The organism is Hymenobacter roseosalivarius DSM 11622 (assembly GCF_900176135.1).
Taxonomy (GTDB): Bacteria; Bacteroidota; Bacteroidia; order Cytophagales; family Hymenobacteraceae; genus Hymenobacter; species Hymenobacter roseosalivarius.
The window spans coordinates 57,672-115,342 of sequence record NZ_FWWW01000070.1 but is presented as its reverse complement, the minus strand read 5'-3'; the positions used below and the strand labels follow the sequence as shown (position 1 = coordinate 115,342).

47 protein-coding genes, 2 pseudogenes and 1 riboswitch (2 of these 50 cut by a window edge) are annotated in these 57,671 nt (G+C 56.1%); of the genes and pseudogenes, 23 read left to right on the top strand and 26 right to left on the bottom strand.

Annotated elements, in window-relative coordinates:
• Together B9A24_RS11325 and B9A24_RS11320 are read right to left on the bottom strand one after the other, a co-directional pair.
• On the bottom strand, positions 1-2 hold a 2-nt sliver of the coding sequence (locus B9A24_RS11325; RefSeq protein ID WP_084445796.1) for a polysaccharide biosynthesis tyrosine autokinase. Its footprint begins 2,446 nt before the window's first position; just 2 of its 2,448 coding nucleotides fall inside the window; the start codon is cut by the window's left edge — 2 of its three bases fall inside, at positions 1-2; the stop codon falls past the left edge of the window.
• A 31-nt stretch (positions 3-33) separates the two neighbouring features.
• The gene (locus tag B9A24_RS11320; protein WP_234997210.1) at positions 34-990 is read right to left on the bottom strand and encodes a polysaccharide biosynthesis/export family protein; all 957 of its coding nucleotides are present in this window, start codon (positions 988-990) and stop codon (positions 34-36) included.
• Positions 991-1,164: 174 nt separating this feature from the next.
• Here B9A24_RS11320 and B9A24_RS11315 point away from each other — a divergent pair, with 174 nt between their 5' ends.
• From B9A24_RS11315 to hpf, 4 genes are all read left to right on the top strand, one after another.
• On the top strand, positions 1,165-2,304 hold the full coding sequence (locus tag B9A24_RS11315) for an acyl-CoA dehydrogenase (RefSeq protein ID WP_084445793.1): 1,140 nt from the start codon (positions 1,165-1,167) through the stop codon (positions 2,302-2,304).
• Positions 2,305-2,436: 132 nt separating this feature from the next.
• Positions 2,437-2,631, top strand: a complete 195-nt coding sequence (gene rpsU / locus B9A24_RS11310) for a 30S ribosomal protein S21 (RefSeq protein WP_084445790.1) — start codon at positions 2,437-2,439, stop codon at positions 2,629-2,631.
• Between the two features lie 137 nt (positions 2,632-2,768).
• Positions 2,769-3,656 carry a tyrosine-type recombinase/integrase gene (locus tag B9A24_RS11305; protein WP_084445787.1) on the top strand — a complete coding sequence of 296 codons (888 nt, stop codon included), beginning with the start codon at positions 2,769-2,771 and terminating at the stop codon, positions 3,654-3,656.
• Positions 3,657-3,704: 48 nt separating this feature from the next.
• Positions 3,705-4,004 carry a ribosome hibernation-promoting factor, HPF/YfiA family gene (gene hpf, locus B9A24_RS11300; protein ID WP_084445783.1) on the top strand — a complete coding sequence of 100 codons (300 nt, stop codon included), beginning with the start codon at positions 3,705-3,707 and terminating at the stop codon, positions 4,002-4,004.
• 81 nt (positions 4,005-4,085) lie between these two features.
• Here hpf and metK read toward each other — a convergent pair whose 3' ends face one another.
• From metK to B9A24_RS11275, 4 genes are all read right to left on the bottom strand, one after another.
• Positions 4,086-5,345 (bottom strand): methionine adenosyltransferase, encoded by a 1,260-nt coding sequence (metK, locus tag B9A24_RS11295; protein ID WP_084445780.1) that lies wholly within the window; start codon positions 5,343-5,345, stop codon positions 4,086-4,088.
• A 445-nt stretch (positions 5,346-5,790) separates the two neighbouring features.
• Positions 5,791-8,283 carry a S9 family peptidase gene (locus B9A24_RS11285; protein ID WP_084445775.1) on the bottom strand — a complete coding sequence of 831 codons (2,493 nt, stop codon included), beginning with the start codon at positions 8,281-8,283 and terminating at the stop codon, positions 5,791-5,793.
• A gap of 161 nt (positions 8,284-8,444) precedes the next feature.
• The gene (locus tag B9A24_RS11280) at positions 8,445-8,909 is read right to left on the bottom strand and encodes a GNAT family N-acetyltransferase (protein WP_084445772.1); all 465 of its coding nucleotides are present in this window, start codon (positions 8,907-8,909) and stop codon (positions 8,445-8,447) included.
• A gap of 142 nt (positions 8,910-9,051) precedes the next feature.
• The gene (locus B9A24_RS11275; protein ID WP_084445769.1) at positions 9,052-10,737 is read right to left on the bottom strand and encodes an amidase; all 1,686 of its coding nucleotides are present in this window, start codon (positions 10,735-10,737) and stop codon (positions 9,052-9,054) included.
• 153 nt (positions 10,738-10,890) lie between these two features.
• On the opposite strand from B9A24_RS11275, the gene B9A24_RS22675 reads away from it, so the two are divergent.
• Positions 10,891-11,571: a PQQ-dependent sugar dehydrogenase gene (locus B9A24_RS22675; protein WP_234997208.1), complete on the top strand. Its 681-nt coding sequence runs from the start codon at positions 10,891-10,893 to the stop codon at positions 11,569-11,571.
• Positions 11,465-12,262 carry a PQQ-dependent sugar dehydrogenase gene (locus B9A24_RS22325; protein ID WP_234997220.1) on the top strand — a complete coding sequence of 266 codons (798 nt, stop codon included), beginning with the start codon at positions 11,465-11,467 and terminating at the stop codon, positions 12,260-12,262. Before B9A24_RS22675 ends, B9A24_RS22325 begins: the two co-directional genes overlap by 107 nt.
• 38 nt (positions 12,263-12,300) lie before the next feature.
• Here the strand turns inward: B9A24_RS22325 and B9A24_RS11265 are convergent, their stop codons facing one another.
• Positions 12,301-13,293, bottom strand: coding sequence for a cation diffusion facilitator family transporter (locus B9A24_RS11265; protein WP_084445766.1), 993 nt, complete (start codon positions 13,291-13,293; stop codon positions 12,301-12,303).
• Between the two features lie 251 nt (positions 13,294-13,544).
• Between B9A24_RS11265 and B9A24_RS11260 the strand changes: the two genes are divergently transcribed.
• From B9A24_RS11260 to B9A24_RS11240, 5 genes are all read left to right on the top strand, one after another.
• The gene (locus tag B9A24_RS11260; RefSeq protein WP_084445918.1) at positions 13,545-14,891 is read left to right on the top strand and encodes an Nramp family divalent metal transporter; all 1,347 of its coding nucleotides are present in this window, start codon (positions 13,545-13,547) and stop codon (positions 14,889-14,891) included.
• 106 nt (positions 14,892-14,997) lie between these two features.
• Positions 14,998-17,298, top strand: a complete 2,301-nt coding sequence (locus tag B9A24_RS11255) for a TonB-dependent receptor (RefSeq protein WP_084445763.1) — start codon at positions 14,998-15,000, stop codon at positions 17,296-17,298.
• 45 nt (positions 17,299-17,343) lie between these two features.
• Positions 17,344-17,817: a hypothetical protein gene (locus B9A24_RS11250; RefSeq protein ID WP_084445760.1), complete on the top strand. Its 474-nt coding sequence runs from the start codon at positions 17,344-17,346 to the stop codon at positions 17,815-17,817.
• Positions 17,818-17,835: 18 nt separating this feature from the next.
• Positions 17,836-18,345, top strand: a complete 510-nt coding sequence (locus tag B9A24_RS11245) for a thioredoxin family protein (RefSeq protein ID WP_084445757.1) — start codon at positions 17,836-17,838, stop codon at positions 18,343-18,345.
• Positions 18,346-18,412: 67 nt separating this feature from the next.
• Positions 18,413-19,258, top strand: a complete 846-nt coding sequence (locus B9A24_RS11240) for a transporter (RefSeq protein WP_084445756.1) — start codon at positions 18,413-18,415, stop codon at positions 19,256-19,258.
• A 153-nt stretch (positions 19,259-19,411) separates the two neighbouring features.
• Here the strand turns inward: B9A24_RS11240 and B9A24_RS11235 are convergent, their stop codons facing one another.
• Together B9A24_RS11235 and B9A24_RS11230 are read right to left on the bottom strand one after the other, a co-directional pair.
• Positions 19,412-19,615, bottom strand: a complete 204-nt coding sequence (locus B9A24_RS11235; RefSeq protein ID WP_084445753.1) for a hypothetical protein — start codon at positions 19,613-19,615, stop codon at positions 19,412-19,414.
• Positions 19,616-19,826: 211 nt separating this feature from the next.
• Positions 19,827-22,430, bottom strand: coding sequence for a lamin tail domain-containing protein (locus B9A24_RS11230; protein ID WP_084445750.1), 2,604 nt, complete (start codon positions 22,428-22,430; stop codon positions 19,827-19,829).
• Between the two features lie 203 nt (positions 22,431-22,633).
• Here B9A24_RS11230 and B9A24_RS11225 point away from each other — a divergent pair, with 203 nt between their 5' ends.
• Together B9A24_RS11225 and B9A24_RS11220 are read left to right on the top strand one after the other, a co-directional pair.
• Positions 22,634-23,632 carry an aspartate-semialdehyde dehydrogenase gene (locus B9A24_RS11225; RefSeq protein ID WP_084445747.1) on the top strand — a complete coding sequence of 333 codons (999 nt, stop codon included), beginning with the start codon at positions 22,634-22,636 and terminating at the stop codon, positions 23,630-23,632.
• Between the two features lie 253 nt (positions 23,633-23,885).
• On the top strand, positions 23,886-24,791 hold the full coding sequence (locus B9A24_RS11220; protein WP_084445745.1) for an energy transducer TonB: 906 nt from the start codon (positions 23,886-23,888) through the stop codon (positions 24,789-24,791).
• Positions 24,792-24,865: 74 nt separating this feature from the next.
• Here B9A24_RS11220 and B9A24_RS11215 read toward each other — a convergent pair whose 3' ends face one another.
• From B9A24_RS11215 to dxs, 4 genes and pseudogenes are all read right to left on the bottom strand, one after another.
• Positions 24,866-25,642, bottom strand: coding sequence for an alpha/beta fold hydrolase (locus B9A24_RS11215; RefSeq protein ID WP_084445741.1), 777 nt, complete (start codon positions 25,640-25,642; stop codon positions 24,866-24,868).
• A 140-nt stretch (positions 25,643-25,782) separates the two neighbouring features.
• The gene (locus tag B9A24_RS22085; protein ID WP_159452033.1) at positions 25,783-26,112 is read right to left on the bottom strand and encodes a T9SS type A sorting domain-containing protein; all 330 of its coding nucleotides are present in this window, start codon (positions 26,110-26,112) and stop codon (positions 25,783-25,785) included.
• Between the two features lie 513 nt (positions 26,113-26,625).
• A pseudogene (locus tag B9A24_RS23235) lies at positions 26,626-27,780 on the bottom strand (immunoglobulin domain-containing protein); the annotation flags it as partial.
• A 584-nt stretch (positions 27,781-28,364) separates the two neighbouring features.
• On the bottom strand, positions 28,365-30,305 hold the full coding sequence (gene dxs, locus B9A24_RS11205) for a 1-deoxy-D-xylulose-5-phosphate synthase (RefSeq protein WP_084445735.1): 1,941 nt from the start codon (positions 30,303-30,305) through the stop codon (positions 28,365-28,367).
• A 267-nt stretch (positions 30,306-30,572) separates the two neighbouring features.
• Between dxs and B9A24_RS11200 the strand changes: the two genes are divergently transcribed.
• Positions 30,573-31,652, top strand: a complete 1,080-nt coding sequence (locus B9A24_RS11200; protein ID WP_084445732.1) for a lysylphosphatidylglycerol synthase transmembrane domain-containing protein — start codon at positions 30,573-30,575, stop codon at positions 31,650-31,652.
• Positions 31,653-31,712: 60 nt separating this feature from the next.
• On the opposite strand, the gene B9A24_RS11195 is transcribed toward B9A24_RS11200, so the two are convergent.
• Positions 31,713-32,126 (bottom strand): hypothetical protein, encoded by a 414-nt coding sequence (locus B9A24_RS11195; protein ID WP_084445728.1) that lies wholly within the window; start codon positions 32,124-32,126, stop codon positions 31,713-31,715.
• 224 nt (positions 32,127-32,350) lie between these two features.
• Between B9A24_RS11195 and B9A24_RS11190 the strand changes: the two genes are divergently transcribed.
• The 6 genes and pseudogenes from B9A24_RS11190 (at position 32,351) to B9A24_RS11160 (ending at position 38,029) form a co-directional block, all read left to right on the top strand.
• A complete protein-coding gene (locus B9A24_RS11190; RefSeq protein WP_084445725.1) occupies positions 32,351-32,653 on the top strand; it encodes a LysM peptidoglycan-binding domain-containing protein in 303 nt (100 codons plus the stop codon).
• 187 nt (positions 32,654-32,840) lie between these two features.
• Positions 32,841-32,953: riboswitch (SAM riboswitch) on the top strand.
• 355 nt (positions 32,954-33,308) lie between these two features.
• Positions 33,309-33,983: pseudogene (locus B9A24_RS22670) on the top strand (peroxiredoxin-like family protein).
• 55 nt (positions 33,984-34,038) lie between these two features.
• Positions 34,039-35,424 (top strand): O-acetylhomoserine aminocarboxypropyltransferase/cysteine synthase family protein, encoded by a 1,386-nt coding sequence (locus tag B9A24_RS11175; protein ID WP_084445715.1) that lies wholly within the window; start codon positions 34,039-34,041, stop codon positions 35,422-35,424.
• Positions 35,425-35,746: 322 nt separating this feature from the next.
• Positions 35,747-36,718 carry a homoserine O-acetyltransferase family protein gene (locus B9A24_RS11170; protein ID WP_234997206.1) on the top strand — a complete coding sequence of 324 codons (972 nt, stop codon included), beginning with the start codon at positions 35,747-35,749 and terminating at the stop codon, positions 36,716-36,718.
• Between the two features lie 53 nt (positions 36,719-36,771).
• Positions 36,772-37,752, top strand: a complete 981-nt coding sequence (locus tag B9A24_RS11165) for a homoserine dehydrogenase (protein WP_084445709.1) — start codon at positions 36,772-36,774, stop codon at positions 37,750-37,752.
• Positions 37,727-38,029 (top strand): hypothetical protein, encoded by a 303-nt coding sequence (locus B9A24_RS11160; protein WP_084445706.1) that lies wholly within the window; start codon positions 37,727-37,729, stop codon positions 38,027-38,029. The genes B9A24_RS11165 and B9A24_RS11160 overlap by 26 nt, the downstream gene beginning before the upstream one ends.
• Positions 38,030-38,044: 15 nt before the next feature.
• On the opposite strand, the gene B9A24_RS11155 is transcribed toward B9A24_RS11160, so the two are convergent.
• From B9A24_RS11155 to B9A24_RS11125, 7 genes are all read right to left on the bottom strand, one after another.
• On the bottom strand, positions 38,045-39,418 hold the full coding sequence (locus B9A24_RS11155; protein WP_200813911.1) for a murein hydrolase activator EnvC family protein: 1,374 nt from the start codon (positions 39,416-39,418) through the stop codon (positions 38,045-38,047).
• Positions 39,402-40,166, bottom strand: coding sequence for a lipoprotein insertase outer membrane protein LolB1 (locus tag B9A24_RS11150; RefSeq protein ID WP_084445704.1), 765 nt, complete (start codon positions 40,164-40,166; stop codon positions 39,402-39,404). The genes B9A24_RS11155 and B9A24_RS11150 overlap by 17 nt, the downstream gene beginning before the upstream one ends.
• Positions 40,159-41,991 carry a tetratricopeptide repeat protein gene (locus B9A24_RS11145; RefSeq protein ID WP_084445701.1) on the bottom strand — a complete coding sequence of 611 codons (1,833 nt, stop codon included), beginning with the start codon at positions 41,989-41,991 and terminating at the stop codon, positions 40,159-40,161. Before B9A24_RS11145 ends, B9A24_RS11150 begins: the two co-directional genes overlap by 8 nt.
• A 190-nt stretch (positions 41,992-42,181) precedes the next feature.
• Positions 42,182-43,192: a sugar phosphate nucleotidyltransferase gene (locus tag B9A24_RS11140; protein WP_084445698.1), complete on the bottom strand. Its 1,011-nt coding sequence runs from the start codon at positions 43,190-43,192 to the stop codon at positions 42,182-42,184.
• Between the two features lie 106 nt (positions 43,193-43,298).
• Entirely contained in the window at positions 43,299-43,733 is a 435-nt protein-coding gene (gene dut / locus B9A24_RS11135) for a dUTP diphosphatase (protein ID WP_084445695.1), read from the bottom strand.
• Between the two features lie 147 nt (positions 43,734-43,880).
• On the bottom strand, positions 43,881-45,398 hold the full coding sequence (locus tag B9A24_RS11130) for an oligosaccharide flippase family protein (RefSeq protein ID WP_084445692.1): 1,518 nt from the start codon (positions 45,396-45,398) through the stop codon (positions 43,881-43,883).
• Between the two features lie 12 nt (positions 45,399-45,410).
• Positions 45,411-46,199, bottom strand: coding sequence for an enoyl-CoA hydratase/isomerase family protein (locus B9A24_RS11125; protein ID WP_084445689.1), 789 nt, complete (start codon positions 46,197-46,199; stop codon positions 45,411-45,413).
• 144 nt (positions 46,200-46,343) lie between these two features.
• On the opposite strand from B9A24_RS11125, the gene mscL reads away from it, so the two are divergent.
• Positions 46,344-46,766: a large conductance mechanosensitive channel protein MscL gene (mscL, locus tag B9A24_RS11120; RefSeq protein WP_084445686.1), complete on the top strand. Its 423-nt coding sequence runs from the start codon at positions 46,344-46,346 to the stop codon at positions 46,764-46,766.
• A gap of 261 nt (positions 46,767-47,027) precedes the next feature.
• Complete coding sequence (locus B9A24_RS11115) at positions 47,028-47,471, top strand: hypothetical protein (protein WP_084445683.1); 444 nt, start codon at positions 47,028-47,030, stop codon at positions 47,469-47,471.
• A 60-nt stretch (positions 47,472-47,531) separates the two neighbouring features.
• On the opposite strand, the gene B9A24_RS11110 is transcribed toward B9A24_RS11115, so the two are convergent.
• The 5 genes from B9A24_RS11110 to B9A24_RS11090 all read right to left on the bottom strand — a co-directional run bounded on the left by B9A24_RS11110 (position 47,532) and on the right by B9A24_RS11090 (position 57,137).
• Positions 47,532-48,257 carry a porin family protein gene (locus B9A24_RS11110; protein WP_143434906.1) on the bottom strand — a complete coding sequence of 242 codons (726 nt, stop codon included), beginning with the start codon at positions 48,255-48,257 and terminating at the stop codon, positions 47,532-47,534.
• A 167-nt stretch (positions 48,258-48,424) separates the two neighbouring features.
• Positions 48,425-51,490, bottom strand: coding sequence for a translation initiation factor IF-2 (gene infB, locus B9A24_RS11105; RefSeq protein ID WP_084445677.1), 3,066 nt, complete (start codon positions 51,488-51,490; stop codon positions 48,425-48,427).
• 122 nt (positions 51,491-51,612) lie between these two features.
• Positions 51,613-52,896 (bottom strand): transcription termination factor NusA, encoded by a 1,284-nt coding sequence (gene nusA / locus B9A24_RS11100; RefSeq protein WP_084445674.1) that lies wholly within the window; start codon positions 52,894-52,896, stop codon positions 51,613-51,615.
• 171 nt (positions 52,897-53,067) lie between these two features.
• The gene (locus B9A24_RS11095; protein WP_234997204.1) at positions 53,068-53,541 is read right to left on the bottom strand and encodes a ribosome maturation factor RimP; all 474 of its coding nucleotides are present in this window, start codon (positions 53,539-53,541) and stop codon (positions 53,068-53,070) included.
• Between the two features lie 134 nt (positions 53,542-53,675).
• Positions 53,676-57,137, bottom strand: a complete 3,462-nt coding sequence (locus tag B9A24_RS11090) for a DUF7948 domain-containing protein (protein WP_084445670.1) — start codon at positions 57,135-57,137, stop codon at positions 53,676-53,678.
• Positions 57,138-57,286: 149 nt separating this feature from the next.
• On the opposite strand from B9A24_RS11090, the gene B9A24_RS11085 reads away from it, so the two are divergent.
• On the top strand, positions 57,287-57,671 hold the 5' end (the start) of the coding sequence (locus B9A24_RS11085; protein ID WP_084445666.1) for an endonuclease/exonuclease/phosphatase family protein. The gene runs 758 nt beyond the window's last position; the window shows 385 of its 1,143 coding nt (coding positions 1-385); it begins with the start codon at positions 57,287-57,289; the stop codon falls past the right edge of the window.

Sequence of the window (57,671 nt, the reverse complement as noted above, 5' to 3'; positions counted from 1 at the left end):
ATCAGCGCATGTTATTAGTTGAAGGAAACAAGCCTAATTCCTGTTTACTGTCGTTATGATATATATTGTGGTTAACAAACCTACAAGGCTAGACACAAGCCCAAATACCGGGCCGGCGTCAGCTAACGCCTCGTAGAATTGTCGGCGTATTGGCTCAACATAAACTATATCATTGGGTTCCACCTGCAAGTTGGCACGTCGCATTCCCTCAAACGTAGAGAGGTCAATTACTTGTATTTGCGGATTTTTTAAATCACCTCGTATAAGCCGAATGTTCGTTGTGCGACCGACCCGATTACCACCGGTACCAATCGCTCCACCATCAATTCCGCCCGCTATGGCCAGCACCTCAATGAGGTTCATATTATCATTCGACATAGGGATTATCTGTCCGCCGCCGCCGCCAACAGCACCCAGTACAATAATGCGGTTGTTAGTGACGCGTGTTACCACAAAAGGCTGCTCATAATATTGGCTATACGCAATCTGAAGCACGCTATCAGCCTCTAAGAGTGTATAGCCGCTAACCTTCACGTACTCTACCATAGGCAGTTTGACGATGCCGTTGTCCTGCACCATGAATTCAGCACCGCCACTCGTGGCTCCTCCCTGCTGACCGGCTCCCCCAGTACGAGCAGTCCCTCGCAGTCCACCGGGATTACCGAATGGCAGTTCACCATTCGGATCTAATATTCGTTCACCCCTATTGGTATATACCTTAACATCCAGGTAGTCATTTGACTGAATCACATAATTACGCTCTGTTCTGTTCACAGCTGTTCGCAGGCGAGCAGTATCAATCGTAGTGCCTTCTAAGCGAAATAGTACATTTTGACGGTAAATATTGGAAGTCGTGCAGGAAAATGACAACAGAAGTGATAAGCCCAGCAACCCAACGGATAGCAAGTGGCGAAAGTTGGGATGTAGCATGCGGGCCAAAGAAGCCAGAGACAGGTGGAACAGTGCCGGGGAAACAGCGGAATACATCATTGATTTCCTCCGATGAACCTTCAAAGTAACCGAATTAGCACACCTTTTCAAAATAGGACCTAGGTACTCTGCTCCGGGAAACTGCTTCTGTTAAAGCAAAGTGCTACTTTTGCGAACCCAAAACTGGCTCTTGCTGGTTATGCCATTACCACCCACCCATATCACTTCCCACCCATGGAATTAGTAGCTACCGAGAACCAAACAATGATTGCCCAGATGGTGCGCGACTTCGGTGCCGCCCATATCAAGCCCCGCATGATGGAATGGGACGAAAGCCAGGAGTTTCCCATTGATGTATTCAAACAACTGGGTGATTTAGGTCTAATGGGCGTGCTGGTTCCGCAGGAATATGGCGGCTCCGGCTTCGGCTACGTTGAATACGTAACTGCTATTTCCGAACTGGCGAAAATTGATGGTAGCATTGGCCTGTCGATGGCCGCGCACAACTCCCTTTGCACGGGTCACATACTTCAATTCGGCTCAGAGGAGCAGAAGCGCAAGTGGCTACCAAAATTAGCTTCGGCGGAGTGGATTGGTGCCTGGGGCTTGACTGAGCCTAATACAGGATCAGATGCTGGCAATATGCGCACGGTGGCCGTTGAGGATGGTGATTACTATGTTCTTAATGGAGCGAAAAACTTCATAACCCACGGCAAAAGCAGCAACATCGCTGTTGTTATTGCCCGCACCGGTGAGGTAGGCGACTCACATGGCATGACGGCGTTCGTGATTGAGAAGCCCACCGAAGGCTTTACGCACGGTCGGAAGGAAGATAAGTTAGGTATGCGTGCTTCCGAAACCACTGAGTTGATCTTTACAGACTGTCGCGTGCCGAAAGAGAACATTCTGGGCGAAGTAGGTGACGGGTTTATCCAGTCGATGAAGGTGCTGGATGGGGGGCGAATTTCTATCGCGGCCCTGAGCCTGGGTATCGCACAGGGGGCGTTTGAGGCTGCTACGCAGTATTCTAAGGAGCGTCATCAGTTCAACCAGCCTATTTCCAACTTTCAGGGCATCGCGTTCAAGCTGGCTGATATGGCTACCGAAATTGAAGCGGCAGCTTTGCTGACCTACCGTGCTGCTGATATGAAGGATCGAGGCCTGAACGTGACCCAGGAATCGGCTATGGCTAAGCTATATGCGTCGGAGGTATGCGTACGGGCCGCGAATGAAGGGGTGCAGATCTTTGGCGGCTACGGCTACACCAAGGATTATCCAGCCGAGAAATATTACCGCGACTCTAAGCTTTGCACCATTGGCGAAGGCACTTCCGAAATCCAAAAGCTGGTGATTGCCCGCACGCTGCTGAAATAGGCTTTGTTGATTCTTTTCTTTCGCGGGTTCTGGCAGCTATTGATCAGGAATCTGCGTAAGCATTTTTAAATCTTCAAAATCTGTGATTATCTTTGCCCCCCTTAACAGAAAGTTTTCAACTCCACTGCATATATGATCATCGTTCAAATCAAAGATAACGAGTCGGTTGACCGGGCTCTGAAGCGTTTCAAGAAAAAATTTGAGCGCACAGGTGTGCTGAAGGAACTGCGTCGTCGTACGTTCTTCCAGAAGCCTTCTATCACGAAGCGGAAGCAGAGAGAGAAAGCCGTGTACAAGCAGACCATGTACGCTACTGAAAATTACTAGCGTTTAGCTTAACAAGCTTTTCGTGATAACCGGCTGATTTGCTTACTCAAGCTAATCAGCCGGTTTTTTCGCGTCCAAAAATCCCGATTTAAATTCTTACATTGGATAATTGCCCCCCAGCGGCTGAACCCCTGCGTATGAATTTGTTTTTCGACTATCTGCGGTTTGAGCGGCGCTTCAGCCCGCACACGGTAATATCTTACGAAACCGATCTTCGGCAATTCTCCGAATACCTGCTCACGACCTACGAACTGCCTGATCCTGCTCAGGCTGACCATATGCTTATTCGCTCCTGGATAGTGGAGTTGATGCAGCAGCAGCGCGACCCGCGCACGGTGAATCGGAAGATTGCCTGCCTTCGCTCCTACTTCAAGTACTTATTGCGTACGGGCACTATTCAGCGCAACCCGATGCTGCGCATTACTTCGCCCAAAACGGCTAAGAAGCTTCCTGACTTTGTGCCCGAGGATGCGCTGAACGGCCTGCTCAACAGCTTTCAGTTTGCCGATTCGTTTATCGGCTCCCGCGACCAGCTTATTCTAGAGCTGCTCTACGGTACTGGCATTCGGCTTTCGGAGTTGATTGGGATTCGTCACGACGATCTGAGCTTGGCAGGCCGTACGGTACGCGTGACGGGCAAAGGCAACAAACAACGAGTGGTACCCCTAAATCCGACCCTCCTTATAGCGCTGAAAAACTATATAGCACGTAAGCAGGCCGAATTTGCCCCCCTTGACAACGCCCGCGGTTTTCTCCTCGTTACGGATAAGCTAGAGCCGCTGTACGAAAAGCTCGTGTATCGCACCGTGAAACAGTATCTGAGCCAGATAACCACTGCCTCGTCGCAGCAGCACCCGCACGTACTGCGGCACTCATTCGCTACGCATTTGCTGAACAAGGGTGCCGATTTGAACGCCATTAAAGAGCTACTTGGTCATGCGAATCTGGCGGCCACGCAGGTGTACACGCACTTGTCCATCGACAAGCTCAAATCCGTATTTGACAAAGCCCATCCGAAGGCTTAAGTAACTAGTTGAGTGTTTTCCTTTCTATTTACCAAACCCCTATTTCCGATGAAAGTACAGATGCATTCGGTGCATTTCACCGCCGACCAGAGCCTACTTGATTTCATCCAGAAGCGTCTCGATAAGCTCGAAACCTTCTACGACCGTGTAACCGAAGGCGAGGTTATCATGAAGCTGAACAATAAGGACGGGATTGATAATAAGACCGTTGAGCTCAAAGTGTTAGTGCCCGGCAGTACGCTGTTTAGCCAAGCGGATGCGGCCACCTTCGAGGCGGCCACCGACGAAGCAGCAGAGGGCTTACGTCGTCAGATAAAAAAACACAAGGAGAAGCTAACCAGCCATTAAGGCTAGATAAGGATACAGCATAAGGGCACCCTTCCACTGCGGAAGGGTGCCCTTATTAGTTAGCGCGGATGGCCGTTTGGCTTAGAGTCCAAACTCAGCTTTAATCTTATCTACGTAATCCAGTTTTTCCCAAGTAAAGGTTTCGTACGTGCGGGTTTCGCCGTTGGCGAGCTTCACTTCGGTGGTGCCAGCTTCGCGGCCCATATGACCGTAAGCAGCAGTTTCACCAAAGATGGGATTCTGCAGACCAAAGCGCTGTACGATAGCGAACGGACGCATATCGAACAGCTTGTTCACCTTATCAGCAATTTCACCATCGGTGAGCAGGCCATTGCTGCCCTTGGCTTTCGTTGTGCCATACGTAGTCACGTATAAACCAACGGGCTGGGCTACTCCGATAGCGTACGCTACCTGCACCAGCACCTGGTCGGCTACGCCGGCAGCCACCAGGTTTTTGGCGATATGACGAGCCGCATAGGCCGCTGAGCGGTCAACTTTCGAGGAATCTTTGCCCGAAAAAGCCCCGCCGCCGTGAGCACCTTTGCCGCCGTAGGTATCCACGATAATCTTGCGGCCCGTCAGGCCGGAGTCGCCGTGGGGACCGCCGATAACGAACTTGCCGGTAGGGTTGATGTGATAGGTAATCTGATCAGTGAAGAGCTGATTTACATCGGCGCTCAGGCCAGCTTTTACGCGGGGAATCAGAATGTTGCGGATATCCTCCGAAATGCACTTCAGCATGCCCGCTTCCGACTCGTCGAAGTCGTCGTGCTGGGTGCTGACCACGATGGTGTCGATGGCCTCGGGCGTGTTGTCGTCGGCGTAGCGAATGGTTACCTGCGATTTGGCATCAGGGCGCAGATAAGTCATCTCTTTTCCTTCCTTGCGGATAGCCGCCAGCTCGCGCAGCAGGCGGTGCGACAGATCCAGAGCCAAGGGCATATAGTTATCGGTTTCGCGGGTAGCGTAGCCGAACATCATTCCCTGGTCGCCGGCACCTTGCTCCTCGGGGCTCTGGCGCTCTACTCCCTGGTTGATGTCAGGTGATTGCTCATGCAGGGCCGACAGGATGCCGCAGCTTTCCGCTTCAAACTTATACTCCGCCTTGGTATAGCCAATGCGCCGAATCACGTTGCGGGCAACTGACTGTACATCTACGTAGGCCTTGGATTTTACTTCACCGGCTACCACTACTAAGCCAGTGGTTACCAGCGTCTCGCAAGCGACTTTTGAATCAGGATCCTGACGAAGAAACTCATCGAGAATAGCGTCAGAAATCTGGTCGGCAACTTTATCGGGATGGCCTTCCGAAACAGACTCGGAAGTGAACAAGTAGGACATCAGTGTCGGAATAGAACGTCGTCGGTGAAAAAGAAACTTCGCCATGGCGGCGGGCCGCAAAGCTAACGGAAATTGACGAAGGAAATACGCACAATGAAAAGCCCCCCAGCCCCTAGTAGGTGAAAGCAAATTGCCAGCTTTCACCAAAACCCTTCGTCTGGGTAGCCAATTTGACATTCTGCTTCGCCTGGAAAATATTTCCAGTCTGCTTTTCGTATTGCTTACGCTGTTGGCGGTTCTGCCCGGTTTTGGTTAGCAACGCGCTTCTTACCACACCAATTTTGCTATTGACGCGCCCATTGCGGGCGCTCTGAACATCGATAACCAGCCGCCCCTGGAGCTTCTCGGCTACCGCGGGGTTTCGCCTGAATGCGAACACCGACGCGGTATCGAAGCATTAATACAGAGACAACAGATTATGAGCTAAAAAAGCTCATAATCTGTCTTATTCGCCGCCGCCACTGCTACCCGCCGCACCCGTACCGGCCTGCTTCAGATTCGTCTCGAACAGCTTCAGAATCCGCTTGTACTCATCGGTCCAGGAGCTGGGCTCCACAAAGCCATGGTCCTCGACGGGATACACGGCCAGCTCCCAGTTTTCCTTTTTTAACTCAATCAGGTGCTGGGTGAGGCGCACGATGTCCTGAAAATGCACGTTGGTATCGACCATGCCGTGGCACATGAGCAGAGCGCCTTTCAGGCCCTCAGCGTGGTAGATGGGCGAGGAGCGGGCGTAGGCCAGCGAGTCATTGTAGGGCTCGTTGAGGATGTTGTCGGTGTAGCCGTGGTTGTAGTGGGCCCAGTCGGTGACGGAGCGCAGGGCAGCCCCGGCCTTGAACACGTCGGGCTGGGTGAACATGGCCATAAGGGTAATAAAGCCGCCGTACGAGCCCCCATAAATGCCGATACGCTGGGGACTGACGCCGTATTTCTCCGTCAATAACTTAGCGCCATCCACCTGATCGGTGAGGTCTTTGCCGCCCATAAAGCGGTAGATACCCGTGCGCACGTCGCGGCCGTAGCCGCTGGAGCCGCGGTAATCGATGTCGAGCACGGTATAGCCCTGGTCGGCCAGCAGGTTATGAAACATGTACTCGCGCGGGTACTGGCTCCACCACTTATGCGCGTTCTGCAAATAGCCCGCGCCATGCACGAAAATCACGGCCGGACCCTGGGCCACCGCGTTGGTGGGCCGGTAGAGGCGTGCGTACACGTCGGCCCCGTCGCGGGCTTTGATGGTGATGACTTCGGGCTCGCGCCAGGCGTAGCTTTTGAACTCGGGAGTGAGCGAGCTGGTCAGCTGCCGCATTTTAGCCCCCGGCTTATTGTCCATCACAAACAGTTCCCAGGGCTTGTTGGCGGCGCTGTAGCGCACGGCCAGCGTCTTCTCATCGGGCGAAACGGTGACTTCGTGGGCACCGGGCAGCGTTGTAATCTGCGTCATTTGCCCCCCGGCCACCGGCATCCGGTAAAGCTGCTGCTCGCCGGGGTGGGTTTTGTTGGCCGTCAGAAACCAGGTTTTTTTATCCCTGGAAAGCTCGGCTTTCTGAATCTCAAACTTGCCGCTGGTCAGGGCTTTGCGCTGCTGATTGGTCACGTCCACGGTATAGAGGTGGCTGTAGCCGCTTTCCTCGCTCTGAAACCACACGCGCCGGTTGTCGGGCAGCCAGCCCACGTTGCCGGCCCCGTAGCCGATGCCTGGCCCGTTGATCCAGGCCTCATCGCGCTGCCGGTCCAGGAGCGTAATTTTCTGGGTGCTGGGGTCGAGGGCCACGATCCAGCGGTCCTTGTTGTCGGCCGAGCGCATGACCAGAAACGCCCGCTCCCCATTGTCGGACCAGAACGGACCAAAAGGAGCCACGCGGCGCAGCTCGGTGGCGGGCTTTTCGGCCTTCTGAGGGGCATTTTTGGCCGTTTTGGCGGAGTCGGGGGCCGTGTTCGGGGCTTTGGCTTTCAGCTGATACTCCTTGCGGTAGGCGGGCAGCTCGTCCAGGCCTTTCAGATCGCGGTAGCCCAGCACGAAGGTCGTGTCGCGGCCGATGTCGTAGATGCCCAGCTCCAGGGCGGTTTGCGGCGCGCCTACCTTGGTGCGGCTCGAAATATCCTCCGTAAAGCCCGTGGCCGTTACGTAGTTAGGCACGATGGCCACCTTATTGCTGCCGGGCTCCTGCACCAGCGAATAAGTTACGAAGCGACCGTCAGGGCTGAGCTGGAGGTTGCGCACCGATTTAAGCCCCAGATAAATTGCTTTGGGCCGCAACTTATCTAGGGCCTTTTGCACCAGCTGCCGGGCCAGTTGGTCCTGGTCGCGCTGCTTGATTACCTGAAACAAAGCCAGCTGCTGGGCCTTCAGATACTTCTCCGACTGGTCCGTGGGCGAGCCTTTCGCCGGATTGTTGCCCTTGCGGAAGTCAGTGCGCTGCACGGTTTCGCCCGTGGCCGGGTTCCAAGTAAATAAATTGCCCCCCCGCGCGTAGCTCACCACCTGATCCTGCAAAGCAAAAGCCGCGTCCGATTCGCGCTCGGCCGTGTTGGTCACGCGCCGTACTTTACTGGTTTTAAGGTCGAGCAGATAAATATCGCCCTCCTTCTCATAGACTTTGCGGGCGAACTTCCGGTCGTACTGGCCTTCGCCGGGGGGCAAATTCAGCTGGTCGCGCAGGCTGATTTTGCGGGGCGCGCCGCCGCTTGGCGCTACTGCATACAGCGAATCGCGGCGGTTGTGGTCGGGGTTCCAGTTAAAGTAGATGCGCTTGCCATCCTCGCCCCAATAAATGGCAGAAGGAGCCGTCCCCATCCACTGGGCCGGGTCGCGCATGATTTTCTCGACCGTGAGCGGAGCCAGTGCGGCAGCCGGCGCGGCGGGTGGAGCTTGAGCAATAGCAGTGGAAACCGGCCCCAACAAAGCCAGCGTCCGCACGAGAAACGAAACGCGCATCAGTTCTTTAGAAAAATGAAATAGAGAAAGCTTGTCGCAAAATACGCAAGGCCGCGGCAAGGACAGGGATGAAAGGCGTCCGTTGCAACGAAAGGAATGTATCGCGAACCGAAGGACAGCGAAGCAGCCAGGCTTTGCCGTCCTTCGGTTCGCGCCATAGCTTAATGACTAGTCGGGACGCCGTACGGATTGGCGAAGCGTATCTCCAGAAACCGCTCCGGCTCGGCCAGGGGACTGAATCCGAACTGGGTATAGAGCGTGTGCGCGTCCAGGGTCGCCAGCAGATGGCGGCGCTGGCCCTGCAAATCGGGGTGAGCCCACACGCACTCCATCAGCCACTTCGATAAGCCCCGGCCCCGAAACTCAGGCAGCACGAACACGTCGCAGAGCCAAGTGAACGTGGCGCGGTCGGTGACGACGCGGGCGAAGCCGGCCTGGCGGCCATCGGGCGCGTACAGGCCGAAGTTGAGCGAGTTCTGAATGGCGCGCTCCAGCAGCTCGCGGGGCATATTGCGGGCCCAGTACGAGTCGTGGGCCAGGTAGTGGTGAATGGCGGCCAGGTCCAGCCGGGCCGGGTCGGTAGAAATGAGGTAGCCGTCGGGGCGTTGGTGGAGGCTGGGGGGCATTTTTCTAAAAAAGTCAGATCAATGATCGGGCGGTCATGCAGCGCAGCGCGAAGCACCTCGCGGGCTGATGCTGGATTAGTACTCCCACGTCAGCACGCGGGATGCTTCGCGCTGCGCTGCATGACGGACTAAATAAACAACCCTAAAAATTCAGCGGCGGGTGTTTTTCATCAAACTCCGTCGCGTCCTGATAAGCCTTTACCAGCGCCAGCAATTTGCCTTCTTCGAAAAGCTGCCCGCCAAACGTGATAGTGCTGGGCAGACCATTGGCCCGGAAGCCGTTGGGCACGACCACAGCCGGGTGGCCGGTCAGGTTGGTAATCAACAGGTTAGGACCGCCGAACGAAGGAGCCAGGTAGGCATCGAAGCCCTGCAAGCGCTTGTCTACATCCTCTATCAGCTGCCGCCGCACCCGCTGGGCCTGAATGTATTCTACGGCCGGAACGAAGCGGGCGGTCCGAAACGAGTTGGGCCAGGCGTTGCGGCCCTGATTGACCATGAGCGCGTCGCGGCCTGAGCGGGTCAGCTCGTCGAAGGCCGCGGCGCCCTCGGCGCTAAGCACGAAGCGCAGCTCGCTGCCGGGCAGGTTGCCCAAATCCAGAGGCACAAGCTGTACGCCCAGCTTGCGCAGGACTTCCAGCGCGGCCTGGTCGTTGGCTTTGGTGGGGTAGTCTTTGTCGAAATCAGCCTTCAGATAGCCGACGCGCAGCTTTTTGATGTCGGTATCGAAAGCGTACCGGAAGCCGGCGGGTATCATGGTGGTGGCCGGGTCGCGGGCATCGGCTCCGGCCAGGGCCGCGAAAACCAGGGCGCAGTCTTCGGCCGAGCGCGCCAGGGGGCCGACTTTATCCATGCTCCAGCTCAGGGCCATGGCTCCGGCTCGGCTCACGCGTCCAAAGGAGGGCCGCAGCCCCGTCACGCCGCAGGCCGTGCTGGGACTCACGATGGAGCCTAAGGTCTCGGTGCCAATGGCATACGGCACCAGTCCGGCCGCCACCGCCGACGCCGAGCCGGCCGACGAGCCGCTGCTGCCCTGGCTCAGGTCCCAGGGCGTGCGGGTTTTGCCCCCGTACCAGACGTCGCCCATAGCCAGCTCGCCCAAAGTGAATTTGGCTACCAAAACGCCCCCCGCTTCGCGCAAACGCGTCACCACGGCGGCGTCCTCGTCCAGCACCTGATCTTTGTAGGGCACCGAGCCCCAGGTGGTTTTGTAGGTTTTGGTGCTGAATAAGTCCTTGACGCCGAAGGGAATACCGTGCAACGGACCGCGGTATTTGCCGGCTTTAATTTCCTTATCGGCCTGGCGGGCCTGCTGCAGGGCCAGCTCCTCGGTCAGGGTGGTGACGCAGAACAACTTGGGGCCGTACTTTTTGAGGCGGGCCAGGAAGAATTGGGTCAGCTCCTCGGAAGAAACCTGTTTGGTGCGCACCAGCTCGCTGAGCTGGCGCACGGTGTAGAAGGCCAGCTCGTCGCGGCTGGCGGGCAACTTGATTTTGGCCATGGGGGGCAATTTGCCGGCGTCGGGGCGGGCGTTGGGCAGCATGGCCTGGCGCAGGCGCAGCGGCACGGGGTCGAAGACGAGCGCGGGAGACGTGCTGTTGGGCAGCTTCGCCTGGCGCAGCTGCTCGTAGCTCTGGCGGTTATCAGTGAGGCCGCGACGGGTGGAGTCGAGCTGGGCCTCAGTGAATTGCAGGCCCAGCACCTCCTGGGCGGCGCGCAGCATCGGGACGGTGATGGGGGGCAAATCGGCGGGCCGGGGCAGCAGGGCCCCCGCCCCGAAGCTGACAGCGCCGATAGCGAGCAGAGGCAGTAGTTTTCGTGTCGTCATTATTTTAGAAGAGAGCAGATGGGCGTGGAAGCGACTGGAAAGTACACCGGAAATAAGAATAATCCTTCCCGGACCGGGAGCAAGCTAATCCGAATCGGTTATTACCTCGTTAGTCATTTCGTCTCCGTTCAGCTGCCGCCACTTGTCTTCTCTATGAAAAAATTTGCCGCTCTTCTCCTGCTCATCAGCGCCGGGCTGATTAGCGCCGCCCCGGCCCAGACCACCACGTTTGCCGTCGGCAGCACCACGGTTTCGGTTACGCCCCTGGCCACCGGGCTCAGCATTCCGTGGGAGCTGGTGTGGGGGCCGGATGACTTTATCTGGATGACGGAGCGCAGCGGGCGCATCAGTCGCGTGGACCCTACCACCGGCCAGGTACTGCCCCTGCTGAGCGTGCCCGACGTGACGCCCACCGGCGAAAGCGGCCTGCTGGGCATGGTGCTTCACCCCGACTTTGCCACCACGCCCTTCGTGTACATCGTCTATAATTACACCGATAACAACCTCAGGGAGAAAGTAGTACGCTACACTTACAGCGCGGCCACCAATTCGCTCAGCGAGCCGCGGGTTCTGCTGGCCAACATTCCGGCTACCACCACCCATAGCGGCTCGCGCCTGCTCATCCTCCCCGACCGTACCCTGCTCATCACCACCGGCGACGCCCAGCTGCGCTCGGAGTCGCAGAACCCGGCCTCCCTTAATGGCAAGATTCTGCGCATCAATCTGGATGGCAGCATTCCGGCCAATAACCCCACGCCGGGCAGCCCCGTGTACACCCTGGGCCACCGCAACGCCCAAGGCCTGGTGCGCCTGCCTTCAGGTAAATATTTATAGCTCAGAGCACGGCGAGAATACCGACGATGAGCTGAACCTGGTGGAGGCCGGCCGCAACTACGGCTGGCCCACCGTGGAAGGCTTGTGCAGCTCGCCCGCCGAGCAAAGCTTCTGCGCCGCCAACAACGTGCGCGAGCCCCTGGTCGTCTGGACGCCCACGCTGGCCGTAGCCGGGCTCACCTACTACGATTCGCCAGCCATTCCGGAGTGGCGCGGTAGCTTGCTGCTGGCGACGCTAAAGGCCTCCAAACTCGTGCAGCTCTGGCTCAATGCCGCCGGCGACGCCGTGACGGGCCAACAGGATTTCCTGACCGGCTTCGGCCGCCTCCGGGCGCTGTGTGTGTCGCCGGCCGGGCGCGTGTACGTGGCCACCAGCAACGGCAATGACCGGATTCTGACCCTGGAAAACCGCGCCTCCGTGCTCAGCACCAAGTCGGCGGCCAACAACGCGGCCCTGGCGATCTGGCCCAATCCGGCCCGACAGACGGTGGCCGTTCGTCTGCCCGCCGCGCCGGCTTCTGCTACCACCGCCACCATCCACGATGCTCTGGGCCGGGTAGTGCGCACGGCCGAATTTGCCCCCCGGCAGACGGAAGTGAGTCTAAATCTGATGGGCCTGCGGGCGGGCGTGTACGTGGTGCAGGTGCGCAGCGCAGCCGGACAGTACGCGCGCCGGCTGGTGGTGGAATAGGCACAGTAGCACGGAGTGATACTCCGTGCTACTTCGCGTTACTCCGCCACCAGCCGGTGGCGCTCGTTCTTCACGGCGTTAGTCAGCGTCCAGCCTATCTCTTTGCTGAACGGATGATGGCGTACGGGGCACTCGGGCATGTGGCAGTGCGAGCAGGAAGTAAACGTGCAGGGGTCGGCGTGGACGAACATTTCCACCTCCACGTCGAAGCGCTCCCGAATGAGGGCTTCGATGTCGTTCAGCTCGTTGTGAATCTCGTCGAGGCTGAAGTAGTAGGGCATGGTCATGTGGCAGTCGATGTGCAGGTTGGCCCCGTAGCGCAGCACGCGCAGGTTGTGCACATCAATCCAGGCGGGACGGCGAAACTGCTGGAGCTCCCCGATTACTTCCCGCACCACTACCACGTCCGACTCATCCATCAGCCCGCCCACCGAGCGGCGCACCATGCGCAGGCCGTTCACCACGATAAAGCCCCCCAGCAGCAACGCCGCGCCCGCATCAAACAGCGCATTGCCGGTAGCCGCCACCAGCAGCAAAGCCACGCAGGACACCAGCGTACTTACCGCGTCCAGGTAGAGGTGCTGCCCGTCGCCCACCAGGGCCACCGATTTGAGCTGGCGCCCGGAGCGAATCAGCAGAAAGCCCACGGCCAGATTGACCAGCGCCGTAATGCTCAGCAGGGCAATACCCAGGTCGGGGCGGGCCACGGCGTGCGGCTCCAGAAAGGCCAGCGTGGCGCTGTAAAAGATGTAGAGCCCGGCAATCAAAATCAGCGCGCCCTCGAAGCCCACCGACAGATACTCCACCTTCCCGTGGCCGTAGGGGTGGTTTTCATCCTTGGGCAGGCCCGATAAGTACAGACTGTAAAGCGCAAACCCGCTGGTAAACACATTGATGATGGACTCCAGCGCATCGGTGAGCACGGCCTGCGAAGCCGTGAGCATATACGCGTAAAATTTGATGGCTACCAGCACCGCGCTTACCACAAGGGACAACACACCGAGGCGGAGCTTGGAGGCAGGAAATGTCATAGGGGCAAAATAAGGAGTTCTAAGCTCCGGCTGAAGCGTTGCCGCTTAGCTCATAAGAGAAAGCAGTAACACGAAAGCGGGGGGCAAAAATCCGCTAAAAAATCTACTTCCCCCGTCCGTGAAACATTTTTTGCGCGAATCAGTAATTAAGGTGTCTTTAAAAATAAATTTAGATCAACCTAAAAATACCGTACTTTGTGCCTACCTCTTCTCCCGCTACAGTGCCCCAGCCCGTTCAGGATTCCGTAAAAATGCCCCCCACGCCGCCCGTGTCCGCTCATCCGGGCTGGCGGCAGCCTCGGCACGCGCCTTCCCTGCGGGAAGTGTACGCGAGCATCAAGGTGCCGGCCCAGAATGCGTCGTTCTGGCGCAAGCTGTTCGCTTTCTGGGGGCCGGGCCTGATGGTAGCCGTGGGCTACATGGACCCCGGCAACTGGGCCACCGACATTGCCGGCGGCGCCCGCTATGGCTACACGCTGCTGTCCGTCATCCTGATTTCCAACCTGTTTGCCATGCTCCTGCAGCATCTGGCGGCCAAGCTCGGTATCGTGACGGGCCGCGACCTGGCTCAGGCCTGCCGCGACCATTATTCCAAGCCGGTGGCCATGGTGCTGTGGGTGCTCTGCGAAATCGCCATTGCCGCCTGCGACCTGGCTGAGGTTATCGGCTCGGCCATTGCCCTGAACCTGCTGTTTGGGTTGCCCCTGCCCTGGGGCGTGGTGCTCACCATTCTGGACGTGCTGGTGGTGCTGTATTTCCAGAACAAGGGCTTCCGCATTATCGAAAGCATTGTAGCGGGGCTGATCGTGGTGATTTTTGGCTGTTTTCTGTATGAGATCATTGCCTCGAACCCCGACTGGCTGGGCATCGCGGCCGGCCTGGTGCCCCAGACGAGAGTAGTAACCGACCCCGGTATGCTTTACATCGCCATCGGTATTCTGGGCGCTACGGTGATGCCACACAACCTGTATCTGCACTCCAGCATCGTGCAGACCCGCGCCATCGAGCAGACGGAAAGCGGCAAGCGCATGGCCATCAAGTTCGCCACCATTGATTCCACAGTGGCCTTATTTCTGGCGTTTTTCGTGAACGCGGCCATTCTGGTGACGGCCGCGGCGGCCTTTCACCGCAACGGCTACTTCGACGTGGCCGACATCAACGATGCCCACAAACTGCTGGCTCCGGTGCTGGGCGCGGGCGCGGCCAGCGTGCTGTTTGCGGTAGCCCTGCTGGCTTCGGGCCAGAACTCGACCCTGACCGGCACCCTGGCCGGCCAGATCGTGATGGAAGGCTTTCTGCACATCCGCCTGAAGCCCTGGCTGCGCCGCCTCATCACTCGCGGCATTGCCGTGGTGCCCGCTTTTATCGTCACGCTGCTGTACGGCGAGAAAGGCACGGGCGAATTGCTGGTGCTGAGCCAGGTTATTCTCTCCCTGCAGCTCAGCTTCGCGGTGGTGCCCCTGGTGCTCTTCACCGGCAGCCGACTCAAGATGGGCGTGTTTGCTAATTCGCCCGTTATCAAAGTGCTGGCCTGGATGGTTTCGGGCATTATCATCGTGCTGAACGCTTACCTGCTGTACGAGACGTTTTTGGGTTGACCAGTATGGCGTAGCGGCTTAGAATGTCCGCTACGCATTTTTTTGAAAATCAATTTAGACTCATCTAAATAAAATCTAAATATTCGTCTAAAATCACCTGCTCCTTATGAAACACATCTTCTTTCTTATTTTCTGCTTAATCCTGGCTGGTGTCGCCACGGCCCAGACGGCGACCGTGCGCGGCACCGTCCGTGACCGGGACGGCAAAGGCGTGCCTTTCGCTAGTGTAGCGGTGCCAGGTACCCCGCTGGGCACCTCAGCCAGCGAAGCCGGTACGTTCACCTTGCCGGGGCTGCCAGCCGGGCCGGTAAAGATCGTGGCGTCGGCCGTGGGCTACCAGCCGGCGCAGCGGGAGCTGACGGCCGTAGCCGGTCAAACCCAGACCATCACGCTCACGCTCACCGGCGGCCAGGAGCTGGGGGAAGTCGTGGTATCGGGCACCCTGCACCCGGTGAGCCGGCTGGAGTCGGCCGTGCCGGTGGAAGTCTACAACCCGACGTATTTCAAGAAGAATCCGACTCCTTCCGTATTTGAGGCGCTGCAAACCGTGAACGGGGTGCGTCCCCAGCTCAACTGTAACGTCTGCAACACCGGCGACATTCACATCAACGGTCTGGAAGGTCCCTACACGATGATCTTGCTCGACGGGATGCCCATTGTCAGTGGCCTGAGCACGGTGTATGGGCTGACGGGCATTCCCAATAGCCTGGTCGAGCGCATCGAGATTGTGAAAGGGCCGGCTTCCACGCTCTACGGCTCGGAGGCCGTGGGCGGCCTCATCAACATCATCACCAAAAATCCGGAGAAAGCCGCCGACCTATCAGCCGACGCCTTCGTCAGCGGCTGGGGGGAGCTGAACGCGGACTTGGGCGTGAAGACCAAAATGGGCAAAGTAACCTCGCTGCTGGGCGTAAACGGCTTCCTCTACGACCGGCCGCTGGACAAGAATGGGGATGGCTTCACGGATATCACCCTGGTCAAGCGCCTCTCCGTGTTTGATAAGCTGACGCTGGCCCGGCCCGAAAGTCGGGTGGCTTCGCTGGCGGCCCGCTATATGTACGAGGACCGGTGGGGTGGACAGCTCCGGTGGACCCCCGAGTTTCGGGGCGGCGACAGCCTGTACGCCGAATCCATCTATACCAGCCGGGCCGAGGTAATTGGGGCTTACCAGCTGCCGATCCGGGGGCAGAACGTGCTGCTTAATACCTCCCTGAACACCCATAATCAGAACTCGGTGTATGGCACCACCCTTTACAAGGCCCAGCAGAACATTGCCTTCGGCCAGCTCACCAGCACCCACCAGCTGGGCCGCAACCAGCTGCTGCTCGGGGCCGCCCTGCGCTACACCTACTATGACGACAATACGCCGGCCACCGCCAGTGCCGACACGCTGAACCCCCGCAACCAGGCGTCGGAGATCTGGCTGCCGGGCGTGTTCGCGCAAAATGAGCTGCGCTTCAACGACCGGCACACCTTGCTGATGGGCCTGCGCTACGACTACAATTCGCTGCACGGCAACATTTTCACCCCTCGCCTCAACTACAAATTCTCGCCCGACGCCCAGCAGACGTTTCGCCTGAGCGCGGGCAACGGCTACCGGGTCGTGAACGTGTTTACCGAAGACCACGCCGCCCTCACCGGGGCCCGCCAGACCGTGTTTGCCGGAGAATTGAAGCCGGAGCGCAGCTACAATGCCAACCTTAACTACCAGCGGCTCATCCCGGTGGGCCGGGGTCTGCTGGGCTTCGATGCCAGCGCCTTTTACACCTATTTCACCAACAAAATCACCCCGGACTACGAGACGAACGCTAATCAGCTGATTTACGACAACCTGCGCGGCCACGCCGTCTCGCGGGGGCTCACGCTAAATACGGATTTCACGTTCGGCTTTCCGCTCAAGGCCATTCTGGGCGTGACGGTGCTGGATGTCTACCAGGTGGAGCAGAACGCCGCCGGCGAGGACGAGCGCAGCCGTCAGCTGCTGGCGGAGCGGTTCTCGGGTACGTTCGCCATCAGCTACACGTTTGCCCAGGCGGGCCTGACCGTGGATTATACCGGCAACGTGTACGGACCCATGAAGCTGCCGCTGCTGGGTCCGCTGGACCCGCGCCCCGCTACCTCGCCCACGTTCAGCGTCCAGAACATTCAGCTTACCAAGCGCCTGGGCACGAAGCTGGAAGTGTACGGGGGGGTAAAAAACCTGCTCAACTTCCGGCCTGACCGCCGCTCCATCGCCCGCGCCTTCGACCCTTTCGACAAGCAGGTCCAGTTTGGGGCCGACGGCCAGGTGGTGCCGACGGCCAACAACCCCAACGCCCTGACCTTCGATCCCAGCTACGTGTATGCTTCCAACCAGGGTATCCGAGGCTTTCTGGGCCTACGCTACACGCTGCTCAAGGGCAAGTAACCAACACCTTTTACCTCTGTTACACGCCGCGCACGCGGTTTCTCCATGAGTTATACTGAAAGCAGAAGATGTCTGTTATTTGCCGGCCGGGCCCTGACGCGAGGACACTACCGGCGTGCGGCCGGCCGCTACGCCGAAGTAGTAGTCGGCCTGCAGCCGCAAGCCGATGTGGCCCGCCCGCTCACCCTGGAAGCGGTGCCGCTGGTGCGGCACTACGTGGTGGCCTGCCGGGGCATGGCCGCTGCCCTGTCACAGTTGGAGCATATCACCCCAGCCGAAGAAGTCTTGCTGGCCACGCTGAGCAGGCTACGGCGCTTGATCAGCAACCTAAGTATTCCAGCGAGCGGCCGGGTGCTGCTCCTCACCGAATACAAGGCCTGCTTCTACGCGCTGGTCGAATTCTACGCGGCCCACGAGCTACCCGAGCGATTAGCAGCCTATGTGCAGCAACACGCCGCCGAGCTGCAAAGCTGGCGGCGCGACCTGGACTTGCGGGCTGCGGCCCAACACCCCAACTAACTGACAAGCGGCCTCCTTATGTTGCTACCTCTGCGTGCTTTTCTCCTGTTGTCGCTCCTGCTGGCGTTGGGCGGCAGCCGCCCGCCCCATCCAGCGGGGGCCGTCCGCTGGCTCACCCCCCAGGCCCTGGCCGACAGTATGCGGGTGCGGCCCCGCCCGGTGCTGGTGAACATTTACACCCCCTCGTGCCGCTACTGTAAATTACAGGATCTGACCACGTTTCGGGATAAAGACGTAGTAAGCCGCCTGAATGCCCGCTTCTACGCCGTAGCCCTGAACGCGGAAAGTCGTGAACCCATCCGGCTGGGCGGGCACACCTTCACGTTTCAGGCCACGGGGCCTGATAACGGTGTACATGGACTAGCTCTGGCCCTGGCCCGCGACGAGCACGGGCAGGTAGTCTACCCCACCGTCGTCCTGTTGGATGAGAAATTAGAGGTGCGTGGGCGTTGGCCGGGGCTCATTAAAGCCGGACAGCTAAGGGCCGCCCTGAATAAGCTGGCTCCGGGGCCAGCCGCCGCGCCCTAGCATCTTTTGGGCCGCCGGCTGCGTAGGTGCTCCGGCTCCGGGTTGGGGCCGTTGCTTATTTACCTGAATGACCAAACTCTACTGGCTGCTGGTGGCGCTGCTGCCCCTGACTACCGCTTACGCCCAACGGCCCGCGAAGGGCACCGAGATGGATGGTTACTCGCTGTTCCGGCCCGTGCCGCGCGACTCCCTGCGCGACCTGCACCCCGACCGGCCCGGCGTCACGGAGAGCCCGTTTACCATCGACCCTGGCCATTTTCAGGTGGAAGGCGATTTTTTGCGGCTTCTCACTAGCCGCAGCGCAGGTAACCGAAGCCGTACCTGGCAGGTTACGCCGCTCGTGCTTAAGCTCGGCCTCTCTGATAAAACAGACTTTCAGGTAGCGCTGGAACCCTACACGATAGAAAAAGAATGGCCGCAAAACGAACCCCAGCAACGCCGCAGCGGCTTCGGTGACGTGGCGTTCCGCCTGAAGCGCAACCTCTTCGGTGATGATGACGAAACCCGCGCCGCGATGTCGGTCACGGGGTTCGTGCGTCTGCCTACGGGTGGAGGCGAGGGCGTGGGCGGCACTGAAATGGGCCTGGTGCTGCCCCTTAACTATCATTTGACTACCAGTTGGGATCTAACCGCTCAATTGGAAGGCGACCGGGCTTATGATCGGGAGGCCGGTCGTCACTACTTCCAGTTTGTGCCCGGCATTACAGCGGAGCATACTTTTACAGAGGCGTTGGGAGTGTACGGCGAAGTAGTAGGCCGTTGGAATACTCGCAAAAACGAGTGGCAGACCACCTTTAACTTTGGGCCAGAAATCAAGGTAGGCGAGAACATACAGTTCGATATGGGGGCGGTGCTGCCCGTCACGCCTGACACGGAACGCGAATTTTTCGTAGGTATCACCGTCAGAATATAATCCTGAGAGGCAGCTTTTTTACGGCAAAAAGTGGCTGAAGTATTCCTAAATGCTTCAGCCACTTTTGGTTTATGTGCTTTCCGGCAGCCGCTCAGGTGTTCTTATCGGTCAGCAGGGAACGGGATTAGGCCTTCCAATCCGTCAGCAGCCAGGTTATGACCGATACCCCAGCGCCCAGGTCAGGTTGCGCTCGGCGCTGCCAGCTTCAAAATCAAATAGCCAAGGAGCCGCCAGGAGCCCGATTCCCGTCAGCAGATCGAGCCAGCCGTGCACAGGAAAGGGCACCGACCGAAAAAGGCCAAATCGATAATCGGTGAGGAAGGTGAGCAGCAAATAGCCCCCGCCATTACATAGCATGCCGCATCTACGGCGGGCTCCAGATCAAACAGGATGCGGAAAAAGCTATACCGATGACGCCTTGTGCCATTGGGGGCAGGATTTTTATGGATAAACGCGGTAAGGCAACAATGGACACAAGCCGCGAATTTGTGCGTGGCCTGTGGTAGAAAGGTCTTGTTGACCTTACCTTGATTATCCATTTAGTGCTAGGCAAAAAGCCCCCACTCTGCTACAAGCGCCCCCCCAGCACCACGTTGCGCTTATAGACGTGCGTCTCGCCGCCCGCCACCCGATACAGCTCGATCAATAGCACATACGGCCCGATAGCAGCTTTGCGCCCCTGATCGGTGAGGCCATCCCACTGTAAAAAACCACTCATGGGGAAGGTTTCGTTGCGCATCAGGCGGCGGGTCAGTCGGCCCTGGGCATCATACACGGTAATGGAGGCCGCGTAGCCCGGATAGTCGAAGCGATAGGTGAGCGTCGTGAAGTCCTGCTGGCCGTCTTCGTCAGGCGTAAAAATTTCGGGCTCAATCTGGAAAAGCTTTGCGCCAGTGGGGTCGGCCTGGTATTGCGAGTTGGGCCGGCCAGGAGTAGCGTAGCCAACGGCGCTGGCCGCTGAGTGAAAATTGCCCCCCACGCTAGCTTCCGCCGCCCGAATGCGCTCCAGCGAGACGCCGTTGCGGTCGCTGAGTAAGGGCAAATGCTGCTTTTCGTCGTAGTGGAAGCGGTCGATAGCCTGGCCTTTCGCGTCCAGTACTACTACCGTGGCCGCGTCGTCGGGCAGACTGGGAAAACTGGCCATCGCCAAGAACGCGGCCGGATCGTGGGTGGGGTATTCGGTCTGCACCACATCGGGCCGGGTGGTAAGCACCAGCAGCTGGCCCGGCGCCAGGCCATAAGGCCCCGCGCTGATGGGGCTGGCGCTTACGCCAGCGGGTTGCTCTGTGCCTAGCTGCCAGCCCTGCACGTCGAGGTAATTATCCGACCGATTCAGCAACTCCACAAAATCGACGCCGCCGGTGCGCGGATTGAACAGGATTTCATTGATAACCACGTCGCCAGATTGAGCCGCTACGGGTAGGGCAAAAGGGGCAGCAGTAATTGGACCCGCGCCGTTGCCAGCGCAATCAGTAGCTCGCTGCACGGCCACGATCAGGGGTTGGTTGGGGGGCAAATTGGTAGTCAGCTGTAAATCGACAGTGCGAAAATCCGGTCCCTGCGGCGCTGCCCGCGTAACGGGCACCGCTGGCGTTAAGGCATACAGCCCGACGTTGGTGCTGGCCAGACTATCCAGCTTTTCTCCGAAAAACAGCCGCACGATAGTCGGTGTTAGGGCTACGGCGCGCAATAAAGCAGGCGCGGCGTGGTCAGGGTTAGTGGCCCGCACGGCGTTGGCGCGGGCGGGTGTTCCACCACTGTCGTCGGTGCTGGCGGTCCAGTTGCTGCTGCCAGCGCAGGGATTGGCAGGGTCTACCATTTCCAGGGCCCAGCCGCCTTCTTTTTTGCGTAAATCCTTGTACCAGGTGTCCGAATACGTGATTTCAAATAGCGTTTGTCCGTTACGAGCGCGCAGCACGAGCTGGTCGCCGGCGTTCGACAGGCTGGGGAAGTTCGTTAAGCCAAAGACCTTCCCAAAAGCAGCAAACTGACTAGCTCGCGTGCTCCCGCAGACCACGGCGTACTCACCCGGCAGTAGCGCGGCCCCGGCCGGAAAGACAGCCACTGTCGTGCTACCCGGCTTCAGCAGCCGCATCCCCGCCAGGTCCAGCACTGTGCCCGCCGTGGGGTTATGAATTTCTACGTACTCCGACGCGGGCAGCCCCACCACGGGCGTTTCATCAGCCATTATTTCGGTGATGAGTACCTGATTAAAAGCCGGTGCGACAGCAAAACCCTGATTCACGAAAACAGCCGTGAGCGGCCCGGCGGCTACTATACCGTTGGCATCGGTCACGTTGCGCGCTTCGAGCGTGTTATTTCCCAGCGGTAAATTCTCCCCTAGCGTCAGGTGCACCAGCGCCGGATTGGCCGCGTCGAGCTGGGCCGTAAGTACCGCCGGCCCGGCCACGAGGCGGTAGCTGGCCGCACTAGGGGCAGCATCTAAAGCTTCACTGAACAAGGCATCCAGCTGGCGCGGACCGGTGGGCGTAGCGCTCAGCAGGGCTGGCGGCACCGTGTCGGTGATGCGAAAATCGTCGAAGTAGAAATTCCGGCTGTTGGCGGAAGAGTACGTCAGTCGCACCCCGAAATAGGCGCTGCGCTGGTGCGTGGCATCGGTGGCCGTGCCGCCGGAGGTGAAATTTTGCCCCCCAGTCAGGTCGTGCTCCAGCACCCAGACATTCCCAGGGGAGCGTGTCACGCGTACACGCACGACGTTGTTGGTAGTTGATTTGAGCGACCCATCCTGGCCATTAATGACATACACGGGGCTGCCCGTCGCATCCTGGCGAAACAGACTTATCTCATCCAGAGTGCCACCTAGTCGCACGAAGTAGCCTTTAGTGCCGCTCGTTTTTAAGCTCGACTGATCAGCCATGAGCCAGATATCGGCCAGATTGCCCCCCGAAGTAGCCAGGCGCAGATTAGCATAAAACTCCCATGTGACGCCGTTAGCCGCGGTGCTGGGCGTGGCAAGCTGGAGGGTGGTGCCCGTTATGGCCGGGCCGTTGCTTTGCAGCTGTTGCTGCGGGTTGATCTGGAAGCTAGTCGCGTCGCCGGACCAGGCGGGATTCTGGGTAAAGTCGCCGTCAGTAAAGGAGTCGGTGAGCTGGGCAGTAGCGGATATAGAGAGGAGAAGAAGGAGAAATAAACTTAGTATTCGTGCTTTCATATGTAATACAATAGGCGTTCTTTATCATTCATATAAGCTCTCGGATAGGCTCGCGGCGGTTACTAGTTAATGGGGTGCGCTACTCATAACCGTCCGTTATTGGCGCGCCTCTGCAAGAAAGATACCGTGATACTGGATTTGCTTTCACCCGTATCTTTGCCCAGCTGCCGCATTGTTGGCCCGTTTCATCAATAGATTGTATCATGAAAGTTGCCGTTGTGGGTGCCACTGGCCTGGTGGGCACCGAAATGCTGAAAGTACTGGCCGAGCGTAACTTCCCGGTCACTGAGCTGCTGCCCGTGGCCTCCGAGAAGTCGGTGGGCCAGGAAATCGAGTTTCAGGGTCAGAAATACAAGGTAGTGAGCATGGACGCGGCCATCGCGGCCCGGCCCGCCGTGGCTATTTTCTCGGCCGGGGGTGGCGTCTCGAAGGAGCAGGCCCCGCGCTTCGCTGAAGTCGGCACCGTGGTTATCGACAACTCCTCGGCCTGGCGCATGGACCCCACCAAGAAGCTGGTGGTACCCGAAATCAACGCCAAAGAGCTGACCCCGGCCGATAAAATTATTGCGAATCCCAACTGCTCCACTATCCAGATGGTATTGGCCCTGCACCAGCTGCACGCGGCCTTCCAGATCAAGCGCATCGTGGTGAGCACCTACCAGAGCGTGACGGGCACCGGCAAAAAAGCCGTGGATCAGCTCCTGGAAGAGCGCGCCGGCCAGGCCGCTTCCAACCCCGCCTATCCCCACCCCATCGACCTGAACGTGTTGCCCCACATCGACGTGTTCGAGGATAATGGCTACACCAGGGAGGAAATGAAAATGGTGCGCGAAACCCAGAAAATCCTCGGCGACGATACCATTCAGGTAACGGCCACCGCCGTGCGCATCCCCGTAATGGGCGGCCACTCGGAAGCCATCAATGTGGAGTTTGAGCAGGAGTTTGAGTTGGATGAGGTGTACCGCATCCTGCGCGAAACCGACGGCGTGGAATTGGTTGATGATGTGGCCCGGAACCAATATCCGATGCCCAAGGATGCTCACGGTAAGGACGCGGTACTGGTCGGTCGCCTGCGCCGCGACGAGTCGCAGCCGCGCACGCTCAATATATGGGTAGTAGCGGATAACCTGCGCAAAGGTGCCGCCACCAATGCCGTGCAGATCGCGGAGGCGATGCTCAAAATGGGCTTGCTGACAGCATAGGTTTCTTATTCTATGTCTACACCTTGCTTCTACTGATGTCCTTTCCTTCGCGGTTTTTATTGTTAGGAAGTCTTTCCCTTGCTACGCATTCCACTCAGGCGCAGGAGAAAGCTGCTTCTACTGACTCAGTCTATACCTACATCGAGCAAATGCCCGTGTTTCCAGGCGGGCAGGAGGCCTTGCTGAAAGGTCTTGGCTCTACCATAGTATATCCTACCGAGGCATTGCAGCAGCGGCTTGAAGGCTCAGCTACGTGGTGGGGATCTCGGGCCGGTTGCAGGATGTGCAGGTAGCGAAGTCGGCCCATCCCCTACTCGACGCCGAAGCCGTACGGGCCGTGGGTACGCTGCCCGCCCACACTCCAGGCAAGCAATCTGGCCGCGCCGTGCCCGTTGCTTATACTCTGCCCATTACGTTTGAGCTTCCTGCCAACGTAGAGCAGATTTTGGCTGCACGCGCCGCCGCGCAGAGCGGGAAATTAGCTACAAGCAGCGCGCAGTTTCCGGGCGGACCGGAAGCGCTGCTGGCTTATCTAGCCGCTGTACCTTACCCGGAAGTGGCACGCGCCAGTCAGGCGGAAGGTCGGATATTTGTGCGGTGTAAGATTAGCGCGGAAGGTAAAGCGGAGTATATAGCCGCCATCCGGCCGGCGGAAAGCCCAAACCGTCGCAAAGCGCCCTTAGACAATAGCGCCATAGCGCAGCCGCTATTGATAAAAGCCGCCGAACAAGCCGTAGCCACTATGCTGCTCTGGAAGCCCGCTGTGCGAAACGGGATTCCAGCAGCAAGCACCCAGATGCTGCCCGTATACTTTTACCTGACGCCAACCCCGTCTGCCCCTGTTTACGTCTACGCAGATCAAATGCCTGTTTTTGAGGGAGCCGCTGATGATGAGCAACTTGTAGCGAACATCCAACGCAGCATCCGGTACCCGGCAGACGCGCTGCGCAATAGGAAGGGCGGTATTGCGCTAGCGTATTTTGAAGTGGACGAACAGGGAACAATGAGTCCGGTGAAGATTATTCAGCCGGTTTATTCGGCCATTGATGAGGAAGTCGCACGCGCCGTGAGCCGGCAGAAAGCCGTTAAGCCGGCGATGCACCAAGGCAAGCCAGTAAAGGTATTTTATGTGGTTCCCATCACTTTCGCTATTCTCTAGCTAGCAGCAGCTAGCCTACACCAAACGGCCGCTTCAAGCAAGAAGCGGCCGTTTTCCTTTCTAAATAAGCTCGGCTACTTCGCCTGTTCCCCAAAAATGCCCCCCACGAAGTCCAGCACCGCCCGGCGCGTGGCCTCGGGGCGCTCGAAGAATCCGACGTGGCCCACGCGCTCCAGAAAGAGGGCCGTACTGATGGGCGGCAGTGCTACCTGCTCCAAGGCCGCCGCTAAGGGCACAGCGGCATCTTCCTTGCCCACAATGAAGAGCACTGGAAACGTGGCTTTGCGCAGCACCGCCGTGCGGTCGGGCCGGTCGCGCATGGCTTGCAGGCCACCGACGACGCTGGCTGGGGGTGTGGCCGCCCCGATTTCCTCTAACTGCCGCCGATAGGGCAGCATGGTTTCCTCGTTGGCATCGGCGAAAAGCGGCCGGATGAAGGTTTCCATAAACTTCACGACGCCGTGGCTCTCCACGAAGCTGATATTCTTGCCACGATTAGCCTTTTTCTCGTCGGTATCGGCTTGGGCCGAGGAGTGAAACAGGCACAAGCCCGCGACCCGCGCCGGGTATTTTTCGGCAAACGCCAGCGCCACGTAGCCGCCCATGGAGTGCCCGATAAAGATGGCCTGCTGTACGCCGGCCTCATCCAGCTCATGCTTCACAAATTCGGCCAGCGCCTCCATGGAATAGTCGGCAACGGGCGGCGCATCAGCATCAGCAGCGCCGTAGCCGGGGAAGCCGGGCGTAAGGATGTAGTAGTCTGGGGGGCAATTTTGGATGAACTCGGTCCAGATGTCGCGGCTTTCGGCGAAGCCGTGCAGGAAGAGGAGGGCGGGTTGCGTATTGGGCATAGGTACGGGTACTGTGAGTGCGTGAGAAGAGTATGAATCTGCACTACGATGGTGAGGTGATGACTCTAAGTAACTGGCAACGAAAAGGCCAGAACCATATACGGTCCTGGCCTTTCTGTTGGCGCTTATGCTACTTAATTCTAGCGGTGGCTGAGCTTCATTACCTGCTGCTGACCACCTTGGCGGATAGTCAGGTAATAAACACCAGCGGACAAAGAAGCAGCTTCGGGAAGCTCGATCTCCTGGGCGCCAGCCGTGGCGGCTACCGTTTTCGTGAGCAGGGTATGGCCCAGCACATCATGAATAGTGAGCGTGGTAGTACCAGCTCCAAACGAACGATACTGTACCGTTACTTTATCCTCATAAGGATTAGGGAATACTTCGGCTTGGAAGGTATATTTTCCTGCCTTAGGCTGCACACTACGTACCGGAGAGTAATTGCTCTCACCCGTGATATCGACCTGATGCAAGCGGTAGTACAGTGTGCTAGCAGCAGTTTCATAGACACTCTCGTCAGAGAATTGATATTCGGTTTGTGAAAGCGTTGTACCTGCGCCTAGGCGCTTTCCTACTACTTGGAAAGTACTGCCGTCCACGCTACGCTCGATATCGAAGTAAGCATTATTTTTTTCCGAAGCTGTGGCCCAAGTCAGTTTAGGAGCCGAACTCGTCCAGGTTGCTACAAAGCTAATAAGCTCTACGGGGAGAGGTATATTTGGATTTATAACAGACTGAGAAGTAGCACTGCAACCCACAGAATTGGTAACTGTAACTGTATACGTAGTAGCAGTACGAGGCGAAACCGTGATAGACTGGGTAGTTTCTGACAAGGTGCTAGTCGCACTTTCCGTACTGGCTGTCCAAGCATAGGTGTTTGTAGTACCCGTAGTCCCGTCATCAGCTTTTAAGGTAACGGAAGACCTTGGTCTTATGCTGATATTGTATGGGCTAACCGTAACCGACGGGCTGGCCTTGACCGTTACCGGAACGTCCGTAGTATTGGTATTACAGGAAGTTGTAGTTATGACTCTGTAAGTGGTATTAGCCGTTGGCGCTACGGTCAGGCTCGCCGTTGTTGAAAGAATGGTACCCAAATCTGTCGTCTTATACCATCTGTAGCTAGCTGCGGTGATGTTGGAGCTGGCGGTCAGGGTGATAGAAGATCCCGAGCAAATCACAGCCGGGCTAGGCGTTACCTTATATTCTGCCGACGATGTAACCGTCACTACTACCTGACTGGTTACAACGCCACAAGGTGTAGTAGCAGTCACCGTATATGTTGTGGTGGTCGTAGGGCTAGCTATGACGGTAGCACCCGTTGGGCTGCTGAGACTGGTGCTCGGCGACCAAGTAAATGTAGCATTGGGGTTGTTTGATACTGCTGTCAAACTACTAGAGCCACCAGAGCATATCGTAGCCGCGCTAGGAGAAATAGCAACGGTAGGGGCGCCTATTGTCACCGTTACCTCTTTCGTAAATTGGCCACAATCATTAGTATTTACTACCACTTGGTAAGTAGTGGTCGCAGTAGGAGTTACCGTGATTGACTTAGTTGTAGGCAGCGAGGTTGATCCACCTTTTACGGTCCAGTTATAGGAAATACCAGTATTATCGCCGTTGTAGTTTGCCGTGAGCGTAGTAGACTGGCCACTACAAATGGTAGGCGCGCTGGGCGAAATGGTTACGTCCTTTACGGGGATGGTAAGCTGCTGAGAGCTGGTGCCGCAGTTGGTACTGGTCGTAACGGTATAAGTGGTAGTAACAAGAGGCTTTTCCGTAATGGAGCTGCTTGTCTTATTAAGCGTGACTCCATTAGCAGTCCAAGTATATACTCCGGTGGTAGAGCCCGATGCGTTCAACGTTACGTCGCTTCCAATGCAAACCCCGCTAAAATTAGGAGAGGATAAGGCGAGAGCTGGAGTAAGGGTCAGATATACATAGCTAATTGTAGTATTATTACAATTGTTTCCAGGGTATGAACCTTTACCAGCATCTGATTCAAGCCGGAATGTCGTAGTTGTAGTGAATGATAACTCCACCTCAAATTCGTTAGGGGAGGGTACTAGTCTTGTCTCAATGTTTGATACGACATCCAGGTCAGGAGTGGAACCACGAGTAATTACTCTGGACCACGTCATACGGGCGTTTGAGGTAGAACTAGCACTAAATGTGTAGGCAGCACCTGCTGTTGGACATACTGTGCCGGTATAGCCACTCTGCCCCTTATTCGTATTATCAGTGACTAATAGGCCGTTGTTGTAATACTTGGTCGTAATCTGATTACTGCATTGCGCGTATCCAGAAAAGGAGAGCAAGAGCAAACCCAAACAGCTCAAAAGAAATTTGTACAGTTTTTTCATATTGTCAGTTGTGCGGTAGTAATAGCAACTCAATTTTTTACAATATACAAATCTGAAACCAGAATATTCGTGGTAATTAATAAAACCTTATTTTATAATAATTAATCTTAATTAATTCATTAAATAGATATTTATACTTCTATAATCATAGTTTATCAAAAATAAAAATACAATCTTTCGTTTATTAAAAACATAGATTAGTTATATTTAATCCTAGTATGAGCCCTATACATAACTTAAATTATACCAGTACTTATATCTGAATCAATCACTTTACAGGAGGGCATTAACTACAGGCGCAAGCAAAGAGCCCCACCGGATATAATCCGGTGGGGCTCTTTGCTTGCGCCTACTTGGAGGAACTATACAGATAGTGATTGAAATGTAGCTTTCGCTGCTACTTTACCACTCAATTCCCGCACCGCACTCGCGATACCGGCCGCATCGAAGCCGCATTCCTTGTACAGTTCATCTTGGGTGCCGTGCTCCACTACCCGGTCAGGGATACCGAGGCGCTTGACGGGCACTGAGTAGCCATGGTCGGCGATAAACTCCAGCACGGCGGCACCGAAGCCACCTTGCAGGCAGCCATCTTCCACGGTCACAATAGCTTGGTAACGGCTAAGCACATCGGTGAGCATTTCTTCATCCAAAGGTTTGGCAAAGCGCATATCGTAGTGGCCAGCGGAGATGCCTTCAGCAGCCAGGGCAACAGTGGCTTTCATGGCGTAGTTGCCGATGTGACCGAAGCTAAGAATAGCTACGCCTTGCCCCTCGCGCACTACGCGGCCAGTACCAACGGTGATTTTCTTGAACGGCGTGCGCCACTCGGGCATAACGCCCTCGCCGCGAGGGTAGCGGATGCTGAACGGACCCATATCCGGCTGCTGGGCCGTGTACATGAGGTTGCGCAACTCCTGCTCGTTCATGGGCGCCGACACCACCATATTAGGCACGCAGCGCATATAAGCGATGTCGTAGCAACCGTGGTGAGTGGGACCGTCGGCGCCGGCAAACCCGGCCCGGTCGAGGCAGAACACGACGTTCAGGTTTTGTAAAGCTACATCGTGTACTACCTGGTCGTAGGCACGCTGCATGAAGGAGGAATAAATGTTGCAGAACGGCACCAAGCCCTGCGTAGCTAAGCCTGCGGAGAAAGTAACAGCGTGCTGCTCAGCAATGCCCACGTCGAAAGCGCGGTCGGGCATTGCCTTCATCATAATGTTCAGGGAGCAGCCCGAGGGCATCGCGGGCGTCACGCCCATCACCTTCGCGTTCTGCTCAGCCAGCTCTACAATGGTGTAACCAAATACATCCTGATACTTAAGCGGCTGCGGCTTATCGTAACTTTTCTTGTGAATCTCGCCCGTGATTTTGTCAAACAGGCCCGGAGCGTGCCACAGCGTCTGGTCTTTTTCGGCCAGCGCGTAGCCTTTGCCTTTCACCGTTACGCAGTGCAGAATTTTGGGCCCCGGAATACTTTTCAGGTCGCGCAGAATAGTGGTCAGATGCTGCACGTCGTGGCCATCCACGGGGCCGAAATAGCGGAAGTTGAGAGCCTCAAACAGGTTGCTTTGCTTGAGCAGCGTAGCCTTCATAGCCTGCTCTACCTTACGGGCAATCTGCTGGGGGTTGGGACCGAACTTGCTGAGCTTGCCCAATACATTCCACAGCTCGTCGCGCACTTTGTTGTAAGTGCGGGAAGTGGTAATGTCGGTGAGGTATTCTTTAAGCGCGCCCACGTTGGGGTCGATGCTCATGCAGTTGTCATTGAGGATAACCAGCAGATTAGACTTGGCTACCCCCGCATGGTTCAATGCCTCGAAAGCCATACCAGCCGTCATGGCCCCGTCGCCGATGACGGCGATGTGCTGGCGGTCCTGCTCGTTCTTATACTCCGAGGCTACGGCCATGCCCAGCGCGGCTCCAATGCTGGTGCTGCTGTGGCCCACGCCGAAGGCATCGTAGGGGCTCTCGTTGCGCTTAGGGAAGCCCGACATGCCGCCGTAGCGCCGGTTGGTCGGGAACTGGCCGCGGCGGCCGGTCAAGATTTTGTGGCCGTAAGCCTGATGGCCCACATCCCAGACCAATTGGTCGTAGGGAGTATTGAAGACGTAGTGCAGGGCTACGGTCAGCTCTACTACGCCCAGCGAAGCACCAAAATGCCCCCCATAAATCGAAACCGAATCAATAATGAACTGGCGCAGCTCCTGGCTTACCTGGACTAGTTGGTCCTCGCTGAGCTTCTTGAGGTCATCAGGCGAGTCAATGGCCGCCAGTAGTTCACCGGGTTCAACAATCATCTTTCAGAAAAGCAAAAAGTAAAATATAGCACAATAACCTACTACGAATCTAAAAGGTTGGAGCCGTCCAACTTTCCTGCCGAAGCTACCAGACAAAGGTACGACTTTTCGTTAGGGCCGGTTGTTGACGAAAGCTGCAAACGCCTAGCTTTCTATCAACTGATTCTATAGGGGTGAGTTAGCCTCGTCCGAGGCAATACTTACCTCGTATTTGGTAGGGGCCGCTCTCATTATTGCCTACTTTTACCCCACCACCCATCTTTTATCATGCCGCTCACCCAGGATAGTCAGGAAAAGCAACTTCTTGATAAGCTAAAACCTTCCCGCATCGTTCTGCCGGTTCTTATCGGCCTGAGCGTGGTGGGGTTTATGTTCTGGCGCAGCTACCAGCCGGGCGATTTGGCTCCTTTGGCTAATGCCAAGTTGCACTGGCTCCTTATTATGGTGGCGGTGCTGGTGGCCCGCGACTGGGGCTATATCTACCGCATTCGGCATATATCGGAAAAAGTACTGAGCTGGCGCCAAAGCCTGGACGTAATTATGATCTGGGAATTTGCCTCCTGCGTCCTTCCATCGGCGGTGGGCGGCACCTCGGTAGCGCCTTTCCTGCTTAATAAAGAAGGAATCTCTCTGGGCAAATCGCTGGCCTATGTAATGGTAACGGCCCTGCTCGACAACGTGTACTATGTAGTGACGGTGCCGCTGGTAGTATGGCTGGCGGGCGACGCGCTGTACCCGCACGAGGCCCTGCAAGGCGGCTTCGTCACGACTTTGCAGGTGGCCTTCGTGCTGAGCTACCTGATGGTAACCCTGTATTCGGCCCTGATGCTGTATGCACTCTTTATCAATCCGCAGTCGGTGAAGCGGCTGCTGGTGCGGCTGTTTTCCTTCAAAGGAATGCGGCGCTGGCGTTCCAAAGCCTATCAGCACGGCAACGAAATGGTGTGGGCGTCGGCCCAGCTTCGGGGCAACGCGGCCCGGTATTGGGTGGAGGCCTCTTTATCCACGGCCTTTGTCTGGACGGCGCGCTACCTGGTCATCGGTTGCATTATCGCCGCCTTCGTAGACATGAGCTGGGGCGAGTTCGGGCTGATTTTCAGCCGAAATCTGATCTATAAGGTGGTACTCTTGGTCGCTATCACACCCGGTGGCGCGGGCATTGCTGAGGGCGCATTTCCCACGTTTTTTGGCAAATTTATCGGCACGCCCACCATGACCAACTTTGTGGTCCTGCTGTATCGCATCGTTACTTATTACTTGTATCTGGTACTGGGGGCCATTTTTTTGCCGCGCTGGATAGCACGGGTATTTGGTCGGAACCGGGTGAAGGAAGTTATGAATTCATAAAGCATAAAAAAGCCCCCAACATTGCGCTGGGGGGCTTTTTTTAAGTAAAATAAAGCTTCGTTAGTCAGATTCCAGCATCATCTGCTCGCCGTTTACGCCGCGCAACGTGATTTTATCGTCCGTCAGGTTTACGACATCAAAGCTCATGGACGTAGTGCCACCGTCGGGAGTGAGCGTAATTTTCTTGCCGGGCTGATCGAAAGTGTACTTGCCCTGCATCGATTGCTGGGGCGACGTCATGTTGAAGTTACCATTGGCATAGAACCGCAGTTCGGTATCTTTATCAGCATCCGTTTGGGCTACCTTGTCGCCGCTGGCAGCAGTTTCTTTGTCCGTTTTCCATACTTTGCTCTCGGTACCGTAGAGCATGTTGGTTTCGCCAACTTTGTCTTTCTGGCTACAGGCTGCCGTAAATAGCGACAACAGCATCATCAGGCTGGCCAGGTAGCGGAAAGGAAGTGCAATAGTTCTCATGGAAAGTAGTCCTTAGGGTTTAAAGATGGAAAGGCGCCGCTTCAGCCAGAATGATACATTCTAACAGAGCAGTGTTGGGCTTCTTACGCGCCTTATTGGAAAGAGTTAACATCCCCTGGGGGCATTTTGAAGACCGCAACTTATTCAAGCATTGGGCGTAAGATGACTTGACAGCATGGCCGTCAGGCACATGCGCTGTTTCCTCCTCTTAATCAACCACGACTATGGGACTGTTCGATTTCCTAAGCAATAAAGGCGAAGAAAAGCCCGTTCAACCGGCCGCCACACCCAACCAGAACGCCAATACCGATTTTTTCGGCAACGCTAATCAGGCTGCTGCCAAGCCCGCTGCTGCTCAAGGCACACAATACACGGTAGTTAGTGGTGATTCGCTCTCCAAAATCGCGAAAAGCCACTACGGTGATGCCGCCAAATGGCATCAGATTTATGATGCGAATAAGGCAACAATCGGCTCCAATCCCGACCATATTGAGGTGGGCCAGGTATTAACTCTACCTCAGGCCTAACTAAAATTCACGATGAATTTTATCACAAAAAAGCCCCCTGGCGAATTGCTAGGGGGCTTTTTTGCACCTCACTGGCTGAGCTGCACGAAACAAAAAACTTTTTGACGAATTTGGCGTTCTCCATTCGATTCGTACATTTGCGGCTACCTACCCGGTACTTCTCGTTAACGACGAGATAGTTATTTCAGATTTATACAGAAGCGGCGAGAGAATAGGCTCCCTGACCCGCTGGCAACCTTCATCATGTGAAAGGTGCCAATTCCTGCCCGCCCGGTCAGTTGCCGGCGGGAGATATAAGCTCAGCGCCATGAGAAACCAAGCTTCTTCCGTACTGCTTCCCCCGCCCGCCTCAGCCGCCTCATTGCGCGCCGATTGGCCTGCGGGTTTCCGCGTTTTGGCTCCTGCCACTGGCAGCCCGTTGGCCAAGCGAATGTGCTGTTGTTGCGTGTGTTGTTGCTAATCCGGCTTCCGACTAGCTCTCCTCCTTTTCATTTCCTGTAAAAAACCGCGCCGCGGCAGATCCTAGGGTCTGCACGGGGCATCGGGTGTCCCTGGCCGGCTCACTACTGCCTGTTGTCTTGCCCCCGCCAGCCGCGCTCCGGGTCTCGCCACGGCGCCCTGTCCATTTTCTCGCAAACCAACTCTTTATACCACTATGTCATTTTTCCCGACAAACGCGGCACCTGCCCCTCTCCAGGGCGAACTTGACGCTACTGCCCAGCACCTAGCTACGGTATTGCCCCCCGCTACCAGCCACGCCATCGACGCGGGTATAGCGTCCGTACGGCAGGCCGGCCTAGCCCAACGCAGCCGGCAAGTAGGCCAGACGGCTCCCGATTTTACCCTGCCCGATGCTGCGGGCAATCCCGTCGCGCTTTCCGGCCTGCGGCGGCAGGGACCGGTGATATTAGTATTCTATCGCGGCAACTGGTGCCCTTACTGCAATGTACAGCTACGGGCTTACCAGCAGGCTTTACCTCAATTTGAGAGCTACGGCGCTAATCTGATAGCCATATCGCCCTAGAAACCTGAGCTTACCAGCCTGACCGTCGAAGAGAAAGAATTAGAATATCCCGTGCTCAGCGACGTTGGCAACGAAGTAGCCCGCCAGTACGGATTGGCCTATTCCATTGGCGAAGCCGTGTATACCACCCTGAAAGGAGTCGGAATCAACTTGGAAGAGTACAACAACGACGACAGCGGCGAGCTACCGCTCACGGCCACCTTCGTCATCAGTTCCGAGGGCGTGATTGTATGGGCAGAGACGGATGCTGACTTCAAGCGCCGACCTGATCCAACAACTATTTTTCCGGCTCTGGCTGCCCTGTAACGCCTGTTTCTTCCTTTTTAATCTTGTCCATCTCTCAACTTTATATCTCTTACCCATGCCTACTCCCACTTTGCACTTCGAGACCCTTCAATTGCACGCCGGTCAGCAGCCTGACCCCACCACTGGCTCCCGCGCAGTGCCCATTCATCAGACTACCTCCTACGTATTCAAAAATGCGGAGCACGGTGCTAATCTATTCGCTCTTAAGGAGTTCGGCAACATTTACACGCGCCTGATGAACCCCACCACCGATGTGTTTGAGCAGCGGGTCGCAGCTTTGGAAGGTGGTGTGGCGGCGCTGGCCACGGGTTCGGGTCAGGCAGCGCAGTTTCTGGCCCTGAACAACATCCTGCAAGCCGGCGACAACTTCGTGAGCACTCAGCACCTCTACGGTGGCACTTACAACCAGTTCAAGGTGGCTTTCAAGCGCTTAGGCATCGAAGCCCGCTTCGCTGACGGCGACACGCCCGAGAGTTTTGAGGCGTTGATTGACGATAAAACCAAGGCGCTCTACCTCGAAACTATTGGCAACCCCAGCTTCAGCATCCCGGATTTTGAGCGCATTGCCGCCATTGCTGACAAACATGACCTGCCCCTCATCGTGGATAATACATTTGGTGCGGGCGGCTACCTATTTCGTCCGCTGGAGCACGGCGCGCACATCGTAGTAGAATCGGCCACGAAATGGATTGGGGGCCACGGCACCAGCGTGGGCGGCGTAATTGTAGACGGCGGCAAATACGACTTCGGCAACGGTAAGTTCCCGCAGTTCACGGAGCCATCGGAAGGTTACCATGGCCTCATTTTCAACGATGTATTCGGCAAAGGTGGGTCGTTTGGCAACATTGCTTTCATTATTCGGGCGCGGGTGGAAGGTCTGCGCGACTTTGGTCCTGCCATTAGTCCCTTCAACTCTTTCCTGCTACTGCAAGGCCTCGAAACATTGTCGTTGCGCGTAGACCGGACCGTGGAAAATGCGCAAAAGCTGGCCGAATGGCTGGAGCGGCACCCTCAGGTAGAGGCCGTAAATTATCCCGGCCTGAAAAGCAGCCGCTACAATGGTCTGGCGCAGAAATACCTGAAGCGTGGGGCCGGCGGCGTACTTACATTCAGCATCAAAGGCAGTAAGGATACGGCCATCAGCTTTATTGATAACCTAAAACTAGTGAGCCACTTAGCTAATGTGGGCGATGCTAAAACGCTCATTATCCAGCCTGCCGCCACTACCCACCAGCAGCTTTCCGACCAAGAGCAACTAGCGGCTGGCGTTACGCCTACACTACTGCGCATCTCCCTAGGGCTGGAGCACATCGAAGATATCAAAGCTGACCTGCAAAACGCCTTCGACGCGGTAGCAGAAAAAGCCCCCCGGAGTCAGCAAACCGAAGGCGACACGCTACCGGAGCCGGCCATCGAGCACCCTGTAGTACTGGAAGTCTAGCTGCTGCCAGCAGAAACATAGAGCGCGGGACGTTGCAGCGGTCCGCGCTCAAATTTCCAATACAGCGGTTTTGCGGAATGACAAGGCAGAAATCAAAGATACTGCCTTGCCCAGCCTTCAATAGCTCCCACACCAACCCAGCGTTTGGGTTAGCATTAGTTGGTGTGGGAGCTATTGAGAATCTGCTTTTATAGTTACCGCCTGACGATGGGCCTCAACCTCTGGCCCCGGTTTGCTTGAGGCAATTATCAGAACAACACACTACATGCCTGATTATCAGCATTTCGTCCTTTCTGAACCGCTTCTACTCGAAAGCAGCGCTATGTTACCTCAAGCGCGGATAGCTTATCATACGTATGGTACGCTCAATGCCGCTCGCGACAATGTGGTGTGGGCGTGCCATGCGCTTACGGCCAACGCCGATGTGCTCAGCTGGTGGCCTGGCTTATTTGGCCCCAGCTGCCATTTCGATCCGGCAACTCATTTCATCGTGTGCGCCAACATAGTGGGCTCTTGCTATGGCTCCACGGGCCCACTCACGCCGTTCAACGCAGAGCCAGCGCTTTATCAGGATTTTCCGCTGCTTACGGTTCGGGATATGGTGACGGCGCACGAAGCTTTGCGGCTCCACTTAGGCTTGACTCAGATTCATACGCTGATTGGTGGCTCCCTGGGTGGACAGCAGGCACTGGAGTGGGCCATTCAGCAGCCCACCGTGTTTGAGCATCTTATCGTGCTGGCCACCAATGCGCAGCACTCGCCTTGGGGCATTGCTTTTAATGAAGCGCAGCGCTTAGCCATTTTCGCTGATCCAACCTATCACTCGGCCACGCCGACCGGAGGGCAAAATGGCTTGAAAGCGGCCCGCGCCATAGCCTTGCTCAGCTACCGCAGCTACGAGGCTTATGGCAATACCCAGCAGGAACCCGACGAAAATAAAATCACGGGTTTCCGGGCCAGCACTTACCAACAATATCAGGGAGATAAGCTGGTGGCCCGCTTTAATGCCTACACTTACGTGGCGCTGTCCAGAGCCATGGACTCGCACAATGTGGGCCGGGGCAGAGGGAGCATTGCTGCCGCATTGGGCCAGATTCGGGCTCGTACGTTGGTGCTGGGCATCACGTCTGATGTGCTGTTTCCGCCCCACGAGCAGCAGTTTCTGGCCCGCTACATCCCCGGCGCTATGTACGCCGAAATGGATTCCGGTTTCGGCCACGACGGTTTTTTGATAGAAACCGCCCAAATCACTCATTTTCTCGAACGCTTCTATGTGCAGACGTTCGCCCATTGAGGCTCTTAGCCGCTTGTTCCTGCTGTTCTATTCTTTCCGCAAGTAGCACTCCTATGATATCCGATAAAAGTCGTTTGCGCATTGGGTTGATTGGCTTTGGCTGCGTGGGGCAAGGGCTCTACGATATTCTGCAGCAGCTGCCCGAGTTTGGAGCGGTGGTGAAGCGTATTGCGGTGAAAAATCCTACCAAATCCCGCACCCTGCCCGCCGACCGCTTCGACTTTCACGCCGACGACCTGCTCACCGACCCCGATCTGGACGTGCTGGTGGAAGTAATCGACGATGCCGATGAAGCTTTTCGCTTGGTAAGCACTGCCTTGCGCAACGGGCGGCAAATCGTAACGGCCAATAAGGCGATGGTTGCGCACCACCTGCCTGAGCTGGTTGAGCTTCAGCAAGCGCACGGCGGCACCCTGCTCTACGAAGCTTCCGTTTGCGGCAGTATCCCGATTATACGCACCCTCGACAGCTACTTCGGCAGCGAGCCGCTGCATAGCGTGGGGGGCCTTTTCAATGGCTCGTCCAATTACGTGCTTTCCCGCATGACCGAAGAAGGCTCCGATTACGGCCCCGCCCTGGCCGAAGCTCAGGCCTTAGGTTTCGCCGAAACTGACCCCACGCTCGATATGGGCGCTTTCGATCCGCGTTCCAAAGCCGTCATTCTAGTCGCGCACGCGTACGGTGTGCTCCTGAACCCTGACCAGGTGCTGAATCTGGGCATCGAAAACATCACGGCTCAGGACATCCGGTTTGCAGCTGCTGGGGGGCAAAAAATTAAAGCAGTTGCCAGTTTGCAGCGGCTGGCAGATGGCCGCGTCACAGTATTTGTCACGCCGCAGCTTGTCGGCCCGGCGTCGCCTCTTTATGCCGTGGAGCGCGAGTTTAACGGCGTAGTAATCCAAGCTGCTTTTGCCGATGCGCAATTTTTGCGTGGTCGGGGTGCCGGTGGCCACCCCACCGGCTCGGCTGTGCTATCTGATTTGGCCGCTCTGCGCCACGGCTACCGCTATGCTTATCATAAGCACACTGCATAAGCACACTGCCGCCATCGTACCAACGTATACCACCGATGTGGAAGTTGAAATCTGTCTGCGCGCCACCGATGAAAAGCTCGTGGATGCGCTGGCGTTGCAGCATGTCTCAACCGACAGCGCCTCATCATACACCATCGGCTATGCCCAGTTGAGCACCTTGATTCAACTTCGTGATGAGTTGCGAGCTACAGGAACATTTGTTATGCGCACGGGTCAGGTACGCCCAGCCGCTAGGGGGCAAAAATACCAGCACACGGTGGCTGAGCTGGCAGTTTAAAACTGTTTTCTGGCGCTACTTCTGGCCCAGCCAGCTTTCGGGGTTCAGGTTGGAGCTATTGCGCCACACCTGAAACTGCAGCTCCGACGTGCCCTCCGAATTAGTGTATACCGTACCAATTGATTGCTTGGCCTGCACCCGGTCGCCCTCACTTACGCTTACGCTGCGCAGCTTAGCGTACACCGTGAAGTACTCACCGTGCTGCACCATAACGATGTTATTCATGCCCGCTATACTGGTAACGGTAAGCACTTTTCCAGCCGAAACGGCGCGCACAGCCTCCCCGGCGCTGGTTTGAATATCTACGCCACGGTTCTCCACAATCACATTTTTGAGCACCGGATGCTCGTGACGGCCAAAGTGCTGCGAAATGAATCCCCGCGCCACGGGCCACAGCATGCGGCCCCTGTTTTCGGCAAATGAAGACGAAATGCTGGCTATTTCGGGCGTGAGCGTAATGCGGTCGACGCGGGTGGCGGCTGCTTCGGCTTCCGGACTAGTGCGGGCAGTGCTACTAGGGCTGCTGCTACCGGCGGCGGCACGTTCAGCCGCTGCTTTGGCGGCTGCTTTAGCCGCTGCCACCTGGGCGGCCCGCGCTATTTCTTCGCGTACGCGCTGCGCAATCAGGTTGTCAAGCTTGCGGACGGATTCCTGGCGGTTAGCCAGCTCTTGGCGCAGGTTTTCCTCCTGACGGCTCAGCTTGGTAACCACTTGGTCCTGTTGTACCTTTAGGGTGCTTAGGTTACGATTCTCAGCCAGCTGCGTGGTGAGCAGACTGCTTTTTTCCTGCTTTTTCTCCGTCAGGCCCGTAAGCTGACGGTTGAGGCGCTGCTGCACGCTCGTAATTTGCGCCGCCTGGGTTTTGCGCACCTCCGAATACTGCCGGACGTAACGCATACGCAGCATAAGCTGGTTAAACGACTCGGCCGCGAAAAGAAACATAAGGCGGTTGTAGCTATTAGCCGTTTTGGAAGAAGCGTAAATCAACCGGGCGTACTCGCTCTTGAGCTGCTCCAGACTCTGCTGCGTTTGCTGCACCTGGTTTTCCGTCTGTCGCACATCCGACTCGATGTATTTCAGCTCCGAGGAGATGTTGCGGATAACGCCCTTCTGCACGTCCAGCTTTTCTTTGAGCGCGTTCAGCTGACCGAGAGAAGCTTCTTTCTGCTTCTGGGTCTGACTCAGAATACGGCTGGCCTCCCGAATCCGGCGTAGGTTGGCCAGCCGCTCGCGCTCCAGCTGGGCTTTCGACTTGGTAGTGCTTTTCCGGACAGGTGCTTTGCGCGTGGTCGTTTTTTTGCTGCGCTGCTGAGCCACCGACGGTGCGGCTTGCGCCAGCATCAATCCCATCAGCAGCCAGCAGAGCCAGCGCTTACTTTTTGCGTACATAGCCCGAAGGTACCGAGAACGGGAAATCCAGACGCTCGGTATCTACGTCCACGTTGCGGTAGTTAATTGCGGCCGATGACTTATTCTGACCGTTGGCCTGCTGGACCTGGAGTAAAGTGTTATGAGCAAAACTCTGGTTAGTAGGCATCAGCATACGAAAGTCAGAGTAGTTTACCAGCAAATTATTCTTGCTGGCTTCGTCGCGCACGCTAAGCTTTTGTAGTTTGCCCAGACTCATTTCTATGAGTTGCTCAATAAATAAACTGGCCTGATTGTATTGTACGCGCTGCGTAGTCCCTTCCATTGTTATCATCGGCTCTACGCCGTCAGTGGCGGGCAGGTAGTTACCCAGTAGCAATGCCTGCACCTGAGCAAAGGAAACGGGCACGTTGAGCTGGCGACTTAAATAGGCGAAATCACCGACATAGTATTCGCGCTGCAACTTGTTAAGCACCCGTACCGAATCCTGCGTGATGGACGCGCGCACGCCTTCGAACCCCGCTACCGATACCGATATCCAGATGACACTATCGCGGCGTATCCGCAGTGTCAGGTTCGCGTTGGGGAGCTTATTACCGTTCTGCTCAATCTGAGCTTTGCCTTTGGCTGAGAGAGATCGAAACTCTACGTTGTTGGCACGAACCGCACTGGTAGTCGGTGGAATAACAGTTTTAGTGGGGACAGCCTTGCGGGCACAGCTTCCCAGCGTAATAGTGACTAGGAAAAGCAAGAATAAGCGGTTACTCATACAATTTTTGGTCTTTAATCTTGCGGACGATAAACGCCGATGCGCCGCCGGCCTTCTGGGCACGTTGCCATTGTGTTAAGGCTTTTTCTTTTTCGCCCAATTGAAATAGCACGTCACCATAATGCTCTATCACTGTGGCATCGGTGGTGGTTTTAAGCGCTTTTTCCAATGCTTGACGGGCTCCCTGATAGTCCTTGAGCTTATATAAAACCCAGGCGTACGTATCAAGGTAGGTATCGTTATCAGGAAACTGCTTGACCAGCTTGCCCGACATTTCCTTCGCTTTATCCAGCTTCTCGCCTCTCAACGATAGATAATAGCTGTAATTGTTCAGCGCCTGCGCATTGTTGGCGTCAAAGCCTAACGCCGCCTCGTAGGCAGCGTCCGACTTGGCATATTCCTTTAACTCGTGGTAGGCATCGCCCAACTGCGTATCAAACTGGGACAGCAGCTCCGGATTGTCGGTAGCCAGCTTCCGGCCATATTCCAGTGACTTCACGCCTTTTATGGGTTGCTTGTCCAGAATATGCGCTACCCCGTTGTAAAACCACATGGCAGACTGGTTGGGGAATAGCTCCAAAGCCCGCTCAGTGTGGCGCAGCAGCGAGTCTGTTTGGTTCAGCTCCGCGTCAATCAGCACGACTTGCTGCCAAAGCAGGAACTTGGAATCATCAAGCCGAATGGCCTGCAAATAAGCCTCCCGCCCCGCGGCTTTATGCCCCGTGATGGTCTGCAAATCACCGGCTACTGAAAACGCTTTGGCTTCTTTTGGGTGAACCTTGGTAGTAATGGCCGCCAGGTCCAGAGCCGTTTGCTCGATGGCTGGGTTGGGCAATTGCTTGATGTAGTCGACGAGGATGCGCACCTTGTCATCGATATCGAGCGCCGGGCTGGCAAAAGCCAGCTTAATCTGTTTGGCCGACTCCACCGAGTTGCCCTGTAGACGATACACATCAGCCAGAATCATGCGGGCCTGCGGATTATCCGGGTCCTGCTTCAGGGCCTGCTCACTCAGCCGAATAGCGTCGGGCATCCGATTATTGGAAGCGTACATCTCCGCCTGCGCCAGCACGTAGCGCACTTCTTCCGGGTTGGCTTTTATCAGAGCCTCACCTTCCTGGAGGGCTTTTTCGAGGTTATTCTGCTTGAGATAGATCTGCTGCTTTTTGAAAGAAACCTCGTCCAGGGGGCCAAATTTCTTCTCCGCTTGCTCGAATGTGGTGAGCGCCTCATTCAGCTTACCCTGCGCCATGTACAGATCGGCCAGATTGAACAGGTAATAATCGGAATCCGGCACTTCCTTAATCAAACTCGTGTACACCTGCGTAGCCTTATCGAACTGCTTCTGCGACGTATACACCTGCGCCAGCAGCAAGTAGTAATAGGCATTCTGGGGGGCATATTTGACGGCTGCCTGCGCAAAGTTGGTGGCGTCTTTCAGATTGCCACTCAGCAAGTTCGTCTCGGCTATCTTGTAGTTGATGGCCGCGTTGGTGGGATTCAACGCGTAGGCTTTCAGCAGGCGCTCCAGCGCTTTGTTGTAGTCTTCCAGCAGCACATACTTCACCCCATCCACGAAGTAGGACTCGCTCATGCCCCGGTCGCGGTCCGATAAAGTAGCACCTACCCGAAGCTGGGCAGCCTCTACTTCGGCGCGCCGACTGAGCTCCTTCTTCTCCCGCCGACTAAGCTTGCGCGGCTTTTCGGGTTTCTCAGACTTTTTATTAGGCGCATCCTCTTTGGCAGGTGCAGCTTGCTGCGCCCACGCCGGAACGGCAAACAGCAGGCTGATCAGCAGAAAAACAAAGGCAGAAATACGGCTCATGGACGCAGGAGCGCGGACCAACAATCCGCTGTTCAGAGGGTACTAACTAGAGAGCTTAGAGGTAAGAACTCAGAGACAACTGCTTTGGAAACGGAAATTAATTCTCCGTTCCAAGCCCTTGCCGCTGAGTTCTCGTTTCTTACCTCTACTATCTCACTTCTCATTGCTAACGTCCGAGAGGCAAAAAACATCACACGCGCAGCGTGTTATAGTCGCCGAGGCTCAAATCATGAGGGACTCCGGTGACGGTAGCATGGTTGCCAATCATGGAATTGGTCACGTTGGTGTTCAATACCGTAGCCGATTCCTGCACAATTGAGTTAGAAACAACAGATTGGCGCACGTTGGCATTGTTGCCCAACGAGACGTGCGGGCCAACCACTGAATCCGTAATTTTCACATTATCACCAATGTACACCGGCGGAATTACGATAGAATTAGTGAGCGTGGCCGAATCAGATACCAGGTTTTCGCCCCGCTCCCGCAGATACTCCAGGTAGCGCTGGTTGGTGAAAACCGTCGCGTCTTTGTTACCACAGTCGAGCCACTCAGTTACACGGCCGGGCACGAAGGTGGTGCCCTTGTTCTTCATGTTTTCGAGGGCATTGGTAAGCTGAAACTCGCCTTTGTCCTTGATGTCGTTATCGAGCAGGAATTGAAGCTCATCACGCAGATAATCGCCATCCTGGAAGTAGTAGATGCCGATAATAGCTAAGTCTGACACAAACTCAGTGGGCTTTTCTACGAAGTCCGTAATCTGGCCCTGGTCATCCAGCTTCACTACGCCGAAGGGCTTCGGATCGTCGACGCGCTGTACCCAAATAGTGCCGGCGGCCGAGCTGTCGAGGGTAAAATCGGCCTTAAATAACGTGTCGGCAAAAGCCACCACCAGCGGTCCGCTGAGCGATTCTTTGGCGCACAGAATAGCGTGGGCCGTACCCAGGGGCTCATCCTGATAATAAATAGATCCTTTGGCCCCTACCGACTCCGCGATTTTCACTAAGCTTTTCTCTACAGTCTCGCCAAAGCGTCCGATGATAAACGCCACCTCCTCTACTTGCTCCCCACAAACTTTCGCGATATCCTCCACGAGGCGCTGCACGATAGGCTTGCCCGCAATCGGAATAAGGGGCTTAGGAACGGTGAGAGTGTGGGGGCGCATGCGCTTGCCCATGCCGGCCATCGGGACGATGATTTTCATGAAGTAGGTAGTTTGGGGTTGCTAGTTAGGCTGATCGGAATTTATACTAACTGAAATATTGTGGTTGGGTTGCTTATGGAGGCATTTAACGTTCGCTAAGTCAATTCTAATTGACTCCGGTGCTGCCGTAGCCGCCCGCTCCGCGCGTTGTTTCGCTCAGCGTAGCGGCTTCCTGCCAAACGGCCGTTTCGTGGCGGGCTACCACCAGCTGGGCAATGCGCTCCCCATCCTGCACCACAAACTCCTCGTCCGACAAATTGACCAGCAATACTTTCAACTCGCCACGGTAATCGGCGTCGATGGTACCGGGACTGTTAACGATGCCAATACCGTGCTTGTAGGCCAGGCCGCTGCGGGGCCGCACCTGCACCTCGTAGCCCTCGGGAATTTCCATGAAAAGCCCCGTCGGAATAAGAGCCCGTTGCAGAGGACGCAGCGTAACGGGTTCTGGGAGATAAGCGCGCACGTCCATGCCCGCCGCGTGAGCCGTCTGGTAAGCCGGCAGTAGATGCGTAGAGCGGTTAATAACTGGAATCAGCATGCAACAAAGATAAACCGAATGGCAGATTAAACGATTTATGAGCGATTAGTGATAGGCAAACGAATATAGGGCGCGCCCTGCTAAAAGCAGTGAGCTAAGAGCTAGGTTGACGACTGGGGGGCTTTTTTAATGCTTTTATTTCCAGAATTACGCTTGCTTAACTTGGAGCTGAGGCTTTCGGGTCAGGTCAGCGCGCTCGACTAAAAAAATGCCCCCCGTAAAGGCTACGCATACCAACAAATGAAAAGCATGCCGCAGCCAGTAGTTTTCAATATCGATAAACCACGTAGCGGCTACCAGGCCAACGGCTAGCAGCAGCCACGCGCTGATGCGCAGCACGGGGTAAGGCACGGGAAAATAGCGGTTGCCCAGCCACCAGCAAATAGCAGCCATCATAAAGTAGCAGGCCAGCGTGGCGATGGCACTACCCATGTAGCCCATTATCGGAATCAGCAGCAGGTTGAGCACGACAGTTAGTATGGCTCCACCGACGCTGATATACGTACCGAAGTAGGTTCTGTCGGTAAGCTTAAACCAGACGGATAAGTTATAATATACCCCCAGAAACAAGTTAGCCAGCAGCAGAATTGGCACTATCGCGAGGCCCGTGCGGTACTCGGGGCTGCGCAGCAGCAAGCCAAAGTCTTCAATGAAGACGCTGATGACCACGAAAATAACGGCGCAGCAGAGCGTAAACCACTTCAGAACGACAGCAAACGTAGCCGGCGAATTCTTATCGGCGGCCTGCGAAAAGAAGAAAGGCTCCGCCGCGTACCGAAACGCCTGAATGACTAGTGACATAAAAATGGCCAGCTTGTAGCAAGCCCCATAAATACCGACAGCCGTCAGGTTAGATTGACCGGGATAGAAACCTTCGGGCAGCCAATATTTAAGCAGGATACGATCGATTACCTCATTCACCATCCCTGCCAAGCCCATCAGCATCAGCGGATAAGCATACTTGAGCATAGGCCGCAACGGAGCCAGGCTCAGCCGGAAGCGAAAATCCAGCAGCTCGCGCCAAAGCAGCGGAATATAAAGAGCGTTGGCTATCAGATTGATCAGAAAGATGTAGCCTACTCCCAACTCTGGATTGTAGATCCGCGCTATCAAGGGCCTTAGCTCAGGTAGCAGATGCCCCTCGTATACATCACGGCAGAACACAATAAAAAACAACGACAAGCCCACGTTTACCAGCGTATTTGTAAAGCGCACGGCAGCAAATTTCCTGGCTTTATTCTCCAGGCGCAGGCGGGCGAAAGGCAACGCTACTACCGCATCGAGGCCCAGCACGATTGCCAGCCACACGATATAGGTGGCGCGGTCGGGGTAGCGGAGCACTTCAGCTAAGGGGCCGGCTACCAGAACAAGAAAGCCGCTGAGCAACATACTGGTGCTCAACAATATGCTCATTACTTGATTATACAGCTGCTGCCGGTCGGTGCCAAGGCGGTTGGCAAAGCGAAAATAGGCCGTTTCCATCCCATAAGTGAACACGATATTCAGGAAGGCTACGTAGGCATACAGATCAGTGACGATACCGTACTCGCCCGGCGCAAACCTGGCCGTGTACAGCGGCACTAGTGCGAACGTAAGCGCCCGCCCCAATATGCTGCTTAGGCCGTACACAGCCGTCTGGCTGGCCAGCTTCTTGGCGACGCTCATCCTATAAAATGCTTAGTTTCCCGTGAAAGACGCCGGGCGCTTATCGAGGAAAGCGCTGGTGCCTTCGCGAAAGTCGTCGGAGCCGCAGCACCTGCTGAAAGAGTTAGCTTCGGTCTGGTAGCCGTGGCGCTCGGAGTCATAATAAGCGTTTACGCAGTCGATAACCAAGCCTACGGCTAAAGGAGCTTTGCTGAGAATACGCGTTAGCAGCTGCTGGCAAAAGGAAAGTAGCTCAGCTTGCGGTACTACATGATTAACCAACCCTAAGCGCAACGCTTCGTCGGCCTTGATAGGGTCGCCGGTGAGCATCATTTCCAGGGCTTTTCCTTTCCCTACTAATTGCGCTAAGCGCTGGGTGCCGCCGTAGCCCGGAATCAAGCCCAGGTTTACCTCGGGCTGGCCAAAGCGGGCATTTTCGCTGGCTACCCGCAGATGGCAGGCCATAGCCAACTCGGCCCCACCGCCCAAAGCAAAGCCATTGACGGCGGCAATAACGGGCTTCGTACTTTCCTCAATCAGGCAGAAAGCATCCTGCCCCTGCTCGGCAAAGCAACGCCCACTGATGTCATTCAGCCCCGACAGCTCGGCAATATCGGCACCCGCTACGAAGGCTTTTTCGCCGCTGCCCGTCAGAATAATACCCCGCACCTGATCATCGTCGAGGGCTTGCTGCATAGCTCCGTGAATATCGCTGATGGTGGCGCTATTCAGGGCATTGAGTTTGGTGGGCCTGTTCAGGGTGATAGTCAGAATGCCCGAAGCGGCATCGAGGTCGAGTAGTAAGTTGTCGAAAGTAGTCATGGTGTTAGGGCGGGGCAAAACGGAATGGCCGCAAAGATAAAGTAAAACCATTGGGGGCCTATTTACCAGCAGCCGACACTGTTGACCTGATCTAAGTAAATACTTATATATTTATTCAAACCTCCCCATTCAACTTCTAATCGTATGAGCGTAGTTTCTGAATTCAAAGAGTTCATCGCCAAGGGCAACGTGCTTGATCTGGCAGTAGGCGTCATTATCGGCGCTGCTTTTGGCAAAATCGTCACGTCTTTGACCGAGGATATTCTGATGCCTATTATTGGTTTGGCTACGGGCGGCGTCGACTTTAAAAACTGGTTTGTAGCTGTTGATGGGGAGTCGTATGCTACCATTGAAGCCGCTAAGGAAGCGGGTGCCGCAACACTGAACTTTGGGCTGTTTCTGAACGCAGTCATTTACTTCTTCATAATTGCCTTCTGCGTTTTCCTGATTGTGCGCTTTGCTAACCGCTTCCGCCAGCCTACGGAAGTAGTAGCCGTGAACGACCCAGGCCCGACTAAGGATCAGGCTTTGCTCATGGAAATTCGCGACTCCCTACGCCGGCCCTAATCCAGACTTCTCTCTGTTAACATCAAAAAAGCTCCCCAGCGGAAAGATAATCTTAGGCTTGGGGACCTTTTCGTGTTACGGTTTATTGGGATAACCTTGATGGCTCAGAAAAAAGCAACTAATCCAAAGAAATTCAGGCTAATAGTCACTCCTACAAGTTTCAGACGTTTGAAACTAACTTTAGGCAGGCCCCGTTGCCGGGACGGGTACGAAAGTTGCCCATCCGTCGTTTAGTAGCTATTCTTCTCTTTACCTTTCTGCATGAAAAAGTTTCTGGCTGGCGCGGTGCTGGCACTTTCTGGTCTGTTCATTGCGCCTGCTCACGCGCAGGTTTCGCCCCCTACGCCCGATCAGGAGGCTGGGGCTAAGCCTCGCAAGCAGAAATCGAAAGACGAGCCGGCGGATGTAGCGCGCATGCAGCGCCGCATGAATATGAACCCCGATGAGGCGAAGCGTGACCAGCAATTAGAGATTCTGGAGGCGCGCTCCGGGGGTAGCACGGCCAATACCAGCTTCGGCCGCGGCTCTGGCCCGGCTCGTCAGTACGACAAAGGTACGGGCGGCTTCACGGTCAAAAAATTTAAAGACAAGCGCATCGGGACGGCCAAGCAGAAGCGTGGGCTTTCGCATGCCGCGCCCGGCATTGATCCGAAAGGCAAACCGCTTAAGCACAAAAAGCGCAAGGGTTTCCTGTTTTTTAACTAGTATCGCTTCTCCTTAATTAAAAAAGCCCCCTAGATTAAGTATAGGGGGCTTTTTGGCATCTTACTGAAATCGATAGGTGAGCCCTAGCTTCAGGTATGACATATCATAGCCGACTTCCCCAAAAGCCCCAAACCGCTCGGTGAGATAATAGCGCGCCCCGGCAAACAGCCCATACGCTAAGTGCAGCCCATCGCCATTGTAACGATCACGGTCGGGCGAAACGTCGTTTTTATAAAAATTAGCCCGAATCCCTAAACTAATGCCACCATACGTATCAAGTTGTGGATTGGTGGTGAAGTTGTAGTGGTAGGTACCGCGGCCCATTACTACAATGTCGGTCCAGGTGGCTTTTTCGTCTGTGTTGGGAAAGTCATAGCGGTAGCCTTTGTAGCCAATGATGCCCCCCAGACCAATGGTGCCTGGCCCGATGCCTTCTACTACGCCGCGGTCATAAGACAGCGTAAGTGCCGGCGCACTTTTCAGGCTTCCAAACAAATCATAGCCATTATTAGGGCTCAACAGTCCCAGTCCCAGATTCAGTATCGAGTAGCCTTTACGAAAGGTAGGCGTGCTTTCGGGGGTAAACAGCTCGGGGAAGCGGGTATCGAGAGGTGGAATTTCGTCGTCAGCCGGGACCTCAACACGAGGTGAAGCTGACTTTGATGGCTTTGGAGCTGGTTTGTTGGTTGGGGGCTTGGCTGCGGGTCGCCGGGCAGTCTGAGCCAACGCTAGTGAGGTCAGGCTTACCCAAAGCAGAAGGCAAAGCAGAAGCGAAAAAGCTCTCATAAGTAGTAAAGGCAGTCGGCACAGCAACGCCGGCGCAGTAGGTAAAATAGTCTACCGCAAAGCTAAGCGATTCCGCGGCGAGCGTTACGGCTTTTGGTTAAACGTAAAAAGCCCCCCAACGGTATGTTGGGGGGCTTTTTGTTGACTTACGTTCAGTCAGCTGCTTTTTACAGCGTCCGCTTCACTTCTTTTTCCTCGAAACCTTCGATGTTGTCGCCCTCGCGCAGATCATTAAAGTTTTTCACCGAGATACCGCACTCATAGCCCTGGCGCACTTCCGACACATCGTCTTTGTAACGCTTGAGGTCCTGAATTTCGCCGGCGTACACCACGATACCGTCGCGCACGACACGTACTCGGGTTCGGCGGGTGAAAGTACCTTCCGTCACCATACAGCCGGCAATAGCGCCCACTTTGGTGATGTTGAAGACCTGACGAACCTCGGCATTGGCCACCACTGTCTCCTGCACCGACGGAGCCAGCATGCCTTCCATGGCATCTTTCACCTCGTTGATAGCATTGTAGATGATCGAGTACAGGCGAATATCGATCTGCTCCTGCTCGGCCAGCTTGCGGGCACTCTGCGAAGGACGAACCTGGAAGCCAATGATGATGGCATCGGAGGCCGAAGCCAACAGTACGTCCGATTCGGAAATAGCTCCCACGCCTTTGGCGAGGATATTCACCTTTACCTCCGGAGTAGAAAGCTTCAACAACGAATCCGACAGGGCTTCTACCGAGCCGTCCACGTCACCTTTTACAATCACGTTCAACTCCTTAAACGAACCGATAGCCAGGCGGCGACCAATCTCGTCGAGGGTAATGTGCTTCTTGGTACGCATGCTCTGCTCACGCGAGAGCTGCTGACGCTGGGTGGCAAGCTCACGAGCTTCACGCTCAGTTTCCATCACCTGAATCTTGTCGCCAGCCTGCGGAGCACCGGTTAGACCGAGCACCTGCACCGGCGTGGCCGGACCAGCTGACTTCATTTTCTTGCCGCGGTGGTCGGTCATGGCTTTCACGCGGCCGTAGTGCGGACCAGCCAGCACAACGTCGCCTACGTGCAGCGTACCTGTTTGCACCAGCACCGTTGTTACGTAGCCACGACCTTTATCCAGCATGGCTTCGATAACGGTACCGACTGCATTGCGGTCGGGATTGGCTTTCAGCTCCAATAATTCGGCTTCCAGCAATACCTTCTCCAGCAAGTCTTCTACGCCGAGGCCCGACTTAGCTGATACTTCCTGCGACTGGTATTTGCCGCCCCACTCTTCCACCAAGATGTTCATGGCCGACAGCTCCTCCCGAATCTTTTCGGAGTTAGCACCGGGCTTGTCAATCTTGTTCATCGCAATAACGATGGGCACTCCAGCCGCTTGCGCGTGGTTAATGGCTTCCCGCGTCTGCGGCATCACGGAGTCGTCCGCCGCAATTACGATGATGGCAATGTCCGTCACCTTAGCACCACGGGCACGCATAGCCGTAAAGGCTTCGTGACCCGGTGTATCGAGGAAGGTAACGCGCTTATTAGAAGCCGTCATTACGTCGTAGGCACCGATGTGCTGGGTGATACCGCCGGCCTCGCCTTTAGCTACCGTCGCATTCCGAATATAATCAAGCAGCGACGTTTTACCGTGGTCAACGTGACCCATGATGGTAACAATGGGGGCACGAGGGGCTAAATCCGCCTCATTATCTTCAATAGTAACATCCGTATCTTCTTCCTCCGCCGACAGGAATTCCACGTCGTAGCCAAACTCGTCGGCAACAACCGTGATAGCTTCCGCGTCGAGACGCTGGTTGATGGAAACGAACATGCCCATGTTCAGGCACACCTTGATTACTTCGTTGACTGATACGTCCATGAGGGACGACAAGTCATTGGCCGAAATAAATTCGGTAACCTTCAGTGTTTTAGCGTCCAGTTCGTTTTGAGCGCGCTGAGCTTCCCGATCCTCTGCGCCGCCCGCCCGCTTGTCGCGGCGATACTTCGCTCGGTTGTTCTGGTTGCCACCACGACCACCGCTGAGCTTGGCCAACGTGGCTTTGATCTGCTCCTGAATCTGCTTGTCGTTCTGCTCCGGGTTATTGACTGCGGGAGCCGGCCGGGGGGCATTTTGATTCTGCCCTGGCTGGCCGGGGCGAGGACCAGGACCACCGGGGCGAGGACCACCCTGACCACCGGCGGGACGCGGCTGGCCAGGAGTATTATTTGGTCGGTTACCCTGATAACCACCGCCCTGCTGGCCACCTTGCCCCCCCTGACCTCCTTGGCCAGGAGCAGGCGAGCCGGGCATAGCAATGCGCTGGCGTTTCTTCTTATTATCTTGGTTTATACCACTCTTACGCACATCCGACGAAGCGACGGGGCGGGCACCCCGACCACCACGGCGCGAAGGGTCCATAGGTAGTTCAATCTTACCGAGCACCGTCAAACCTTTCAGCTGATCGGCTTTAGCTACGATTGTACTGTCCTCGACAGTCGGTGCCACTGGTTCATCTGAAGTCGCAGGAGCCGGAGTTGCCGCAACGGGGGTTGGAGCTTCAACTGGCAAAACTGGTGTAGGTGCCGGGGCCGGGGCCGGTGCGGGCTTTGCTTCGGCTACAGGAGCCAGCGCGGGCACAGCAGCTTCTTTTGGTGCGATGGGTGCAGGCGCTGGTTCAGGTGTAGCAGCAACGGCCGGAACCGGATCAGCTATTACTGGTACTGGCGCAGCGGCCGGCGCTGGCGGAGTAGGCGCGGCGGCTGGCCGAGGAGGCACAGGCCGTCCTTTCGCGTCTAGCTCAATCTTACCCAACACCTTTAAGCCGGGCACCTTTGGTGCTTCGGGGGCCGGAGGAACAGGCTGCGCCGGGGCAAGCGCGGCTTCCGCAACCACAGGTACGGGTGCGAGTGGCCGAATCTCTTCGGCTGGCTTGGTAGGTGCCTCGGCTGGGGCGGGCACAGCAGAGATACCATTGGCTTTGGGAGCCACGGGTTCGGGGCGGGCATGGGAAGAAGCCTCCAGCTCGCTCTGGCGCTTGGCCTGGCTAAGCTTGGCAGCTTCGATCTTATCCTGAGCCGACGACTCAAAGGCCTTGTCAAGCAGGGAAACCTGCTCAGCCGTCAGCTTAGTCGTTGGCTTGTTTTCGATCTGGTGCCCTTTACCCGCCAAAAAATCCACAATTGTGGATAATCCAACGTTCAGGTCTTTGGCCGCCTGATTCAGCCGTTTAGTTGCTACTTCCGCCATTCTGTGCTCGCGAACGATACTCGTATTGAGGTGCAAAGGTACTATATTAAATCTTGCCGAACGGCGTCGAATCGCGCCGCTTGGCACAATTCAACGCCCTTGCCGGACCGGCCGCCGCGCACTCATTGCGCGTCGCCGGAATTTGGTTGCTCTTCTTGTTCTTCGTTGTCGTCGAATTCTTGCTTGATAATGCGGAAAAGATCCTCGACAGTCTCTTCCTCAAGCTCTGTGCGGCGCACAATATCTTCCTTGCTGACGGCTAGTACGGCGCGGCCCGTATCGAGGCCGATTTTCTTCAATTCAGCCAATACCCAGGGTTCAACTTCATCCTGGAACTCGTCGAGGGCGATATCCTCGTCGTAGTCACCGGCTTCGCGGAACACATCAATTTCCATTCCTACCAACCGGCTGGCCAATTTGATGTTGGCACCGCCGCGGCCAATGGCCAGACTAACCTGGTCGGGCTTTAAGAACACCGAAACCCGGCCAGTTTGTTCATTAATCTTCATCGAGCCAATCTTGGCCGGCGACAAAGCCCGCTGAATATACAGCTCCAGGTTATCAGTGTAATTGATAACGTCGATATTCTCGTTCTCCAACTCGCGCACAACGGCGTGAATGCGAGCACCTTTCATGCCTACGCAAGCACCAACTGGGTCAATGCGGTCGTCGTAGCTTTCAACGGCTACTTTAGCTCGCTCGCCGGGTTCGCGCACGATGTTTTTAATGGTGATGAGGCCGTCGTAGATCTCGGGCACCTCCTGCTCGAACAACCGCTCTAAAAACGCCGGCGCAGCCCGCGACAAGATAATTTTAGGCGTACCGTTAATAACTTCAACGCGGTGGACCACGGCGCGCACGCTGTCGCCTTTACGATAACGGTCCTTTGGAATTTGCTCGGACTTGGGTAGTACCAGCTCGTTTTCCTCTTTGTCCAGAATAAGCGCCTCGCGGCTCCATACCTGGTATACTTCGCCGGTCACGATTTCGCCTACCTGGTCTTTGTATTGCTGGTAGAGGTGGTCGCGCTCCAAATCTTTCACCCGCTGAATCAGCGTCTGACGAGCCATAAGCACGGCGCGGCGGCCGAAGTCTTCGAGCTTCACTTCTTCGGCTACTTGTTCGCCTACTTCAAAGTCGGCCTCAATTTTCTGGGCTTCGGTCAGCGGAATTTTATCAAAATCCCAGATATCCTCGGAGTTGTCGTCCACGATTTCGCGGTTGCGCCAGATTTCCAGGTCACCCTGGTCCACGTTCAGAATTACGTCGAAGTTCTCGTCGGTGGTGTACTTTTTCCGGATCATCGTGCGAAACACGTCCTCCAGAATGCTCATCATCGTGGGACGGTCGATGTTCTTGGAGCGGGCAAACTCGGCGAACGATTCAATTAGCACGTTGCTGTTCATAAATCACAGATTTTGCAGATTTAAAGAGATTGCGCAGATGCGAAAAGCAAGCAGCAGTTTTAATTTAAGCAGGTATTACTGGTTAAGCAACAGAGTTGCCAGGGCTGGAAATTTGCCCCCAGAGGTCGAATAAATCCGAATAACCGGCTTCATTCACCAAAACCTGCGTTTCTATTTAAATGAAATCACGACCCGGGCCTCCGCGATAGTTGAGAAGGGGATAAATGCGACGGGCAGGGTCTTGGTTTTACTCTTTTCTTTTATTTCCTCAGTCAGTTGAATGCCTTCAGCCTCAATTGCTTCTAGAGTACCTGTTTTCTCCGTGCCATCAGCGAGCTTTAGTTGCAATTTGCGGCCGACGTGGCGGGTGTACTGGCGTGAATCGGTCAGCGGCTGGTCGGCACCAGGGGAGGTAACTTCCAGCGTGTAACTGGCTTCTTCCCCGTAGGCCTCGTCGATGCGATGGGCCAGGCGGCGGCTTACGCGGGCGTATTCTTCAATACCCATGCCCTGCTCGCTGTCCAGGATGGCCGTAATCTTGGGGCGAACGGCGGAGTCGGACACGGTAAGGCCTACAACGAACAGCTCCGGGCCGGATAGGCTTTCCTGGAGCATTTCGAGTAGTTGGGTACGGTCAAAGCGCATGGGAGCTGAACTAGGTGACAAAAGAAAGAGGGGACGACTCGTCCCCTCTTTTTACCTTCATTGCTGGTGCAAAGATAGTACAATATCCGGCTGAATGCAAGGCTGTGCCGATGACATGATTCGAGCGCACTAGCTTAACGCTTTATCTCCACCCAGCCTTTCGTTGATTTGCCTTCCGTGTCGCGCAGCAGATAGTAATATACACCATCGGGCAGTTTGTCGCCCCCCCAGTCATTCTGATAATTGGCAGCTTCGTACACTTTATTGCCCCAGCGGGTGAACACCGTCAGGTGGCCGTTCTTGCAGCTTATCCGGGGGGCAAATGTATCGTTCAGGTTGTCATTGTTGGGCGTAAAGATGTTGGGCGTCTGCACCTTCCCTACTTCCACGGCCGCGAACTGCGTAACTACTGTGCAGCCAGCATACCGAGCCGTGAGCTGCACCGGATACGTACCGGGTTTTTCGTACACATGGCTAGGCGCCTGCTCATTAGAAGTAGTACCATCACCAAAATCCCAGCTAAAGCTGCCTCCGGCCAGCACGGGCGCAAACTGTATAGTGAAAGGCGCCAGACCCGTATATTCCGGCGCCGCCTGGCACTCGGGTACATTCAGGCTGACGTTGGTAGATGAAGTGGGCGCTATGGTTACTTTGCGAGCAGATACTATTTTACACGTACCTACAACTACGGTGTATTCGAGGGTAAAAATGCCCCCCAAGTTATTTGTGTTAGGCGGCGTGAACATGCCATCAGCCGTAACGCCGTTTCCGCTCCAGACCCCGCCGGCGGGCGAGGCACGCAAGAGGCGGAAAGCCCGCGTTTGATCCGAGCACAGCGTAGTATCGCGGCCGGCCAATACGGCCGGCTGGGCATCAACTACGATGGTGCGCGAAAGAGTGCCGCAGCCGAGGGTATCGGCCAGCGTATAGGTTAGTACGTGGGTGCCCACGCCGGCGGCGCCAGGATTGAACGTGCTCCCCGTAACACCCCGTCCGCTGAAGGTACCACCGGCTGGCGTAGCCGTGAGTGGCACCGCAGTCGTGTTGCTGCAAACGGTGGTCGGGGGGGCAAATGTGATAATTGCCTCTGGCGTTACGGTCATGCGCAGCAGCTTCGTGCTCTGGCACACGCCGGTCGTGTTCACGGTGTAGGTTAGCGTATTGCGCCCCACTAAGGAAGCGCTGGGGGTAAACTGGTAGCCTCCGCCAGCAACGGCCGTCACGCCGGGGCCGCTCCAGACGCCGCCGGCCGGACTGCCCCCCAAGCGCTGCGTGCCGGCGTTATAGCACACCGTCCGGTTGGGCCCTGGATTAACCACAGCAGCCGCGAAGTCGATCTTGAAGGCAGCGTTATTGCAGTTAGATGAGTTGTTGGTGGTACTATAAAAATTGGCCCCCGGCGGCACCGGAAAGCCCGAGCTGCCCCCGCAGCCCCCGCATACGGCCTGGTAGATAGCGCCTCGCTTATCGAAGCGGGAAGTGCCGCCATCTACGTGTTCACCGCGGCCGCCATTCTGCCCAAAGAAAGTAGCGTATTCAATAGCCGCCATGCCTGGCTTAAACTGAATAATGTAGAAGTCGGAGCCGTCGGTGGTGCGCTGAGCAGCATCGGCGGTGGTGGGCAGGCCCAGCGTAGTACCGCCGTTTGAATTGGTAGAGCCTCCCCAGCCACTCACGTAGATACGCTCGCAATCATCTACCAAGAAGGCCGTCAGGGATAAATCAGGCACGGCGCGGCCAGTGCCAAACGTCGTTGAGTACAAGCTCGTGGTGAGCGTATTATCAAATTTCTGCACAAACTGGCGACCATTGGCAACACTATATAAGCCGGCCGTACGCGGGAAAACGCCACGGGTCTGGCCCAGCACATACACGTTGGCAACCGCGTCCAGCTGCAGAAAATAGGTCTGGTCTGTTTCCGGGGTGCCCACATACGTAGCATGCGTTAAAGTAGTGCCATCACTGCTGACGCGCGCCACAAACCCATCAATTCCGCCGCGCAGCTGAGGCTGATACCGTCCATTGGTGCCGGCCAGATTGGTGCTGTTGGTTCCCCCGCTCACGTACACATTGCGGTCGTCGTCTATCTGGATGGAGTAGGCCGCATCGGCCCCTGAACCACCCAGGTAGCTGGCCCAAACCAGCGTCCGAAGATCGGCTGACAGCTTTACGACCACGGCATCGGAGTTACCGCCCTGACTGGTACTACGGAAGCCATTACGGGCGGGGAAATTAGTACTAGTAGTGCTTGAGGCGATGTATACATTGCCATTCGTATCAGTAATTATATCGCCCCGAAATTCGTCGCCGTAGTTTTGAATCAGGCCGGTAGTGGCGGGAATAATACCATCGGTACCGTTACCACCTAAATAAGTAGATGCCACCAGCGTAGTGCCGGTACTGTTTAGTTTAGTAACAAATAAGTCAGCGCCAGCATCGTAATTCATTTCAGCCGAGCCAGTTTGCGGATCGACCCTTGGGCCACCATTGAAGGAGTCATCGAATACAGTGCGCGAAACGGGGAAGTTGTTGGAGCCCGTGGAGCCCAGGACCACTAATTCGTTCTGGCTGTTCACCACCAGGCTATGCGGAGCGTCAATCAAATTGCCCCCCAGATACGTGGCATACAGGCGGGCGGCACTACCCCGCACGGTCGTGTTGTACTTGATAATGGCCACATCAACTCCGCCACCAAAGCTCTGACTAAAAGCGCCCGGCGAGGCCGGATAGCCCAGGCCAAACACGATGCCGCCGGAGTACATATTGCCTTGCGCGTCATAAGTAGCCGTAAATCCCCAGTTATCGGCCGTTGAGCCAGTAAAGGATGAAAAGATGATGGTAGGATCAATGATGAGGGACTGGCGGTTGTCGTAGGTGCCTAGGCGGAAGCTGACCACGTTTTTCTCCAACACAAACGCGCACTCTACGGGTACGCGCTGCCCGTTTATTTCCTGCCATGCCTTTGGGGTTTGCTCCGTGACAGTGCCCACGCTGGTTTGCACCACTAGCTGACCGTTTTCCAGGCTGAGCCGCTCGGTGCCGGTATAGCGCAGCCGGATGGCGGACGGCTTGCCGCCCGGCTGCACGGTGAAGTCATACTCCAAATTGCCCCCCGCATTCTCATATAGTCGGGCGCCGATGCGTGGGTACACGTTGGTATAACGCACCTGCCTGAACCCCCGCACGCTGGATGCCCAGTGCTTGGCGTCGTTGCCCAGAAAATAATTACGAAACCCGGCCGTCGGCTCGTCCGGGGTAAGACTGGTGGCCGAACTGCCGTCTTCGAAGGTGACGCGGTAAGCATGCGCCCGCATTTTTTCCGAGATGGGGCCGCCGGGGTTCGTGTGCTCCTGGTGGTTGCGTAAGGCTTGCGGATCGACGAAGGCGTAGGTGAAGCCCGTCTTTTCGAGGAACAGCCGCCCGGCGGGCAACTCGGCCATGTACTGGGCCCGGGCGTCCCACTGGCCCCTATTCTCCACAAACTCTAATGATTTGGTAGTCGGAGCCGATGCCACGGGCTTGGCCTGAATCGGTATCAGGAGTGAGGTACCAAGCAGCACGGCAGATAACAGTAAACGAAAGGTAGAATACAGCATATCTTCAGCTAAATAAGGATAGCGCAAGCTACGATTTATTGAGGCTGCTTCAGCTAGTTCAGCGTAGGTGAAAGACGGAATTTTGCCCCCCAGCTTGTACCGTCCTTATCAGATGAGGGCCGGCGGCTTTCCCGGTGCATGCGCTACCTTTGCGGGCCTTCGTTATTCAGGATTCTTTATTCGTGCGTCGCTCCTTCGCTTTCAAGTGTACTTTGCTAGTCTTACTGTGGCTTTTGGTGGCCATCGGGTGCGTGCAGATTCCAGCCCATACGTTCTGGCCAGCGTCTTTTGGAGCGCTTACCTTACCCCTCGCGCTGGCACTAAATCTGTTAGCGGTCGTCTATTGGTTCTTGCGCGACTGGCGCGTGGCGGCTCTGCCCCTATTGGCTGCCTTGCTTACCTGGCCGCATTTTCAGCGGGGCGTGGCGCTGCACCCGCTGCATACGGCCTCCGCTCCTACCGGCAAAGATAATAAGCAGGTGCGGCTGCTAAGTGCTAACGTGCGCATCTTCAACGTGTATCCCCAGCTCCGAG

What these genes read in the sequence shown, in the direction of transcription:
- B9A24_RS11320 (WP_234997210.1), bottom strand. Translation starts at nt 990, where the DNA reads ATGATGTATTCCGCTGTTTCCCCGGCACTGTTCCACCTGTCTCTGGCT.
- B9A24_RS11315 (WP_084445793.1), top strand. Translation starts at nt 1,165, where the DNA reads ATGGAATTAGTAGCTACCGAGAACCAAACAATGATTGCCCAGATGGTG.
- rpsU (WP_084445790.1), top strand. Translation starts at nt 2,437, where the DNA reads ATGATCATCGTTCAAATCAAAGATAACGAGTCGGTTGACCGGGCTCTG.
- B9A24_RS11305 (WP_084445787.1), top strand. Translation starts at nt 2,769, where the DNA reads ATGAATTTGTTTTTCGACTATCTGCGGTTTGAGCGGCGCTTCAGCCCG.
- hpf (WP_084445783.1), top strand. Translation starts at nt 3,705, where the DNA reads ATGAAAGTACAGATGCATTCGGTGCATTTCACCGCCGACCAGAGCCTA.
- metK (WP_084445780.1), bottom strand. Translation starts at nt 5,345, where the DNA reads ATGTCCTACTTGTTCACTTCCGAGTCTGTTTCGGAAGGCCATCCCGAT.
- B9A24_RS11285 (WP_084445775.1), bottom strand. Translation starts at nt 8,283, where the DNA reads ATGCGCGTTTCGTTTCTCGTGCGGACGCTGGCTTTGTTGGGGCCGGTT.
- B9A24_RS11280 (WP_084445772.1), bottom strand. Translation starts at nt 8,909, where the DNA reads ATGCCCCCCAGCCTCCACCAACGCCCCGACGGCTACCTCATTTCTACC.
- B9A24_RS11275 (WP_084445769.1), bottom strand. Translation starts at nt 10,737, where the DNA reads ATGACGACACGAAAACTACTGCCTCTGCTCGCTATCGGCGCTGTCAGC.
- B9A24_RS22675 (WP_234997208.1), top strand. Translation starts at nt 10,891, where the DNA reads ATGAAAAAATTTGCCGCTCTTCTCCTGCTCATCAGCGCCGGGCTGATT.
- B9A24_RS22325 (WP_234997220.1), top strand. Translation starts at nt 11,465, where the DNA reads ATGGCAGCATTCCGGCCAATAACCCCACGCCGGGCAGCCCCGTGTACA.
- B9A24_RS11265 (WP_084445766.1), bottom strand. Translation starts at nt 13,293, where the DNA reads ATGACATTTCCTGCCTCCAAGCTCCGCCTCGGTGTGTTGTCCCTTGTG.
- B9A24_RS11260 (WP_084445918.1), top strand. Translation starts at nt 13,545, where the DNA reads ATGCCCCCCACGCCGCCCGTGTCCGCTCATCCGGGCTGGCGGCAGCCT.
- B9A24_RS11255 (WP_084445763.1), top strand. Translation starts at nt 14,998, where the DNA reads ATGAAACACATCTTCTTTCTTATTTTCTGCTTAATCCTGGCTGGTGTC.
- B9A24_RS11250 (WP_084445760.1), top strand. Translation starts at nt 17,344, where the DNA reads ATGAGTTATACTGAAAGCAGAAGATGTCTGTTATTTGCCGGCCGGGCC.
- B9A24_RS11245 (WP_084445757.1), top strand. Translation starts at nt 17,836, where the DNA reads ATGTTGCTACCTCTGCGTGCTTTTCTCCTGTTGTCGCTCCTGCTGGCG.
- B9A24_RS11240 (WP_084445756.1), top strand. Translation starts at nt 18,413, where the DNA reads ATGACCAAACTCTACTGGCTGCTGGTGGCGCTGCTGCCCCTGACTACC.
- B9A24_RS11235 (WP_084445753.1), bottom strand. Translation starts at nt 19,615, where the DNA reads ATGCTATGTAATGGCGGGGGCTATTTGCTGCTCACCTTCCTCACCGAT.
- B9A24_RS11230 (WP_084445750.1), bottom strand. Translation starts at nt 22,430, where the DNA reads ATGAAAGCACGAATACTAAGTTTATTTCTCCTTCTTCTCCTCTCTATA.
- B9A24_RS11225 (WP_084445747.1), top strand. Translation starts at nt 22,634, where the DNA reads ATGAAAGTTGCCGTTGTGGGTGCCACTGGCCTGGTGGGCACCGAAATG.
- B9A24_RS11215 (WP_084445741.1), bottom strand. Translation starts at nt 25,642, where the DNA reads ATGCCCAATACGCAACCCGCCCTCCTCTTCCTGCACGGCTTCGCCGAA.
- dxs (WP_084445735.1), bottom strand. Translation starts at nt 30,305, where the DNA reads ATGATTGTTGAACCCGGTGAACTACTGGCGGCCATTGACTCGCCTGAT.
- B9A24_RS11200 (WP_084445732.1), top strand. Translation starts at nt 30,573, where the DNA reads ATGCCGCTCACCCAGGATAGTCAGGAAAAGCAACTTCTTGATAAGCTA.
- B9A24_RS11195 (WP_084445728.1), bottom strand. Translation starts at nt 32,126, where the DNA reads ATGAGAACTATTGCACTTCCTTTCCGCTACCTGGCCAGCCTGATGATG.
- B9A24_RS11190 (WP_084445725.1), top strand. Translation starts at nt 32,351, where the DNA reads ATGGGACTGTTCGATTTCCTAAGCAATAAAGGCGAAGAAAAGCCCGTT.
- B9A24_RS11175 (WP_084445715.1), top strand. Translation starts at nt 34,039, where the DNA reads ATGCCTACTCCCACTTTGCACTTCGAGACCCTTCAATTGCACGCCGGT.
- B9A24_RS11170 (WP_234997206.1), top strand. Translation starts at nt 35,747, where the DNA reads ATGTTACCTCAAGCGCGGATAGCTTATCATACGTATGGTACGCTCAAT.
- B9A24_RS11165 (WP_084445709.1), top strand. Translation starts at nt 36,772, where the DNA reads ATGATATCCGATAAAAGTCGTTTGCGCATTGGGTTGATTGGCTTTGGC.
- B9A24_RS11160 (WP_084445706.1), top strand. Translation starts at nt 37,727, where the DNA reads ATGCTTATCATAAGCACACTGCATAAGCACACTGCCGCCATCGTACCA.
- B9A24_RS11155 (WP_200813911.1), bottom strand. Translation starts at nt 39,418, where the DNA reads ATGTACGCAAAAAGTAAGCGCTGGCTCTGCTGGCTGCTGATGGGATTG.
- B9A24_RS11150 (WP_084445704.1), bottom strand. Translation starts at nt 40,166, where the DNA reads ATGAGTAACCGCTTATTCTTGCTTTTCCTAGTCACTATTACGCTGGGA.
- B9A24_RS11145 (WP_084445701.1), bottom strand. Translation starts at nt 41,991, where the DNA reads ATGAGCCGTATTTCTGCCTTTGTTTTTCTGCTGATCAGCCTGCTGTTT.
- B9A24_RS11140 (WP_084445698.1), bottom strand. Translation starts at nt 43,192, where the DNA reads ATGAAAATCATCGTCCCGATGGCCGGCATGGGCAAGCGCATGCGCCCC.
- dut (WP_084445695.1), bottom strand. Translation starts at nt 43,733, where the DNA reads ATGCTGATTCCAGTTATTAACCGCTCTACGCATCTACTGCCGGCTTAC.
- B9A24_RS11130 (WP_084445692.1), bottom strand. Translation starts at nt 45,398, where the DNA reads ATGAGCGTCGCCAAGAAGCTGGCCAGCCAGACGGCTGTGTACGGCCTA.
- B9A24_RS11125 (WP_084445689.1), bottom strand. Translation starts at nt 46,199, where the DNA reads ATGACTACTTTCGACAACTTACTACTCGACCTCGATGCCGCTTCGGGC.
- mscL (WP_084445686.1), top strand. Translation starts at nt 46,344, where the DNA reads ATGAGCGTAGTTTCTGAATTCAAAGAGTTCATCGCCAAGGGCAACGTG.
- B9A24_RS11115 (WP_084445683.1), top strand. Translation starts at nt 47,028, where the DNA reads ATGAAAAAGTTTCTGGCTGGCGCGGTGCTGGCACTTTCTGGTCTGTTC.
- B9A24_RS11110 (WP_143434906.1), bottom strand. Translation starts at nt 48,257, where the DNA reads ATGAGAGCTTTTTCGCTTCTGCTTTGCCTTCTGCTTTGGGTAAGCCTG.
- infB (WP_084445677.1), bottom strand. Translation starts at nt 51,490, where the DNA reads ATGGCGGAAGTAGCAACTAAACGGCTGAATCAGGCGGCCAAAGACCTG.
- nusA (WP_084445674.1), bottom strand. Translation starts at nt 52,896, where the DNA reads ATGAACAGCAACGTGCTAATTGAATCGTTCGCCGAGTTTGCCCGCTCC.
- B9A24_RS11095 (WP_234997204.1), bottom strand. Translation starts at nt 53,541, where the DNA reads ATGCGCTTTGACCGTACCCAACTACTCGAAATGCTCCAGGAAAGCCTA.
- B9A24_RS11090 (WP_084445670.1), bottom strand. Translation starts at nt 57,137, where the DNA reads ATGCTGTATTCTACCTTTCGTTTACTGTTATCTGCCGTGCTGCTTGGT.